The organism is Nocardia harenae NBRC 108248 (genome assembly GCF_001612885.1).
In the GTDB taxonomy this organism is placed as follows: Bacteria; Actinomycetota; Actinomycetes; order Mycobacteriales; family Mycobacteriaceae; genus Nocardia; species Nocardia harenae.
The window spans coordinates 56,004-112,450 of the sequence record NZ_BDBH01000018.1; the positions used below are offsets into that span (position 1 = coordinate 56,004).

The window sequence follows — 56,447 nt, forward strand, 5'->3', positions numbered from 1 at the left end:
CGGCCGACCCGAACGCCCGCCATCCGCACGTCGTCGCCGACCCGCACGCCGAGCACGTCGGTGAAGACCGCCGAGTAGCCGTCGGTGTCACCGGCGACCGAGCGCTGCAGGGTCGACCAGATGGTGTAGGTGAGCACGGTGGCGAGCACCGCGAAGAGGCTGAACGTGACCAGTGCCCGGGCGGATTTCACGCCGCACCTCCGTCGGTGATCTCCAGGGTGCCGCCTGCCAGCAGCGGGGTGAGCAGCAGGAGCTGAGCCGCTGTCGGCCTGCCGCCGGTCAGGGCCGCGACCGCGGCGGCGCCGCGCAGGCGCAGGGGGCCGGTCGCGGCGACCGGCTGTGCCGATCCCGGCGCGCCCGGGACGACGCCGTGCCCGGCGGCGGGCGCCACGCCATCGGGCGCGCCGGGCTGCCCGGCACTCGGCGCCGAGCCGTCGCCGGGGGCCGGAACGTCGCCAGGGGCCGAGGCCGTTCCGGGCGCTCCCGCCGGCGGCCCGAGCGGGATCCCGAAAAGACCAGGGATGGAGGGCAGCCCGGGGAGCCCGGGGATCAGCGGCTGGGCGGCCGGTGCGGCGGGCACGGTGACCGGGGGCGGCCCCGCGGCATCGAGCCACCGCGGCAGCATCTGCGCCGGGTACTCCTGCTCCGGCGCGACCTCCGGCACCGTCGGCCCTCCGCAGCGCGGCCCGGCGAGCTCGCCGTAGCGCGGGCAGTCGGCGGCGGTGTACTGCTGGAACGGCGTGAAGCTGACGTCCATCTTCCAGACCATCTGCTTGCTCGGCCCGAAGCTGAAGACCCCCGCCAGCTGCCGCAGCGCGTAGTTCAGGTTGTGCACGGCGAGCGGAATGGTGTCGGCGTCGCCTGCCAGGCTGCCGAACAGCCCGGAGAGCCCGGGCACCAGCTCCTTGGCGGAGTCGGGGTTGCGGGCGAAGAGCTCGTTCACCGAGTCCACCGCGCCCCCGGCGGTGGCGAGCAGGTTCACCAGCCCCTCCCTGCGCTCGGTGAGGGTGCGCGCGGTGGTCACCGATTCGGCGAGCACGCCGACCAGCTCCGGCGCCGACCTGCTCAGCTCGGTGGTGGCCCGGCCCAGATCGCCGAGCAGCGAGCCGATCTCCGGGATGGCGCGCACCTCGGTCATCCAGCGGTCCAGCCGCTCGATGGTGGAGCCGGGGGCGCGGGCGCCGGGGTCGAGCGCGGCGGAGAGCGTGGCCAGTACCCGGCCCAGCTTCTCCGGCTGGATGTTCTCCAGCACGTCGCGCAGCACGGTGAGCGTGGTCTGCAGCTGCACGGTCGCCGCGCCGGTGTCCTCCGGGATGACGGCGCCCGCGCGCAGCCCGTCGTCGCTGCCGCCCTGGTCGACCAGCTCGATGGCGGTGACGCCGAAGAGGTTGTTCGGGATCACCCGCGCGGTGACGTCGGCCGGGATGGTGCCCGCGATCTCCGGCTTCAGGTGGATATCGGCCCGCTGGCTCTGCCCGCGCGCCACCACCTCGACGGCGTCGACGGTGCCGACCACCATGCCGCGGAACTTCACGTCGGCGCGCGCGGGCAGCCCGTCGCCGGTGCTGGTGAGCACGGCGGTGACCGGCACCTTCTTCTCGAAGTACCCCTCGTAGCGCAGCGCGAGCAGCGCCAGCACGAGCAGCACGGCCAGCGTCATCGCCAGCCCGGCGATCGAGAGCTTGGCGGCGGTGGGGCCGCGGCCGCTGGGATCGAGCAGCATCGTCCCCCCTACCCGGAGATCCGGAAACCGGGGTCGATTCCCCAGATTGCCAATGTCAGAACAAGATTCGCGAACACCATGAGGACGATCACCATCTTGATCGCCTGCCCCGCGGCCACCCCGACCCCCTCCGGCCCACCGGTGGCGGTGTAGCCGTAGTAGCACTGCACGAAGGTCGCGATGAGCACGAAGATCACCACCTTGAGCACCGAGAAGACGACGTCGGTTCCGATCAGGAACTGGAAGAAGTAATGGTCGTAGGTGCCTGCCGAGGTGCCGCCGAGGAACAGCACCGAGAGCTTGGTGGCCAGGTAGGCGGTGGCCAGCCCGACGGTGTAGAGCGGGACGATGGTCGCCGTCGCCGCGATCATCCTGGTGGTCACCAGGTACGGAAGCGGCCGGATGGCAATGGATTCCAGCGCGTCGATCTCCTCGGAGATGCGCATGGAGCCGAGCTGCGCGGTGAACCGGCAGCCCGCCTGGATGGCGAAGGCCAGCGTCGCCAGGATCGGCGCCAGCTCGCGGGTGGTGGCGAAGCCGGAGATGGCGCCGGTGAGCGGGCCCATGGTGAGCAGGTTCAGCGCGTTGTACGACTCCATGCCGACGGTCAGCCCGCCGAAGGCGCAGAGGATGATCACCACCCCGACGGTGCCGCCGCCGACCACCAGCGAGCCGTTGCCCCAGCCGACGTCGGCGGTGAGCCGCAGCACCTCCTTGCGGTAGTGCCGCAGCACGAACGGGATCGCCGCCAGTGCCTCGAAGAAGGTGACCGCGTGGTGCCCGAGCCGCATGTTGGCCCGGTAGGGCACGGCGAGTACCTGCCCGGTGCGGCGCAGCGGCCGCAGCACGGGCGGGGTGTACGTGCTGCCCATCTCAGATCACCTTCGTCGGGAAGAGCGTGTTGTACAGCTGGGTGAGGATCACGTTGGTGGCGAAGAGCATGAGCGCCGAGGTGACCACCGCGGAGTTCACCGAGTTGGCGACGCCGCCGGGCCCGCCCTTGGTGTGCAGCCCGATGTCGCAGGCGATGATCGCGGTGAGCAGCCCGAAGATCGCCGCCTTGACCAGCGCCACGATCAGGTCGTCGGCGACCGCGAAGGAGGCGAAGGAGCCGATGAAGGAGCCGGGCGTGCCGTCCTGGGCGTAGACATTGAACATGTAGGCGGTCGCGAAGCCGACGAAGACCACGAAGCCGCAGAGCAGCACGCTCACCAGGATCGCGGCCACCAGCCGCGGCGCCACCAGCCTGCGCACCGGGTCGACGCCCATCACCTTCATGGCGTCGATCTCCTCGCGGATGGTGCGCGAGCCGAGGTCGGCGCAGATCGACGACCCCACCGCGCCCGCGATCATCAGCGAGGTCACCAGCGGGGCGCCCTGCCGGATGATGCCGAGCCCGGCCACCGCGCCGATGAAGGTGGTGGCGCCGACCTGGTTCACCAGCGCGCCGACCTGGATCGAGACCACCACCGCGATCGGAATCGCGACCAGCACGGTCGGCGCCGCGGAGACGCCGACCATGAAGGCGCACTGCTTGATGAACTCCTGGTACGGGAAGCGGCGCTGGATGATCGCCTCGACGAGCCCGATCAGCGCGTCCCGGCCCAGCAGCACCTGCCTGCCCAGGGTCTCCAGGGCCCGCTGCGGATGACGGCGCCACAGCCCGCGCAGGTCGTCGAAGGCCCGATCCAGGTCGGTGCGACCGGCCGGTCGCTGGGTGATGGTCACGCTGGCCTTTCTTGCCGGAGCCCTGCGGATGTTAATACTGATTCCACTCACGCGGAGCCGAAACAGCCGGTTGACGTGAGAGACTCGAGCTTGGATGTTTCGCGTAGTTCGCTGTGTCAGAGAGGGAGGAGGGGCAGCGGGTCCTGCCCGGTGAGGCCGCGTTGCAGCAGCACGAGCAGGATGCCGAGCAGCAGCACCGCGGCCGCCGCGCCGGCCAGGACGACGAGCCACAGCCCGAACCGGAGCGCCGGGTTCACCCGGATCCGGCCGCCGAGGACCCGCACCAGGATCACGACGACGTCGATCATCCAGACCAGCGCCATCACGTCATCGTCACGTTCGCGACGAGCAGCACCGGCCAGCACACGATCGACCCGAGGAACGAGACGATCACGTCGATGCCGTGCAGGTTCCGCAGGTGCGCGGTGTGGGTGACGCTCCAGACCACCCCGACGACGCCGTAGGGGATGCCGAGGAGGACCAGCGTCCCGATGAACTCGGACACCTTCATCTCGTAACTCAACAACCGGTCGAGCTTGGCGAGCACGTACCGCTCCTTCCGTTCTCCGCCGCTGCGGAACGCTGCGATAGTACGCACGAAGTAGCCGATCTGGAAAGAACATCCCGACACTTATCTTGCTCTGAACTTCTGAAACGCCACGAAAACACCGGGTATCCGGCTTCTCAGGAGCGCGAATCACCGATAACATACATGGCAGCACCCGATCCGGAGGAGACCGATGACCGCCGCCGAACCGCTGCCCGCCCGCGTGCTGACGCTGGAGCGGACGCGTATCCCCATCCACGGTGCGCACCGTCCGTCCACCAAGCGGCCGCTCGCGATCACCGACGCCCTCGACTTCTGGCAGTTCGCCGGGGCGGCGGCGAACGTGGTGATGCAGATGGCGAACCCGGGGGTCGGCTACGGCGTCGCGGAGAGCCGGGTGGAGTCCGGCTCGCTGCTGAAGCGCCCGTGGAAGCGGGCCCGCACCACCACCCAGTACCTCGCGGTCGCCATCCTCGGCACCGAGGAGGAGCGGGCCGCGCTGCGCGAGGCGATCAATGGGGCGCACCGGCAGGTGCGCTCGGAGCCCGGCGCCCCGGTGAAGTACAACGCCTTCGACCGCTCGCTGCAGATGTGGGTGGCGGCCTGCCTCTTCGTCGGCTTCGAGGACACCTACCAGCTGCTCAACGGCCGGATGAACGACGAGCAGCGGGAGGCCTTCTACGCCACCGCCTCGACGCTCGGCACCACGCTCCAGGTCACCGCGGACCAGTGGCCGCCGAACCGCGCCGCCTTCGACGAGTACTGGGTGCGGGCCTGCCAGGACGCGGTGCTCGACGACTTCGTCCGCGGCTACCTGGACGTGTTGATCAACCTGCGGATGATCCACTGGTACCTGCGAATTCCCTTCCGCGGGCTGCTGAAGTTCCTCACCACCGGATTCCTGGCGCCGTACTTCCGCGAGCAGCTGGGGCTGCGCTGGAGCGCGGCCGACCAGCGCCGCTTCGAGCACCTCTTCGTCTTCGTCGGGTTCGTCAACCGCTTCATCCCGCGGCCGCTCCGGCACGGCGGCAGCCTGACGCTGATGGCCGACGCCCGCAGGCGGATGCGGCGGGACAAGCCGCTGATCTGAGGTCGCCCGCCGCGCGCCGCCACCCCCGGGTGGCGGCGTTTTTTCTTGACAGATTGTTGGGTTTTCCTAATACTTCGATGTATGAGCCCAGTGCGACGGGGGGAAACCCGTCCGATCTTCAATCGCATCGCGGTGCTGCGCGCGGAGCGCGCGCTGAGCCGGGCCCGGCTGGCCGAGCTGGTCGAGGTGAATCCGCAGACCGTCGGAGCGCTGGAGCGCGGCGACCACTACCCGAGCCTGGATCTGGCGCTGCGGCTCTGCGAGGTCTTCGGGCTGCCGGTGGAGGCGGTCTTCTCCCGCACCGAGTTCACGCCGCTGTCGGCCGAGATGTATCGACGTACAGGAGAGTGAGATGTCCGCGACCGATCTACTCGCGACCTACCAGGAATTCCGCACCCGCCGATTCCTGCGGAACGAGGCGCGCACCGGCGCCTGGCTGCCCGGCTGGCGCACCCGTTCCCGGCGCCGGGCGCTGGTGCTCGCGCTGGCCGCGCTCTTCACGGCCATGATCGCGGTCGGCGCGGTGTGCGTGGTGAACATGGAGCTCGGGCCGCTGCTCTGGATTCCGCCGGTGCTGCTCTTCCTGCCGACCTGGACGGTGCTGCAGGTGGTGTCGAGCAGGCAGAGCGACGCGCCGCGGAACGCGCTGGACGAGTACGAGATCGCCGAGCGCGACGCGGCCAGGTCGATCGGGCTCACCATCACGCAGAGCGTGGCCATCATCCCGGTGTTCGCGCTCGTCGCCGCCGCCGCGATGGAGCGGCTGAGCATCGGGTTCGGCTACGCCTGCGGGCTGTGGATGATCACCGCGCTGCTCATCGGCGGCTGCTCCCCGGCCATGATCCTGGCCTGGAACCGGCGCGATATCGAGCCGGAGGTGCCGGCGTGAGCGAGTCGGGCCCGGAGGCGGGAGCGGAGCGTAGCCACGGAGAGCCCTCGCTCACGCCGAAAGCACACCGCGTGCCAGGGACGCTGGAACTGGACGGGCTGCGCAAGCGGTTCGGCGAGGTGACCGCGCTGGACGGGGTCGGGTTCGCGGTGGCGCCGGGCGAGATCTTCGGGTTCGTCGGGAGCAACGGCGCGGGCAAGACCACCACCATGCGGATCGTGCTCGGCGTGCTCGCCGCCGACGCGGGCAGCGTGCGGCTCGGCGGCCGCCCGGTGGACGCGGCGCTGCGCCGCACCATCGGCTACATGCCGGAGGAGCGCGGGCTCTACCCCAAGATGAAGGTCGGCGAGCAGCTCACGTACCTGGCCGAGCTGCACGGGTCGAGCGCGGCCGCGGCGCGCGAGGCGGTGCGGCACTGGACCGAGCGGCTCGGCGTGGCCGACCGGATCGGCGCCACCGTCGACTCGCTGAGCCTCGGCAACCAGCAGCGGGTGCAGCTGGCCGCCGCGCTGGTGCACGACCCCGCGCTGCTCGTGCTCGACGAGCCGTTCTCCGGGCTGGACCCGGTCGCCGTGGACGTGATGAGCGCGGTGCTGCGGGAGAAGGCCGACGCCGGGGTGCCGGTCGTCTTCTCCAGCCACCAGCTGGAGCTGGTGCAGCGGCTCTGCGACCGGGTCGGGATCATCGCGGCCGGGCGGATGCGGGTCACCGGCACCGTGCCCGAGCTGCGCGCGGGCGGCCGGCCCCGGCTGCTGGTGCGGGCGCCCGATGCCGCGCCGGACTGGGCCGCCGGGCTGCCCGGCGTGCTCGGCTGGGAGCGCGACGGCGACCGCACCGTGCTCACCCTCGCCCCCGGCGCCGACGAGCAGGCCCTGCTGGCGGCGGCGCTGCGCACCGGCCCGGTGCGCGAATTCGCCCCGCAGCAGCCGACCCTGGCCGAACTGTACCGAGAGGTGGTGGCGGGATGACCGCGCCGAACCGGTGGCGCACCGTCGCCCTGATCGCCCGGCGCGAGTTCCTGGTCCAGGTGCGCGCCAAGAGCTTCCTGATCAGCACCGGGGTGGTGCTGGCCGCACTGGTGGCCGGGATCGCCGGAATCGCGGCCTTCGGCGGCGGTGACGACGGCGCACGCCGCAGCACCGTCGCGGTGCTGCGGGACGAGACGCTGACGCCGTGGCTGACCAGCTCCGGCGCCGCCGTCGGCATCGAGGTCAGCGTCGCGGTGGTGCCGGACGTGGCCGCCGCGCGCGGCGCGGTCGAGGACGGCACCGTCGAGGCCGCGCTGATTCCCGGCGCCGATCGCGGTGTCGTGTTCACCGAGTCCGGGCTGGACGACGAGCTGCGCGCGGTGCTGGTCGCCGCGCTGGCCGGACGGGCCCAGGAACGGGCGCTGCTGGACCGGGACGTCGATCCGGCGTTGCTGCGCGCCGCGGCCGCCGTCCAGCTGGTCGAGGAGGCCACCGACCCGCCCGACCCGGCGGCCGGGGAGCGCGCGGTGCTCTCCATGTCCGTCGCCTTCGTGCTCTACCTGCAGATTCTGCTCTTCGGGGTGTACGTGGCGATGGGTGTGGTGGAGGAGAAGTCCAGCCGGGTGGTGGAGGTGCTGCTGGCGACGGTGCGGCCGCTGCAATTGCTGTGGGGCAAGATCATCGGGCTCGGCGTGGCCGGGCTGCTGCAGCTCACGCTGTACGGGGTGGCCGCGGTCGGCACCGCGCTCGCCACCGGGGTGCTCACCCTCACCGGCACCGCGCTCGGCACGCTGGCGGGGGCGCTCGGCTGGTTCGTGCTCGGCTTCCTGTTCTTCGCGGTGCTCTACGCGGCGGCGGGCTCGCTGGTCTCCCGGCAGGAGGATGTGAACTCCACGACGACCCCGCTCACCGTGCTCATCGTCGCCATGTTCGGCACCGCCTCGGTGGCGGTGCGCGACCCCGACGGAACCCTGAGCGCCATTCTGAGCTGGGTGCCGCCCTTCTCCGCCATCCTCATGCCGCTGCGGATCGCCGCCGGCGTGGCGACGCCGGCGCAGATCGCGGGCACCGTGCTGCTCATGGTCGCGGTCACCGCCGGGCTCTCGCTGCTCGCCGCCCGGGTCTACGAGCGGTCGGTGCTGCGCACCGGCGCGACCGTGTCCTGGCGGCAGGCGCTGCGCGGCTAGCGGGCGGGTATTTCTGCCCGTTTCCCCCTACGCCCCAACTAGAACACGTTACATTCCCTGCCGAGGCGTGGGAGCAGGAGGTACCGGATGGGCGACGAGGCCGACCCGACGCAGCGACACCGATTGACCGTCAGCGCGGCCGATCTCGACGGATTCGGCGCGCGGCTGACGGCATGGCTGGACGAGCGGGTGAGCGCCGACCACCCGCCCACCGTGACCGTGACCGGCCGCCCGGAATCCGGCGGCATGTCGAGCACCACGATCCTCTTCGACGCGCACTGGACCGTCGACGGCCGCGCCGAGGGCGGCTCGTTCGTGGCCAGGATGGCGCCGGAGGCCGCCGCCTTCCCGGTGTTCCCCGAGTACGACCTGGCCGCCCAGTTCCGGGTGATCGCCGCGGTGGGCGCCGCGAGCCCGGTCCCGGTGCCGCCACTGGTGTGGCTGGAGGAGAGCGCGGAGCCGCTCGGCACCCCGTTCTTCGTCATGCGCCGGGTGGACGGCCGGGTCCCGGCGGACAACCCGCCGTACGTCTTCGCCGGCTGGCTCTTCGACGCCACCCCGGAGCAGCGCGCCGAGGTGGGCAGGGCCACCGTCGAGGTCATCGCCGACGTGCACGCCATCCCGCACCCGGAGGCCCGCTTCGGGCTGCCGACCGGCCCCGGCCTGCCGCTGCGCGCGCACGTGCGGGCCCAGCGCGCCTGGTACGACTGGGCACTCGCCGACGACGGCTACCGCATCCCGATCATCGAGCGCGCCTTCGACTGGCTGGACACGCACTGGCCCGCCGACCCCGGCCCCCCGGTGCTCTGCTGGGGCGATGCCAGGCCGGGCAACATCATCTGGGAGGAGTGGCGCCCGCTCGCCGTGCTGGACTGGGAGATGGCGGCGATCGTGCCGCGCGAGGTCGACCTGGGCTGGATCGTCTTCATCCACCGCTTCTTCCAGGACATCGCCGAGCGCTTCGAGCAGCCGGGGCTGCCGGATTTCCTGCGCCGCGCGGATGTGGTGGCGCACTACGAGGCCCGCACCGGCCACACCGTGCGCGACCTCGACTTCTACCTGGTCTACGCGGCGCTGCGGCACGCCATCGTGATGGCGCGGATCAAGCGCAGGATGATCCACTTCGGCGAGGACACCGACACCGAGGACCGCGACGACTACGTCATGCACCGGGCGAGCCTGGAGGCGCTGCTCGACGGAACCTATCGCTGGGAGTGACCGTGACCGACTACGCCGCGACGCCGGGTCCGCTGGACGAGTACCCCATTCACCAGACCCCGCTGCCGATCGCCAGGGTGAGCACCGGCGACCGCAACTTCTACGACCGCTCCTACCTGAACGCGCACGACCGCGCGGGCACCTTCCTGATCGCCGGGCTCGGCACCTACCCGAATCTCGGTGTGGTGGACGCGTTCCTGACCGTGCGGCGCGGGGACGTCCAGCGCGCGGTGCGCTTCTCCGACGCCATGGGCCCGCGCTCGCTGGAGCAGGGGGCGGGCGGCATCCGGCTGGAGGTGGTCGAGCCGCTGCACCGGCTGCGGCTGATCTGCGAGCACGACGACCTCGCCGCCGATCTCACCTGGACCGGGGCCTTCCCCGCGGTGCAGGAGCAGCCGCACCTCATGCTGGCCGGGCCGCGGCCGGTGCTCGACGCCAGCCGGTTCGCGCAGGTCGGGAGCTGGGCGGGGACGCTGATGGTGGACGGCGCCGATATCCCGGTCGACCCGGCGGTGTGGACCGGGACCCGGGACCGCTCGTGGGGCATCCGGCCGGTCGGCGAGACCGAGCCCGCGGGGCGGGCGGCCGGCGAACCGGCGGGCGGATTCTGGTGGCTCTATGTGCCGCTGCGGTTTCCGGAGTTCGCGGTGGTGGTGATCGTGCAGGAGCTGCCGGACGGGCGGCGCACCCTCAACGACGCGCAGCGGGTGTTCCCGGACGGGCGGGTCGAGCAGCTCGGGTGGCCGCGCATCACCGTCGAATACCGCAGCGGGACAAGGTCTCCGGTGCGGGCGCTGCTGGAGCTGACCACGCCGGACGGCACGCCGCTGCCGATCGAGATCGAGGTCGGGGCCGGGATCGCGCTGCACGTGGGGTGCGGGTACGGCGGTGATCCGGACTGGCAGCACGGGCAGTGGAAGGGGCGGGGGTGGTCGTCGAGCAGCCGGTACGACCTCACCGACCCGGCGATCGTGGCGCGGGCGCCGTGGGGGGTCAGCGATTTCGTGGCGCGGGCGCGGTGCGGGGAGGCCGAGGGGTGGGGGTTGTTCGAGCACGCGAGTATCGGGCGGCACGATCCCAGCGGGTTCGCCGATCTGGGGGCGGTGGCGCCGTAGTCAGTGCGCGACGGCGACGGTGACGGTGCCGCCGTACGGGGTCTTCGGCAGCACGAGCGGGCCGGTGCCCGCGAGCAGGGCGGCGGCCTCGGCCACGCTCGGGTGGCGGCCGGGGTTCGGCACCGCGACCGCGGCGAGTTCGGCCGCGGTGTAGGCGCGGAGCGGGACGCCGAGCCGCTCGGCCGCCGCGCGCGGGCCGGGTTCCGCCGCGCGGGTGTCGAGGGTGGCGAGCAGGGCGATCCCCTGATCGCCGAGGATTTCGCGGAGGGCGGCGAGGATCGTGGCGCCCGGCGTTCCGGGCCGGAGCCCGATACCCACGGTCAGCGGGGCACCGGGCGGTGGCGTGCCCGGGCTGCGTGGCCCCCCACCCGCGGTCGGCGGGGCAGCGGGATCCGCGGCGCGGGCCGCCGGGACTTCAGGCACCGATGCGGGTGGCGGCGAAAGCCGCCGCGGCGGTGGTGAAGCGGGCGATGGCGGTGGGGTCGCCCGCGGGGTGGGTGTGCAGGTAGGAGGCGTGCACCGCGCCGGTGACGGCACCCTCGGTGACGGGGCGGCCGTCACTGCCGCGCCAGCCCCAGGCGCGGACCGGGGCGCCGGTGCGGAGCAGCCGGGTGCGGTGGAATTCGTGGCCGCGCACCCGCTGCCCGGCCCGCCAGAGCGGGGAGTCGGCGAGCGCGACGGCATCGCGGTAGCCGAGGGTGAGCCGGGGGCCGAACTCGGCGTCGGCGTCGATCACCCCGGCCATGCGGTGCCCGTCCAGGGAGCGGGCCAGGTAGAGCAGCCCCGCGCACTCCGCGTGCACCGGGAGCCCGGCCGCGGCCAGCGCGGCGACCTCGCCGAGCAGCGGGGTGTTCGCCGCCAGCCGCTCGGCGTGCTCCTCTGGGAAGCCGCCGGGCACCACCAGCCCCGCCGTCGCCGGTGGCAGCGGGTCGAGCAGCGGGTCGAAGACCTCGACCCGCGCCCCCGCCGCCGCCAGCAATTCGCGGTGCTCGGCGTAGCCGAAGGTGAAGGCGGGGCCACCGGCCACCGCGACCACCGGCCGCTCCCCCGATGGGACCTCCGGGTGGGCCGAGCGTCGTCGGGCTCCGCCCGCCGGATCGCCCGACGACCCTGCCTGCCCGGCGCCGGACGCGCCGCTCACGCGCGGAGCGATGTCGCGCAGGGCGGCGCCGGGATCCCAGGCTTCGCCGCGGACGGTGGCGCCGGCCAGGGCGGCGACGGCGGCGAGGTCGACGTGGGCGGCGACGAGCTCGGTCATGGCCGCGACCGCGGCGTGCGCGGGGGCGCCGTGCTCGACGACGGGGATCAGACCGAGGTGCCGGGAGGGCAGCTCGAGCTCCGCGAGCCGGGGCAGCGCGCCGAGCACCGGTAGCCCGACCCGCTCGCAGGCCGCGCGCAGCACCTGCTCGTGCCGCTCGCTGCCGACCCGATTGAGAATGACGCCGCCGAGCCGCACCCCGCTGTCGTAGGTGGCGAAGCCGTGCAGCAGCGCGGCCAGCGACTGGCTGTGCCCGCGAGCGTCGACCACGAGCACCACCGGCGCCCCGAGCAACCCCGCGACCTGCGCCGTCGACCCTTCCGCGATCGGCCCCGCGCCCGCGTCGATGCGCCCGTCGAAGAGCCCCATGACGCCCTCCACCACGGCCAGATCGCAGCCCCGCGCCCCGTGCCGGTACAGCCCGGGCACCCGCCCGGCCCCGACCAGCACCGGATCCAGATTGCGCCCCGGCCGCCCGGCGGCGAGCCCGTGGTACCCGGGGTCGATGTAATCCGGCCCCACCTTGAACGGCGCCACCCGGTGCCCGGCCCGCCGCAGCGCGCCGATCAGCCCGGTGGCCAGCGTGGTCTTCCCGCTCCCCGACGCGGGAGCGGCGATCACGACCGCGGGAACCGCACTCACCATTCGATCCCGCGCTGCCCCTTGCGCCCGGCATCCATGGGATGCCGCACCTTGGTCATCTCGGTCACCAGGTCGGCCGCCTCCAGCAGCGCGGGCGGGGCATCCCGGCCGGTGATCACCACGTGCTGCTGCCCCGGCCGCTCGACCAGCGTGCGCACCACCTCGTCCACATCCACCCACCCCCACTTCAGCGGGTACGTGAACTCGTCGAGCACGTAGAAGCGGTGCCGCTCGGCCGCGATCCGCCGCGCGATCTCCTGCCACCCGGCCAGCGCGGCCGCCGCGTGATCGTCCGCGCTGCCCTGCTTGCGGCTCCAGGACCAGCCCTCGCCCATCTTGTGCCACTCCACCGGCGCACCCGCCCCGGTCTGCTCGTGCAGCGTGCCGAGGGTGCGGAAGGCCGCCTCCTCACCCACCTTCCACTTGGCGCTCTTCACGAACTGGAACACGGCGATGTCGAAGCCCTGGTTCCAGGCGCGCAGCGCCATCCCGAAGGCGGCGGTGGACTTGCCCTTGCCCGGCCCGGTGTGCACGGCGAGCACCGGCTGGTTGCGGCGCTGCCTGGTGGTGAGGCCGTCGTCCGGGACGGTGGCCGGGATGCCCTGCGGCACGGTAACTCCTTCGGAACGGTCAGGCGGCGGCGCGGACGACGCCCGCGACGGCGTCGCCGGTGAGCTCGGCGAGCCGCACGCAGCCGCCGCCGAGTTCGCGGGCGAGTTCGGCGGCGAGCCCGAGCCGGACCATGCCGCGCTCGCAGTCGACCACCATGGCGGTGACGGCGTCGGCGGCCAGCCCGCGGGCCGCGGCGCGGGCCCTGGGCAGTGGCTGCACCCCGCCGGTCGCCCTGCCGTCGGTGAGCAGCACCAGCATCGGGCGGCGGCGCGGGTCGCGCACCTTCTCCCTCGCCACCAGGGTGCGGGCGGCGAGCAGCCCGGCCGCGAGCGGGCTCTTGCCGCCGGTGCGCAGCCCGGCGAGCCTGCGCACCGCGATATCCACCGACGAGGTGGGCGGAAGCACCAGCTCGGCCGCGCTGCCCCGCACGGTGAGCACCGCGACCTTGTCGCGGCGCTGGTAGGCGTCGCGCAGCAGGGTGACGACGGCGCCGGTGACGGCGCCGATGCGGTCGCGCGCGGCCATCGAGCCGGAGGTGTCGACCAGGAAGATCACCAGGTTGCCCTCGCGACCCTCGCGGTGCGCGCCGCGCAGGTCGTCCGGGGCCAGCCGCAGCGGGCCGGTCACCCGGCCGCGGTCGCGCTGCCGGGGGGCGGCGGCGAAGACGGTGCCGAGCAGGTGCAGGCCGGTGCCGGTGGCGGCGGTGGGGCGGACCACGCGGCCGAGGCGGCTCTCCGCGCGAGAGCGGCGGCCGGGGGCGCCCTCGCCGATGCCGGGAACCTCCCAGCGGGGGGCGGTGATCGTCTTTCCGGGGACCGGGGTGCCCGCGCGCTGCTCGCGCGAGCCGGAGCCGGGGCCGTCCGGCGGGGAGTCGGGGTCGTCGTCGGTGCCGTCGGGGCCGGAGCGTTTCCGGCCGGGGCCGGATCCGGGGCGGCCCGCCGGGCCCGAGCCGGAGCCATCGGCCGGGCCGGAGCCGGGACCGTCGTCGGCACCGAGACCGTCGGCCCGGCCGGCACCCGGGTCGTCGGCGGCCGGACCGCCGAACTCGGCACGCGGGTCGTCTGCGGCCCCGGAGCCGCGCCCGCCGCCCGCGGAATCCGGCCCGCCGCCGTGCGCCGAGTCCCGCCCTTCGGCGGACGCACGGCCCCCAGCGCCGGCGGAATCGGTGCCACCCGCGCCGGACGCCTGCTCCACCTCCGCGGCGGCATCCCGCATGGCCTCGTCCAACTGCCCCTCGGTGATCCCCGGCTCGTCGAACGGATCCCGCCGCCGCCGGTGCGGCAGCGCCAGCTCCGCCGCCACCCGCACGTCCTCCTCGGTGACGGCCTCGGCCCCGCGCCAGGCGGCGTGCGCGGTGGCGGTCCGCGCGACCACCAGGTCCGCGCGCATCCCGTCGACGTCGAAGGCGGCGCAGAGCGCGGCGATCCGGCGCAGCTCCGCGTCGTCGAGCCGGACCCGCGCCAGCCGGTCGACGGCATCGCGGATGCGCAGCGCCTCGGCGCGGTCGGCGGCGGCGTAGCGGGCGGCGAACCCGGCCGGGTCGGCCTCGTAGTCGAGCCGGCGGCGCACCACCGCCATCCGCACGTCGACCTGGCGCGAGGCGGCCACGTCGACGGTGAGCCCGAACCGGTCGAGCAGTTGCGGCCGCAGCTCCCCCTCCTCCGGGTTCATGGTGCCCACCAGCACGAATTTCGCCGGGTGAGTGTGCGAGACGCCGTCCCGCTCGACGTGCACCCGGCCCATGGCGGCGGCGTCGAGCAACACGTCGACCAGGTGGTCGTGCAGCAGGTTGACCTCGTCCACGTAGAGCACGCCGCGGTGCGCGGCGGCCAGCAGCCCGGGGCGGAAGGCCTGCTCGCCGTCGCGCAGCACCCGCTCCAGGTCGATCGAGCCGACCACCCGGTCCTCGGTGGCGCCGACCGGCAGCTCCACCAGCCGGGCCGGGCGCGAGCCGGTCTCGTCCACCACCGGCGGCAGGAGCTGCGCGAGCGCGCGCACCACGGTCGACTTGGCGGTGCCCTTCTCGCCGCGGACCAGCACGCCGCCGATCCCGGGGTGCACCGCGCAGAGAATCAGCGCGAGCTGCAGCCGCTCCTGCCCGACCACCGCGGAGAACGGGAACCCCGCCTCGGCGATCGGGGCGGGGTTCGCGGTCTCGATCTCTTCCACCTGGTACACCGACACGGCTTCGACTCTAGGCGGGGCGGGGGCGCGGCCGGTGGGCGGGCGGCGCCGAACTCACCCGCGCCGCATGGGCGTGTGCGGGATGCCGTCCTCCACGAACTCCGGCCCCTCGGCCACGAACCCGTGCTTGGCGTAGAGCTCGACGAGGTGGCTCTGCGCGTTCAGCCGCACGGCGTGCGAGCCGACCTCGGCCAGCGCCGCCTGCAGCAGCCGGGTGGTGTAGCCCTGGCCGCGGGCCGCGACGGCGGTGCAGAGCCGCCCGATGCGGAACGACTTCACGCCGCCCTCGTGCTCCTCCAGCAGCCGCAGCGTGGCAATGACGGTGCCGTCGTCATCGAGCCAGAGGTGCCTGGTCTCCGGCAGCAGATCGCGGCCGTCCAGCTCCGGGTACGCGCACTTCTGCTCGACCACGAAGATCTCCACGCGCAGTCTCAGCAGCTCGTAGAGGGTGGCGGTGTCGAGATCCTGGGCCCAGGCCCGCTTCAGCGCAACGGTGGAGATCATCGAACCTTGCTATCACACCTGCGCGGGGGCCGCGACTCCGGCGCTGTCCAGGTTCAGCGTCTTGCTGGTCCAGCTCCACACCTCGCGGAACAGCTCGGGGTTGTCGGAGAGCTTGACGCCGAGCGAGGGCACCATTTCGCGCAGCTTCGGGGTCCAGCCCTCGTACTCGCGCGGGAAGCAGCGCTGCAGCACGTCGATCATGGCGCTGACGCCGGTCGAGGCGCCCGGCGACGCACCGAGCAGCCCGGCGATGCTGCCGTCGCCCGCGGCGATCACGGCGGTGCCGAACTCCAGCACCCCGCCCATGCCCTTGCGCCGGATCACCTGGACGCGCTGCCCCGCGGTGATGAGCTCCCAGTCCGTGCCCTTGGCCCGCGGCACGAACTCGCCGAGCGTCTCCACCCGGCCCGCCTCGGACTTGAGCAGCTCGGAGACCAGGTACTTGGTCAGGCTCAGCTCGGTGACGCCAACGCCGAGCAGCGAGAACAGGTTGTCCGGGCGGATCGACTTGAACAGGTCGGTGTTCTTGCCGTCCTTGAGGAACTTGGGGGTCCAGCCCGCGTACGGGCCGAAGAGCAGGCCGTGGCGGCCCTTGATGACCCGGGTGTCCAGGTGCGGCACCGACATGGGCGGGGCGCCGACCGCCGCCTTGCCGTAGACCTTGGCGTGGTGCTGCTCGATGAGGCCGGGGTTGGTGCTGCGCAGGAACTGCCCGCTCACCGGGAAGCCGCCGAAGCCCTTCGCCTCCTTGATGCCCGCCTTCTGCAGCAGCGGCAGCGCGCCACCGCCCGCGCCGACGAAGACGAAGCGGCTGATCAGGGTGCGGGTCTGCCTGGTGCGGAGATTGCGCACCCGCACCAGCCACTGCCCGTCGGACTGCTTGGACAGGTCGAGTACCTCGTGCCCGAAGGCCAGGTCCACCCCGGAGCCGCCGAGGTAGGCGAGGAGTTCGCTGGTCAGCGCGCCGAAATCGATATCGGTGCCCGCGTCGGTCCAGTTCAGCGCGACCGGGTCGGAGAAATCGCGGCCGCGCGCCATGAGCGGCAGCCTGCGGCCGAACTCGTCGGGGCTGTCGATGTACTCCATGCCCTCGAAGAGCGGCTGCGGCGCCAGCGCCTCGTAGCGGGCGCGCAGGTAGCGCACATTGTCTTCGCCGTGCACGAAGCTGACGTGCGGGATCGGGTTGATGAACCGGGAGGGGTCGCCGAGCACGCCGTTCTGCACGCCGTAGGACCAGAACTGCCGGGAGACCTGGAAGCGCTCGTTGATGTCGACGGCCTTGGTGATGTCGACGCTGCCGTCGGGATTCTGCGGGCTGTAGTTCAGCTCACAGAGCGCGGAGTGGCCGGTGCCCGCGTTGTTCCACGGGTCGCTGCTCTCGGCCGCCGCGGCGTCCAGCCGCTCGAAGAGCGAGATCGACCACTCGGGCTGCAGCTGCCGCAGCAGTGCGCCGAGCGTGGCACTCATGATGCCTGCACCGATGAGAACGACATCGGTCTTCTGGGTCTGAGCAGCATTCGGCACGGGTGTCGACTTCCTTGTCACTCTGCGCGGTGGCCCGCGGCTTCCGGCTGGAGGTTACCCACCGTTCACCTGTGCCCAATTGTGCACCTCGGGAATCGGCGTTCCCGCAGCGAACCTGCCGAATGTGACATAAATACCTCCCGGTAGACCGGGCTCGGCAGCGGCCCCCCGCCGCGCTAGATTGAGCAGTGTGACGAACGAAACCTCGCTCGACCCGGCGCGGACCTCGTCCGCCGGCGAGTCGTGGCAGCCGGATGTCCTCGGCACGAACTACCAGCAGCGCACCCTGCCGCTCGGCACCGACCCGGACGGCGAGGGTGAGATCTTCGCCACCCTGGTGCGCTACCACCCGGACGAGATCGCGTCCACCCCCGCTGACGCGGAGACGCCCGCCGTGCTCTATCTGCACGGCTTCACCGACTACTTCTTCCAGCAGCACGTCGCCGAGCACTTCGCCGGCCGCGGCCACCGCTTCTACGCACTCGACCTGCGCAAGTGCGGCCGCTCGCTGCGCGACGGCCAGAGCCCGCATTTCGTCACCGACCTCGCCTCCTACGACGCCGAGCTGGACGAGGCGCTGCGCATCGTGCGCGCCGAGACCGGCGCGCCGGTGCTGCTGGTGGCGCACTCCACCGGCGGGCTGATCCTGCCGCTCTGGCTGGACCGGCTGAACGCGCGCACCGGCGCGGCCGCCGCGGGCGTGATCGGGCTGGTGCTGAACAGCCCGTGGTTCGACCTGCAGGGCCCGGCCTACTACCGCAGCGTCGGCACCCCGGTGATCGACGTGCTCGGCCGCTTCCGCAAGACCGCGGCGCTGCCCGCCCCCGCGATCACCGCCTACGGCGACAGCCTGCACCACACGGTGTCCGGGGAGTGGGAGTACAACCTGGACTGGAAGCCGCTGAGCGGCTTCCCGGTGCGGTTGGGCTGGCTGCGTGCCATCCGCCGCGGCCACGCCAGGCTGCACCGCGGGCTGAGCATCGGGGTGCCCGCGCTCATCCTGCGCTCCCGGCTCACCAAGTTCGCCCGCGAGTACGGCCCGGCCATCGATGTGGCGGACGCGGTGCTCGACGTCGAGCAGATCCAGCGCTGGTCCGGCTGCCTCGGCGACCGCACCAATATCGTGCCGATCGAGGGCGCCAGGCACGACGTCTTCCTCTCCTCGGAGAAGCCGCGCGCCGAAGCCTTCGCCGAGCTGGACAGCTGGCTGGACTGGCTGGCCGCCTTCCGGAAGGGCTAGCTCACCAGGGGCTGGTGCGCAGCACGATCTCGGTCGCGAACTCGTGCACGGCCTCGGCGGCGACATCGTCGACGTCCAGCTCGACCACCCGGAACTCGCCGTAGACGAAGCGGCCGGAGCCGTCGGCGACCGCGCGGGTGGTGCGCTTGGTGACGACCATGGTCACCGGCAGCTCCATCGGCCGCACCGCCGCGTCGGCGACCGCGCCCTCGGTGTCGGCGCCTGCCGGATGGCCGCGGTCGGCGACGGTCAGGCTGATGAAGCGGCCGAAGGGCCCGGCGCAGAGCCGCCAGGCCAGCTCGGCGCCGCGGCCGTACCCGGCGACGTGCGTGTACGGCACGCTCAGCTGGTCGAGCACGGCGTGCAGGTCGGCAGGCGCCAGCCCGTCGATGCTCTCCGGGGTGACGGTGCGCAGGTCGGAGACGTGCAGCCGGGCACAGACCCCATCGAAGGCGTCGGGCGGGGCGCCCGCGTCCGGCAGCAGCAGCACGGTGTGCCTGGAGTCCGGGCCGGCCACCCGCACCGTCCAGGAGCGGTCACCGACCGTGATCTGCCGCACTGTCATGACCGGAAACGCTACACGGCCGGGAGAACCCGCGATGCCGGGTTCGCCCGGATACCGGACGGCCGGGGGAGGCACGCCGGGGCACAGGCGAGCACCGCGTTCGGCGGGCCGCTCGCCGCGTCGGTGCGACGCACCCCGTCGGCGCGGGCGATCCGGGCGACCGGCCATGCGGGACTCGGGAGCATCCACGCGCGCCCCGCGGGCGATCCGCTCAGGAGAGCAGCCGCATCCCCGCGCGGTCACCCGCGTCCCGGTCGAAGGTGACGGTGCGCTCGCACCCCGCCTCCTTGCCAAGCTGCTCGACCAGCGCGTCGGCGAAATCGGCGCCGTCGGCGGCGCGGCGCAGCGCCTGGCGCACGGTGTCGGCCCGCTCGACCACGATCTCGGCCGAGTCCAGCAGCCCGAGCAGCACGTCGGTGACGGCCTCCGGGGTCTGCCGGTAGCCGCGGCGCAGCACCCAGTAGATCTCGGCCAGCACCAGCATGGTGACGTACCCGGGGTCGCTCTCGGTGAGGCCGTCGATCACGGCATTGGCCCTGGCGGACTGCTCCGGGTCGTCCTGGGTGAGGTAGCGGATCAGGACATTGGCGTCGAGCCCGATCATCCGCGCGGCCGTTCCACCACATTGCCCGCGACCGCTGCGTCCATCTCGGCCGGCTCCAGCGGCGCCCCGCCCCAGCCGATGATGCCCTTGAGCGCCCGCACCGTCCTGGTCTCCGGCACCAGCTCGTAGCTGCCGCCCGGCGTGGGCACGAAGGCCACCCTGACCCCGGCGCGCAGCCCGAGCGCCACCCGCACGTCCACGGGAATCGTGATCTGCCCCTTGCTGGTCACCGCCGCGGACAGCACCGGCCCGCCGCGTTTGCGCTCGGCCACCGCACCCCTCCTTACGAACCCCGGGATTCCTTACCAGAAGGTAAGGCGCGCTCTCCGGTTCGTCAACAGGGTGCGGTGAGCGCGCTGCCGATCACCGGCAGCCCGGCGGGCGGGCCCGCGGCGAGCAGCCGCTCCAGCGCGGGCAGATCGGCGTGCTCGGTGATCAGGTCGGCGAGCAGGTCGAGCTGGGCGGTGCGCAGCGCGGCCACCGAGACGTCGGCGGCGGGCTCGAAGCCGGTGCGGCCCGCCGCGGCGGCGACGGCGCGCAGCCAGCCGCGCCGCAGCTCGTCGCACTCCAGCAGCCCGTGCAGGTGGGTGCCCCAGATCGCCCCGCGCACACTCCCTTCCGGCGTGCCCGCCAGCTCCAGCCACGCGGGGTCGCCGGTGCGGGTGACCCGGCCGTGGTGGATCTCGTAGCCATGGACCGGGATTCCGCTGCCGAGTTCCCGTCCGGCGCTGCGCCGCAGCACCTTCGGGTCGGCGAAGGCGACCTCGAGGTCGAGCAGTCCGAGCCCGGGCACCGCGCCCGCGCCGGACTCCACCGGGTCCGTGATCCGGCTGCCGAGCATCTGGTACCCGCCGCAGACTCCGAGAATCGGCTTCCCCTCGGCCGCACGGGTTTTCAACGCGTCGGCGAGGCCGGTGCGGCGCAGCCAGGCCAGGTCGTCCACGGTGGCCTTGCTGCCGGGCAGCACCACCAGGTCGGCGCCGGTGAGCCGGGAGGGCTCGGTGACCCAGCGCACGGCGGTGCCCGGTTCGCAGGCGAGCGCCTCCACGTCGGTGGAGTTGGAGATGCGCGGGAGCCGGATGGCGGCCACCGTGAGCCACTCCCGGCCGCGCGGCGGGGCGGGGCGGCCGACCGGGGCGTCGGCGACGGTGCCGAGCGAGTCCTCGGCGTCCAGCCAGAGCTCGTCGGCGTAGGGCAGCACGCCGAGGGTGGGGCGGCCGGTGAGCGCGTCGAGCTGCTCCAGCCCGGGGCGCAGCAGCTCGACGTCGCCGCGGAACTTGTTCACCAGGAACCCCGCGACAAGCCGCTGGTCCTCGGGCTCCAGCACCGCGACGGTGCCGAAGAGGTGGGCGAGCACGCCGCCGCGGTCGATATCGCCGACCACGATCACCGGCAGCCCGGCCGCGCGGGCCAGCCCCATGTTCGCGAGATCGGTTCCGCGCAGGTTGATCTCGGCGGGCGAGCCCGCGCCCTCGCAGATCACGGCGTCGAATTCGGCACGCAGCGCGGCGAGTTCGCTCGCTACCACCTCGCGCAGCGCGGTGCGGTGCCGGAAGTAGTCGCGCGCACCGACGGTGTCGACGGCCCTGCCGCGCACCACCAGCTGCGAGCGCCGGTCGCCGCCGGGCTTGAGCAGGATCGGGTTGAACCGCACGCTCGGCTCCAGCCCGCAGGCCCGGGCCTGCAGCGCCTGGGCCCGGCCGATCTCCCCGCCGTCCAGCGTGACGACCGAGTTGTTGGACATGTTCTGCGCCTTGAACGGCGCCACCCGGACCCCGCGGCGGGCCAGCGCCCGGCAGAGCCCGGCGACCACGACGCTCTTGCCCGCGTCCGAGGTGGTCCCGGCGACGAGCAGCGCGCCGCCCGGCGTCACGGCAGGGTGAGGATCTCGGCGCCGGTCTCGGTGACCACCAGGGTGTGCTCGAACTGCGCCGTCCAGCGCCGGTCCTTGGTGACCACGGTCCAGCCGTCGCCCCAGATCTCGTAGTCGATGCCGCCGAGGTTGATCATGGGCTCGATGGTGAAGGTCATGCCCGGCTCGATGATCGTCTCCACCGCGGGCTGGTCGTAGTGCAGCACCACCAGGCCGTTGTGGAAGGTCGGGCCGACGCCGTGGCCGGTGAAGTCGCGGACGACGCCGTAGCCGAAGCGGTTGGCGTAGGACTCGATCACCCGGCCGACGACATTCAGCGCGCGGCCCGGCCGGACCGCCTTGATGGCCCGCATGGTGGCCTCGTGCGTGCGCTCCACCAGCAGCCGGGCCTCCTCGTCGACCTCGCCGGCCAGGTAGGTGGCGTTGGTGTCGCCGTGCACGCCGTCGATGTAGGCGGTGACGTCGATGTTCACGATGTCGCCGTCCTGGATCACCGTGGAATCCGGGATGCCGTGGCAGATCACCTCGTTCAGCGAGGTGCAGCAGGACTTGGGGAAGCCCTTGTAGCCGAGGGTGGAGGGGTAGGCGCCGTGGTCGATCATGTACTCGTGCGCGATCCGGTCCAGCTCGTCGGTGGTGACGCCGGGGGCGACGGCCTTGCCCGCCTCGGCCAGCGCCCGTGCCGCGATCCGCGAGGCGAGCCGCATCTTCTCGATGGTCTCCGGCGTCTGCACCCAGGGCTCGGAGCCCTCCTGCGCCGTGCGCTTGCCGACGTACTCGGGGCGCTCGATGGTGCGGGGCACCTCCCGCTCGGGCGAGAGCGTGCCGGGAACGAGGGGTGGGCGGGTGCGCACGGACATGACGACAGGGTAGACCGGAACGCCGGGTCGCAGCCGGGTAACCCGGCGGCGCCGCGCCCTTCCCCGGCGGCGCGGCGCCGGGTCTCAGCCGATGGCGGCGGAGAGCTCGGGGATCTCCTGCGGGGTCGTCCCGGTCTCGTAGGTGTGCGCGACGATAGCCGCCCGCAGATACCACAGCCCGTCCAGGTTCATCGGGTCCAGCCCGGTGTGCTGGGCGATCCGGCGCATCCGGTGGTCGATGGTGTTGGCGTGGATGTGCAGCGCACGCGAGGTGCGCTGCCGGTTGCGGTCGTTGCGCAGGTGCACCACCAGGGTGTTCAGCAGCTCGGGCTGGCCGCGCAGCGAGTCGAGCACCGCGGCCAGCCTGCGGCGGCCGGGACCGGGGCGGGTGATCTGGTACTCCACCGCCAGATCCGCCATCCGGTAGAGCCCGGCGGGGCGGTGCAGCCGCTGGGCGAGATCGAGCAGTTCGTGCGCGTCCCTGGTCGCGGCGGGGACCTCGCCGGTGAGCGCGTGCACGACGGTGCCGCGCAGCGGGACGCCCGCCGCCCGCTGCAACCCGTCGAGCAGGTCGGCGGCGGGGGCGTCCGCCAGCCGGTCCTCGGCGAGCAGCACGGTGCCGCCATCGGGGCCGAGCAGCGCGAGCGGGGTGCCGCCGCGCCGGGTGGCCAGCTCCAGCCGCATGCGGCGCAGCCTGCGCCGCGCCTCGCGCTCGTCGCGCACCGCGCGGTCGTCCAGCGCCTCGGTGGCGACGCCGAGCGCGACCACCGCGTAGGCGTCGGCGGCCGGGAAGCCGCTGCCGCGGATCGCCGCGGGGCCCGCGTCACCGGCGATCAGCGCGCCGGCCAGCTGCGCGCTCGCGTCGTCGCGCGCGGTGCTCTGCGCGCGCACCTCCCGCAGGTAGCTGCCGGTGAAGGCGGTGACGAGGCGGTCGAGCACCTCGGCCAGCCGCTGCCCGGCCACCACCATGGCCCTGCTGTCCGATCCGGTGGCGCGCCTGCCGAGCAGGTCGAGCACGAAGCGGAAGCCGAGGTGCGTGGCGTGCTGTACCGCCTCCAGCTCGACGCCCTCGGCGGCCCAGTCGCCGATCCGGGCGCGCAGCCGCTCCGGCACCTCCACCGCCGGGCCGCCCTGCAGCGCCACCGCCACCAACTCCAGGCAGCCCCGGATCACCTCGGCCGCCTCGCGCCGGGACGCCCCGCACGGCATGGTCGCGCCGCGCGGCTCGGCACCGCCCGCGACGTGCCCGAGGAGCTGGTGCGAGAGCCGGGGGTCGTGACGCAGGTAGCCCGCGGTTGGCATTCCGGCGATCCTCAGTTCCCGGCTCGCGCACGGGCTGCTCGTCCGCATCGACCTTGATCCTCCGTATCATCGTGATCCAACTCTCTCAGCAGTAACTGTAACTATCGGTAGAGATATCCGGCTACAGACATTTTTCGCCAGCCGACAACGGCGAATTTGCCTGGGAAGAGGTAAATAAGCTCAGTATCTACTGAGACAGTTGGTCCAGGGCGGGCCGGATCGAAAGGAAGCCGGATGACCGGCAGGGAGTACCGGGTCGCCGAGCTGGCGGAGGCCGCGGCGGTACCGGTGCGGACGGTGCGCTACTACCAGGAGCGCGGCCTGCTCGCCGCGCCCGAACGGCGGGGGCGCAACGCCTTCTACAGCGAGGCACACCTGGAGCGGCTGCGGCTCATCGCCGACCTGCTGGCCCGCGGGCACAGCCTCGAGGGCATCGCCGACCTCCTGACCAGCGCGGAACAGGGCGGCGGCGTCTCCGAGCTGCTCGGCTTCGAGTCGGCGGCCTCGGTGGCGTGGGGCGACGGCGAGGTCACGCTCGACCTGCAGCAGATGCTGGAGCGGTTCGGCGACCAGGTGACGCCGCAGGCCATCGCCGAGGCGGTCGCGCTCGGCTACCTGCGCATGGAGGACGGCAACTTCGTCTACACCAGCTCGCGGCTCCTCGAAGGCGCATCGGCGCTGGTGGCGAATGGTATTCCGCTGCACGCCATCCTCGCGGTGAGCTGGGAGCTGGAGGCCGCGTTCGACCGCATGGCCTTCGCCTTCGTGCAGATCTTCCGCACCCACCTGGTGAGCAAGGTGCTCGAGCACCCCTCCCCCGCCCAGCTGCACCAGCTCGCCGAGACCCTGGCCGCGCTGCGCCCCAGCGTCCGGTTGATCGCGGACGAGCAGCTCGCCAGGGCCATGGATCGGCGCATCGGGATCGACCTGCCCGAGGTGTCTCAGCAGATCAGCCGGGCGACGGCGGAGTAGCGGTACGCGCGGGAATCTTCCGTGCACCCCCGGCGTTCCGACGGGTAGTTGACGTAGAAACATCTCGAGACGGGACGCACCGTGGAACTGGGACTCACCACCTTTGCCGAACGCTACCCGGCCGACGGCCGCCCGGCGCCGAGCGCGGCGGAACGGCTGCGCCAGGTCGTGGACGAGGCCGTCGCCACCGAGGCCGCCGGGCTCGACGTCTACGGCGTCGGCGAGCACCACCGGGCCGATTTCGCCGCCTCCGCGCCCGCCGTCGTGCTGGCCGCCATCGCCGCGCGCACCGAGCGGATCCAGCTCACCAGCGCGGTCACTGTGCTCAGCTCCGACGACCCGGTCCGGGTCTACCAGGATTTCGCCACCCTGGACGGGCTCTCCGGCGGCCGCGCCGAACTCATGGCCGGGCGCGGCTCCTTCACCGAGTCGTTCCCGTTGTTCGGCTACGACCTCAGCGACTACGACCAGCTCTTCGACGAGAAACTCGCGCTGCTGCTGAAGCTGCGCGAGGAGGAGCCGGTCACCTGGCAGGGCAAATTCCGCGCCCCGCTCGACCAGGCGATCGTCTACCCCCGCACCGACGACCGCCCGCTCCCGGTCTGGATCGCCGTCGGCGGCAGCCCCGAATCCGTCGCCCGCGCCGGGCTGCTCGGGCTTCCGCTCGCCATCGCCATCATCGGCGGCGAACCGGCCCGCTTCAAGCCGCTCGTCGACCTCTACCACCGTGCGCTCGCCGAAGGCGGGCACGAGCGGCAGCCCGTCGCGGTGCACGCGCACGGCTACATCGCCGACACCGAAGAGGCTGCGATCAGCGAATTCTGGGAGCCGTATACCCGGGCCATGAATGTCATCGGGCGCGAACGCGGGTGGGGGCGCATGAGCCGTGCCCAGTTCGACGCCATGCGCGGGCCGGAGGGGTCGCTCTTCCTCGGCACCCCCGACGTGGTCGCCGAGAAGATCGCCGCCGTGCGCGACACCCTCGGGCTCGACCGCTTCATGCTGCACGCCAGCGTCGGCACGCTGCCCCCCGAGCGGGTGCTGCACACCATCGAGTTGCTGGGGGCGAAGGTGGCGCCGCAGTTGCGCTGAGCCCGCACAGCCGGGGCAAGCAACCCGCGGTCGACGTGAACCGTCCGCACGACGTCGTCGCCCGCGGCACTGTCCGCGGCTCAGACTCCGCTGCGCTGACCGACGGGGATCCCGGCCTGGCTCGACCGGTCCAGCCGCTGGACGATCACGTGATCGACGCTGAACCGGCCGGGCCCGAGCAGCAGCACCGCCACCGAGGCCGCGGCGAGGATCAGCACGAACTCGTAGCCGCCGTTCTCGACGTAGAAGCCGTTCGACGCGTGGACGAATATCCACGCCCCGCCCATGATGAACACATAGCCTGCCGCGACGACGCGGGTGAGGGCACCCGCGATGAACAGCAGCGAGCCGAAAGCCAGCCAGATCGGCACGAACCGGCCGCTGACCTCGTTGAGCGGGATGCCCGCTTCGCCCTGCATCTCGGCGATGGTCGCCAGTCCGGTCCGCAGGTCGTCGAGGCCGTGCACCAGGAACACGGCCGCGATCCCGAGGCGCAGGACCAGCTTTCCCGTGTCGCTGAGCGTCGGGGAGCTTTCGGTGAGCACATTCGCCTTCATTGTTGGCCTTTCTCGTCGCTCCGAAGCCGATTTCGGGCTGTCACCGCCGCGGAGCCGCCACCGCGGACGCCGGCGTCGAACCCGCGGCGGTTTCCGTGCGCGGACGGGGTAATTCGGACAGGACCATCGCAACAGAGACGCGTCGGTCCCGGAAGGACAGATCGGGTAGCGGTCGATACCCTCGAGGTATGGAAGATCTCGAGGTGCGAGAGCTTCGCTACTTCGTCGCCGTCGCGCGGCACTCGACCTTCTCCGGTGCGGCCGTCACGCTGGGCATGGCGCAGCCGCCGCTGTCGCGGGCGATCCGGCTGCTCGAACGGCGGCTCGGCGTCGAGCTCTTCGTGCGCAGTGTGCACGGAGTGACCCTGACCGAGGCCGGGCAGATCCTGCTCGACGAGTCCGGGCGAGCACTGGCGGCGATCGAGGCGGCGGCGGCACGGACCCGGCGCGCGGGTCTCCCCCGCGCCACCCTGGTCGCGGCCGCCAAACCGGGCGTCGCCGCCGGCCTGCTGCGACGCGTCGCCGACGGGTTCGCGCAGGCGCACCAGGCCCCGGCGATCGAGATCGCGGTCGCGGGCTACCGGCGCCAGGCGGACATGGTCCGCGACGGCCGCGCCGACGTCGCGATCATCAGCTCGCCGTTCGACGCCGAGGGGCTCGAGGCCGTCGAGCTCACCGAGGAGCCCCGCGTCGCCGTGCTCGCCGCGGACCATCGCCTCGCCGGGCGGCGGGAGCTGCGGTGCCGTGACCTGCTCGGCGAGACCTTCCCGCTGTTCCACTCCGCGACCGAGCAGGAACGGCTCTACTGGTCGGGCCGGGACACGCCGCGCTCTGGTGGCGGCCTCGTCGAGATCGCGACCCCGGCCGAGCCCGCGACCGTCGAGGTCGGCGACATCACCGAACTGCTCGAGGTCATCGCGCTCGGCCACGCGGCCGGCCTGCTGCCGCTCTCGGTCGCAGCGGCCTACCCCCGCCTCGATGCCGTCTTCGTCCCCGTCGCCGATGTCAGCCCGTACCGCAATTGGCTGGTCTGGCCCGCGGGATCGCGATCGAAGGCGGTGGCCGAGTTCGTTCGCTTCACCGTCGATTTCGCGGCGGCGGAGCAGGTGGAGCTGCGCCGCGGCGCGTCCTGACCCGGCTACCTGTGTCGTCGGGTGTCCATGGTGAAGAGCAGCTGGCGATACCGGACCCCGCGTTGTCCTGCTCGTCAGAAGGGGTACGGGCCCGAGCGGCCCCAGGCCACGAAGGCGGCGAGGGTGAGGTAGAGCGCGTTCAGGGCGAGGGGCGGGTACTCACGGAGGCGGTGGTGCGTCGCCATCGCGCCGAGCATGAGGAGGACCCAGCAGAGGGCGGTCACCGGCACGAGAACCGGCACGATGCCGAGAATCGGGGGCAGGACGAGCCCGAGCGCCGCGAGCAGCTCCAGCCCACCGAGGGTGCGGACGGCGGCGGGGCGGGTGCGGCCGGTCCACGCCCCGCCGGGAGCGGCGGCGAGCGTCGAGATCGGGACGACGGTCTTGGTCACGCCGCCGACCAGGGCCACCACGGCCAGCAGGGCCGCGGCGATCCAGAGTGCGATGTTCATGGGTACTCCTCGCGATCGGTGTACCCACCGGACACCGGCGCGGGCCCGGTTGTGACATCCATCGGCGAGGATCTGTCACAGCAGCGCGGTGGCCGGTGTCCGGTGCGCGACCCCGAGCCCGAGGAGAACCCCGTGACCGACCAGCACACCGACACCTTCGTCACGCACCGCACCCTGCTGTTCACCGTGGCCTACGAGATCCTCGGCTCGGCGAGCGACGCCGAGGACGTGCTGCAGGAGAGCTGGCTGCGCTGGGCCGAGGTCGAGCTGGGCACGGTCGTGGACCGGCGCGCCTACCTGGTGCGGATCGTTACCAGGCAGGCGCTGAACCGGCTGCGCACGCTGGGCAGGCGGCGGGAGTCCTACGTCGGGCCGTGGCTGCCGGAGCCGCTGCTCACCACCCCGGACGTCGCCGCCGATGTCGAACTGGCGGAGAGTGTTTCGACGGCCATGCTGCTCGTGCTGGAGACGCTGGGCCCGACCGAGCGGGCGGTGTTCGTGCTGCGCGAGGTCTTCGCCTTCGGCTACGGGGAGATCGCGGCGGCGGTCGGCAAGACGCCCGCCGCGGTCCGGCAGATCGCGCACCGGGCCCGCGGGCACGTCAGCGCGCGCAGGCCGCGCGGCACGGTCTCGGCGGAGCAGACCCGCTCGGTGCTCGACGCCTTCCACCGCGCGGTCGGCAGCGGCGACCTGCGCGGGCTGCTCGACCTGCTCGCCCCGGAGGTGCTGCTGCTCGGCGACGGCGGCGGCATCGTCCCCGCGCTCCCGCACCCGGTGCGCGGCGCGCAGCGGGTGGCCCGGCTGCTCGTCTCCGGCCGGGTGCGGGCTGCGGCCGAGCTGCTGGAGCCGATCACCGCCAACGGCGGCCCCGCGCTGCTGCTCCGGGTCGGCGGCACCGTCGACACCGTGCTCTCGATCCACCTCGAGGCGGGACGGATCGCGGGCATCTACACCGTGCGCAACCCGGAGAAGCTCTCCCATATGGACCGGGAGAACCCGCTCACGACCTGAGCTCCAGCCAGGCCCGCCCCCGCCGCGCGGAGGCACGGGAGAGCCAGGCGTCCTGGACGATCTCGGTGAGCTCGGCCAGCCCCACTCGCCCGATCTCGCTGCCGCGCACCAGCACCGACGGGTGGCCGTCGAAGTGCGGGGTGCTGAAGAAGGGCGTGGCCGGGTCCTGGATCAGGGCCAGTTTGTCGGCCTCGGACTCCACCCAGAGCACGATGACGTCGTCGTACTTCTCCCCGGTGTCCGGGTCGACGGCGTCCGGGCGCGGGGTGCGGAAGAAGACGAAGGACTTGCCGCCCACCTGGTAGACGGCATTGCCCCGCCCGCCGGCCACCCGGGTCACGTGCGGCATGGCGGCCGCGATCCGGTGCACGTCGTCGACGCGGGCGGGGCGATCGGCCATGGGAGTCAGGCTACGCCGGGCGCAACCCGCCGAAGAAGGCCCGCAGATCCTGGACCAGCAGATCGGGGGTCTCCATGGGAGCGAAGTGGCCGCCGCGGTCGAACTCCGACCAGTGCACGACGGTGTTCTGCCGCTCCGCGATCCCGCGCACCACGGACTTGCCGCTCGGGAAGACCGCGACGCCGGTCGGCACGCCGGCGTTGCGCAGCGCCGCGCCCCAGGATTCGGACTCCTTGTAGAGCAGCAGCGAGGAGCCGGCGGTGCCGGTGAACCAGAGCACGCTGATGGCGGTGAGCAGCGCGTCCCGGTCGATGGCCTGATCGGGCAGCTCGTGCACGGGGTCCATGTAGGTGTGCACCACGTCGAGCGTCCAGGCCAGCAGCCCGGCGGGTGAGTCGGTGATGGCGGGGGCGAGGGTCTGCGGGCGGGTGGCGTGGATGCCGGCGTAGCCGGAGGTGTCGTCGGCGCTCCAGTCCTGCAGCGCGGCGAGCTTCTCGCGGTCGGCGTCGGAGTAGCCGGAGCCGTCGTCGTCCCAGGCGGGGATGGTGATGGGGTCGTTGAGGTGCACGCCGAGCAGCCGCTCCGGCGCGATCCGGCCGAGCTCGGGGGCGATGAACGAGCCCGCGTCGCCGCCCTGCGCGCCGAACCGCTGGTAGCCGAGCCGGGTCATGAGCTCGGCGAGCAGCACCGCCGAGCGCTCGGTGGCGGCCGCACCGGGCACCACCGTCGGGCCGGAGAAGCCGAAGCCGGGCAGGGTCGGGATCACGAGGTGGAAGGCGTCGCGCTCGGCGCCGCCGTGCGCCACCGGATCGGTGAGCGGGCCGATCACGGCGCGGAAGTCGGCGAACGGCCAGCCGTGCACCAGCACCAGCGGGGTGGCGTCCGGCACCGCTGACCTGATGTGCGCGAAATGCACCCGCTGCCCGTCGATCTCGGTGACGAACTGCGGAATGTCGTTGAGCGCCCGCTCCTGCGCGCGCCAGTCGAACCCGCCGCGCCAGTACTCGGCCAGCTCACGGACGTAGCTCGTCGGGATGCCGTAGCTCCAGCCGACGCCGGGCAGCTCCGCGGGCCAGCGGGTGCCGCCGAGCCGGGCGCGCAGGTCGTCGACCTCGGACTGCGGGATGTCGATCCGGAATTCCTCGATGGTGCTCATGACGGCAACGCTACGAGCCGGTTAGGCCGGATCCTGTCCTAACCGGATGGCATGCTGGAACCCGTGAACGATCCATCGGCCCGGCTGCTCCGGCTGCTCGGCCTGCTGCAGACCCCGCGCGACTGGCCGGGCACCGTGCTGGCCGACCGCCTCGGCGTCAGTGCGCGCACGGTGCGCCGCGATATCGAGCGGCTGCGGGCGCTCGGCTATCCGGTGCACGCCACCCAGGGCGCCACCGGCTACCGGCTCGCGGCGGGCGCGACGGTGCCGCCGCTGCTGCTCGACGACGAGGAGGCGCTGGCGGTCGCGGTGGGGTTGCGCACCGTCACCGGCGGCACGGTGAGCGGGATCGAGGAGGCGTCGCTGCGCGCGCTGAGCAAGCTGGAGCAGGTGCTGCCCGCCCGGCTGCGGTATCGGCTGACGGCGTTGCAGCGCAGCGTGATCCGGGTGAGCGGCGCGGCGCCGCGGGTGGAGCCGAACGTCCTCATCGCGATCTCCGAGGCCACGCACCGCCGCGAGCGGCTGCGCTTCGACTACCGCGACCACACGGGGAGCGCGACCGTCCGCGATATCGAGCCGGAGGCGGTGGTGAACTTCAACCGGCACTGGTACCTGGTCGGCTGGGATGTCGGCCGGGCGGACTGGCGCTCGTTCCGCGTCGACCGGGTGCGGCCGCGCATCCCCACCGGGCCCCGCTTCACCCCGCGCGAGCTGCCCTGCGGCGATGTGGTGGCCTACCTGGCGCAGCGGCTCTCCGCCGACTCCTGGCCGTATCGGGCGACCGTCACCCTGCACGAATCCGCCGAGCGCCTCACCGACCGGGTGTGGCCGGGCATGGGCGTCCTCGAGGCCGTGGACGACACCCGCTGCCTGCTGCACCTCGGCGCCGACTCGCCCGGGGCGCTCACCTGGATGCTCACCGCCGTCGATGTCGGCTTCACGGTGGAAGGGCCGCCGGAGCTGGTGGCATCCGTACGCGCGCTGGGCGAACGGTGCCTAGCCGCGATCCCCGACCAGGACCGGCGCTGACCGGGCCACCGGCTCCGGCACCGGCTCGAACTCCGACAGCCCCACCCTGCGCTGCACCCGCTTCATCCAGGCGGGCGCCCACCAGCAGTCGTCGCCGAGCAGCTTCATGACCGCCGGGACGAGCAGCATGCGCAGCACGGTGGCGTCGATGATCAGCGCGGCGATCATGCCGTAGGCGATGTACTGCATCATCACCAGATCGGAGAAGGCGAAGGCGCCGACGACGACCAGCAGGATGAGCGCGGCGGCGGTGATGATCCGCCCGGTCTGCGCGGTGCCGCCGCGCACCGCGTCGGTGGTGGCGGCCCCGCGGGCCCGCGCCTCCACCATGCGGGAGAGCAGGAACACCTCGTAGTCGGTGGAGAGGCCGTAGATCACGGCCATGATGACCACCAGGATATTGGCCTGGATGGGCTGCGGCGTGAAGTCGAGCAGCCCGGCCCCGTGGCCGTCGACGAAGATCCAGGTCAGGATGCCGAGCGTGGAGCCGAGGCCGAGCGCGCTCATGAGCGCCGCCTTGATCGGCAGGATCAGCGAGCCGAAGGTCAGGAACATGAGCACGGTGGTGACCAGCACCACCAGCGCGATCATCCACGGCATCCGGGTGAGCAGGGTGTCGATGCTGTCGTGCTGCATGGCGGGGACGCCGCCGACCAGCATGCGCACGCCGTCCGGCTGCTCCAGCCCGCGCAGGTAACCGATGGTGGTGTCGGCTTCGCCGGGGTCGGTGAGCACCGCGCTGGTGCGGAAGACGGCGGCGTCGGTGGTAGAGCGGCTGGGCAGGGTGAACTGCTCGGCCAGGTTCGGCGCCGCGTTGGCCTCCTGCAGCAGCCGCCCGATGGCCGTGGTGTCGGTACCGGTGAAGACCAGCTCGATCGGGTCCGAGCGGCGCAGCGGGAAGTGCGTGTCGATCTCGGCCTGCGCCAGCCGGGTCGGGTTGTCCGGCGGCAGGTACTTCTCGCTGAACCCGCCGAAGGCCAGGTTCTTCATCGGCACGATGAGGATGGCGAGCAGCAGCACCAGCGGCACCGCGATCTTCAGCGGGTGCCGCATCACCCAGCCGGTGAGCCGCCCCCAGAACCCCGCCTCCACCTCGGCCGCGGTCCGGGTGCGGGCGAAGCGCGGCAGCCCGAGGGCATCGATCCGCTTGCCGAGCACGGCCAGGATGGCGGGCAGGATGGTGACGGCGGTGAGCGCCGCCATGGTGACGGTGGCCATGGCGCCGTAGCCGATGGATTTCAGGAAGGTCTGCGGGAAGAGGAGCAGCCCGCCGAGGCTCGCCACGATCATGGTCGCGGAGAACACCACGGTGCGACCGGCCGTGGTCACCGTGCGGCGGACCGCGGTGGCGGTGTCGTGCCCCTCGGCGAGCTCCTCGCGGAAGCGGCTCACGATGAAGAGCCCGTAGTCGATCGCCAGCCCGAGCCCGATCATCGAGACCACCGGGGAGACGAAGGAATTCACCTCCGCGAAGTGCGTGAGCCCGCGCACGACGCCGAACGCGCCGAAGACCGTGAGCCCGCCGACCACCAGCGGCAGCGCCGCCGCCACCAGCCCGCCGAACACGACGAACAGCAGCACCCCGACGGCCGGGAAGGCGAGCAGCTCCATCCGGTGGATATCGGCGGCGATGGTGTCGTTCAGCGCCCCCGCCACCGGCTGCAACCCGCCGACCTCGACCTCGACGCCGGGAATGGCGAAGGCGTCCTCGACGATCCGGTAGTTGCGCAGCACCTCGGTGTCGGTGTCGCCGCGCAGCGCGATCGAGGCGACCGCCCTCGTCCGGTCGGCGGTGGCGGCAGCGGCGCCGCTGAGTCTGCCGGTCTCGGTGGGCCAGTACGAGGCGTTCACGCCCGCGATCTGGTCCGGGTGCTCGCGGGGCAGTGCGTTCAGGCTGCCGGTAACGGTGGCCGCGAAGGCCGGGTCGTCGACGGTTGTCCCGGCGGGCGCGGTGTAGAGGACCACCACGTCCACGTCGTGGTTGCGCCCGAAGGCGGCATCGGCCAGCTGCCCGGCCTGCGCCGACTCCGAGCCGGGGTCGAACATGCCGCCCTCGCTCAGATGGTCGGCGTGGCCGACGCCGTAGGCCGCCAGCGCCAGCATGGCCGCCGCGACCAGCCCGATGACCGGCCACCGCCAGCGCGAAACCCGTGCGCCCCACCAGGCGAACAACCCGACCACCACCTTTCCCGTCCTCCGAGCAGCTCCGCTACCCGAACGGATCATCCGGGCACCCGAGTTCCCCGGCCGCGCCCGCCTGACCGGGGGTGCCGGCTCCCCGCGCGGCCGCGGAGTCGATTTCCGCTGGTAGCGCTTCCGGCGGAAAGGCGGGGATTGTCAAGAAGCGTGCCGAACCGGTCGCCGGGGTACCTACAGTGGCAGGCGGCGCGGTGGCCGCGCCGAACCGGAAGGAGATCCATGCGCTCCGCGCTGCTGGCCGTTTCCCTGCTCACGGGTGCCCTCGCCGTGGCGGGCTGTGCCGACGGGTCGTCGGGCACCGCCCCCGCCGCGGTCGGCTCCTCGCTCACCGTCGGCGGCGAGCCGAGCCCGAGCGCCGCCGCGACCACGACCCCGGTCGCGGGCACCCCGGTGACCATCCAGGCGGGCACCGGCACCGAGATGTTCGGCGTCCCGGACGTGACGGTGCGGATCACCACCTGCGACACCGATACCGAGCTGGCCACCGTGGTCACCGACCGCGACGGCACCGCCACCCAGGGCGTCACCGAGGCCGGGTGCTACCGCGCGACGGTGCTCTCGGTGCCCGGCGGCTGCCACCCGAACGAGGTGGCGAGCAGCACCGTGGTGGTGAAGCTCGGCGAGCCCGCGTCGACCCGGTTCCTCATCCACTGCGCCTGAATATCCGCCGTTACCATCGGCGGTGACGAACCATCCCTCACGGCGGAGCGCGACGATGACCGACGGTGACGACATCCGGCTCAGCGACTCCGAGCGCCTGCACGCGCTGAACGTCCTCGGCGAGCACTACGCGGCGGGCAGGCTGGACAACGACGAGTTCTACGAGCGGTCCGGCGCGGTCGCTGCGGGCCGGACGCTCGCCGCGCTGCGCGAGCCCTTCCGCGGGCTGCCGGGCGGGGTGCCGCTGCGCGAGGTGAACGGGGCGATCGAGCGGGTCGGCGAAACGCAGCCGCAGCCGCGCGCCAAGGAGGAGAGCACGCCCGCCGCCGAGCTGGAGTCGCTGCGGCACCGGGGCAAGGTGGTGGAGACGGTCGACGGGGTGATCCTCGGGCTCACCCTGGTGGTCTTCCTCGTGCTGCAGTTCGCCGTGGACTGGAGCTGGGCCTGGCTGGTCTGGCCCTCGCTGGCGGTGACGCTCTCGGTGCCGCGGCTGCTGTACCACTTCGGCGACGAGGACGAGAAGATGTACAAGGAGCTCGAGAAGGCCGATGCCAAGTCCCGGCGCAAGCGGCTGGAGCAGGCCGGTGCGCGCATCCGCGAGCTCGAGGACAAGAGGGACGAATCCTAGCTCCGCGGGCTGGTACCGACCGCCGATCTCCGATAGCTTAGGTTAGCCTGCCCTGAACAAGCGCGGGCGGAACCAGGAGTGAGGGTGTCGACGGTACCGGCGATCGAAATCAGTGGTCTGGTCAAGAAATACGGCGAGGTGACGGCGCTCGGCGGGGTCTCCTTCGAGGTGGCCCGCGGGGAGGTGCTCGGGCTGCTCGGCCCCAATGGCAGCGGCAAGACCACCACGGTCACCCTGCTCGCCACCCTGCAGCGCCCGAGCGCGGGCAGCGCGCGGATCTGCGGTCACGACGTGGTCGCCGAGGCCGCCCGGGTGCGCGAGCTGGTCTCGCTGACCGGGCAGTACGCCGCGCTGGACGAGGGGCTGAGCGCGGTCGAGAACCTGGCCGTCTTCGGCAGGCTCACCGGGCTCGGCGGCAAGGGTGTGAAGGCGAGGATCGCCGAACTGGTCGAGCAGTTCGACCTCGGCGCGGTGCGCGACCGCAGGGTCGGCGCGCTCTCCGGCGGCATGCGGCGCCGCGTCGATATCGCGAGCGCGCTGGTCACCCGCCCCGAGGTGCTCTTCCTGGACGAGCCGACCACGGGGCTGGACCCGCGCAGCCGCGCCGCGGTCTGGGACACCGTCGCCGGGCTGCGCGGGGCGGGCATCACGGTGCTGCTCACCACGCAGTACCTGGAGGAGGCGGATCGGCTCGCCGACCACATCGTCATGCTGAACCGCGGCGAGATCGTCGCGGCAGGCACGCCGGGCAGCCTCAAGCGGGAGGCGGGGGCCGCGGTCTGCGAGGTCACGCTGGCGCACCGCGCGGATACCGAGCGGGTGCTGGCGCTGCTCGGTGAGCTGGAGCTGGTGGAGGCGCCGGAGGAGACGCAGGCGCACCCGCGGCTGGTGTTCCGGGCGCCGCACGGCATGTCCACCGTCGCCGACGCCATCGCGCGGCTGCACGGCGCGGAGGTCGATGTGGTCGACATCGGGCTCCGGCAGCCCTCGCTGGACGAGGTGTTCCTGCAACTCACCGAGGTGACGCCGTGAGCGCGGTGGCGCGGGCGTCGGTCGGGCTGATCCCGGCCGCGGGCACCCTGGCGGTACAGAAGATCCGGGCCGCGCTGCGCTCCGGCGAGGTGCTCTTCGCGGTGTTCGGGCCGGTCATTTTCTTCGTCTGCTTCTACGGGCCGCTGCACCGCCAGTTCGAGCGCGGCGGTGGCGACTACGCGCAGTTCATCACCCCGATCATCCTGCTGCAGGCCGGAATCTTCACCGCCATCACCGCCACCCAGATCGCGGGCAGCGACGCGCGGGCCGGGGTGTACGAGCGCATGATGTCGCTGCCCATCCCGCGCACCGCGCCCTTCCTGGGCCGGATGTCCTGGGTGGTGGTGCGGATGCTGATCACGCTGGGTGGCGGGCTCGGCATCGGGTACGCGCTCGGCTTCCGGTTCGCGGGCTCGGCGGCGGACACCGCGCTCTTCGCGCTGCTGGTGGTGGCGTTCGGGCTGTCGCTGAGCATGCTCACCGACGCGGCCGGGTCGGTGGCGCGCAATGCCGTCTCGGTGGCGACGGTGCTCATGATCCCGCAGCTCATCCTGGTCCTCGCCTCCACCGGACTCGTTCCGGCGCAGGGTTTTCCGGAGTGGGCGCAGCCCTTCGTGCGAAACCAGCCGCTGTCGGTCTTCGCCGACGCGCTGCGCGGCCTCGCGGCCGGGGCCGACCCGGAGCTGACCGCCGTGCTGGCCTGGACCGCCGGGCTGCTGCTCGCCGGGACGGTGGCCATCGTCGCGGCCGGGCGAGCGCAGGTGAAGCGGTGATCGCCTGGCCGGAGCGGCGCGCGGTGCCGCTGGTGCCGCAGTCGCTCGTGCAGGCGGGCGTGCTGCTGCGCACCTGGTCGCGCGATCCCGGGATCGTCGTGCAGTCGCTGATCTTCCCGGCGTTCATGCTGCTCATGTTCCAGCTGGTGCTCGGCGAGACGGTGACCACCATGGGCGGCGGCGACAGCGTCTACGGCAATACCGGGCTGGTCGCGCTGGTCGGGGCGCTCTTCGGCACGCTGGCCACCGCCATCACGCTCATCCACGAGCGCGACACCGGGCTGCTCGCCCGGATGTGGACGCTGCCGGTGCCGCGGGCCGGATTCATCGCGGGCCGGTTGCTCGCCGAGGCGGTGCGGGCCGGGCTCGCCACCGGCGCACTCTTCGCGGTCGCCGTGCCGCTCGGGTTCCGCTTCGAGCACGGCCTGCTCGCCGGGATCGGCGCGGTGGTGGTCCCGATGATCTTCGGCGTCGGGATCGCCGTCCCGGTGCTCGCGCTCGCCACCCGCGCCTCCGGCAAGGGCGCGGTGCAGCAGCTCAGCGGCCTCTTCCTGCTCCTGCTCTTCTTCAACGGCGGGTTCGCACCGGTGGACCAGTACTGGGGATGGATCCAGCCCTTCGTCCGGCACCAGCCCATGACGCCCGCCATCGATGCCGTGCGCGGGCTCACCGAGGGCGGGCCGGTGCTCGCCCCCTTCCTCACCACGGTGCTGTGGACGGTGGGGTTGATCGCGGTGTTCGGGCCGGTCGCGGTGCGGGGGTATCGGCGGGCGGCGGAGCAGCGCTAGTCACTCGTAGTGCGTGCCGACCTGGACCACCACGATCTCGGCATCGGTGACGTAGTAGATGAGCCGGTGCTCCTGGGTGATGCGGCGGGACCAGTTGCCCGCCAGCTGATGTTTCAGGCGCTCCGGCTTGCCGATGCCGGCGAAGGGGTCGGCGAGGGCGGCGTCGATCATCTTGTTCGCCGCCTTCAGGATCTGCCGGTCGCGGGTGAGCCAGGCGGAGTAGCTGCGCCAACCCTGGTCGGTGAAGGAGAGTTTGCGCTCGGTCACTGCGCCCCGTGCCGGTCGAGTTCGCGCTCGACGAGCGCGGTGAGCTGCTCGGCGGTGGCGCCGCCGGCGAGGCCCGCCCTGACCCGCTCCAGCGCGGCCACTACCTCGGACGCGGTCCGCGGCTCGGCGACCGCGGGCGCCTCCGGGTCCAGGAGTTCGCGCGTTTCGGTCCGGCCCTCGCGGGCGTCCTCGGCGGATTTCAGCAGCTGCACCCCGCCGTGCGTGCGCAGCACGTAGAGCGTCTCGAGCAGCGAGTTCCAGTCGGACTCGGCCACCAGGACGGCGTTCTCACCGGTCTTGGTCACCACGGTGAGCGGGTCGTGGTCGTCGTTCACCTGCTGGACCAGGCCGAAGAGGTTCTGGCGGACGGTGGAGATGGGTAGCGACGGCATGGCTCGACTCCCTCGCGGCGAAGCTTGTACGGGATATCGTACAAGACCGCGGGTCAGTGGGGGCGGCGGGTGCCGGTTCCGTCGGCGGCGCGCATGACGACGCGGTCGCCGTCCCGGATCATGGTGAAGACGGCGGTGGGCGGGTCGAAGCGGTCGTCGGGTGGGGTCTGGAAGGTGGGGGCAGGGGGTTTGCGGAGGCGGGGGCGGCGGGCGTCGTGCAGGTCGAGGCCGCCGGGGCGGGAGAGGACGCCGAAGCGAGCGGGGTTGCCCGCGAACCAGATGGCGTCGCTGGCGGAGTCGAGGAGGGCGTCGGCGGTGCCGCCGCGGGAACGGAGCACGAGGCTGCCCGCGATCAGGCCGTCGAGGTCGATGAGGATCACCCAGTCGCGGCCGTCGTGCGGGATGTGCTCAAACCAGAACTGCTGCCAGGGGCGGCGCAGGGCGCGGCGGCGGCGCCGGTAGCGCAGGAAGAGCGGGAGCGCGAGGATCAGGGTCCAGAGCACGAAGGCGGCGCCGGTGAAGGTGGCGGCGGTGGCGGCGAGGCGCCGCGGGCCGGGGGTGGTGGCGGTGGATTCCAGGTAGATCAGGACGCCGGTGGCCGGGCCGAGGGCGAGCGTGCCGAGCAGGGCACCCCAGGCGCGCAGCGCGACCCAGCGGAGCCGGAGCCGGGTTTCGCGCCACTCGCGGGCGGGTTCGGGCGGGGTGCGGAGGGCCGGGTCCGGCCTGCTCGTTCTCATGGGCGTCCAACGTCCGACGGGGTAGTGCTGGACGACAGGGTATCGGCCCGTGTGCCGATCCCGCTCGGGCACAGGGGTTTTGTCCGGCAAGGTCGGGAGTGGCCGGTCACCGATCGGGGCCATCGGCGGTCCGGCCCGCACCTCGTGCCCCGCGCCCGTACCTCGCGCCGCGCCCCGCGCCCGCACCTCGCGCCCCGCACCCCCACCTTGCGCCCCGCACCTCGCCCGCGGCGCCCCGCGCCCCACGCCCGGCGTCGCGGCAAGGCCCCGGCGGCCACCGCACCGGACCCGGCAACCGGGCGACGCCCCGACGTCAGCTCGGGATGAGACTCACCGCCGATGCCCGGCGCAACTTCCCGGACGGCGTCTTGGGCAGCGCCCCCTTCTGCACCACGACCACGACCGCCGGCGCGATCCCGACCTCGTCGTGCACCGCCCGCGCCACCTCGCGGCGGATCCGCTCGCATTCGTCGCCGTCCCCGGCCGCCTCGGATTCGGCGATCACCGCGATCCCCTCGCGCGCCATGCTCGGCAGCCGGATGCCGAGCGCGGCGATGCTGCCCGGCCGCACCCCGGCGACGCCTGCGGCGGCGCGCTCGACCACGGTGGGCGCGATATTGCGGCCCGCGACGATGATGACGTCCTTCTTCCGCCCGGTGACCACGGCCTCGCCGTCGCCGGTGACGTACCCGAGGTCGCCGGTGTCGAGCCAGCCGTCGGCGTCCTGGGCGTCCACGTACCCGTCCGGCCCGAGGTAGCGCCGGGTGACGGCGGCGCCGCGGACCAGGATGGTGCCGATCCGGTCCGCGGGCAGCACCGCGCCGTGCTCATCGACGACGCGCAGCTCGATGCCGGGCACCGGCGGCCCGAGCCGCACCAGGGTGCGCGGCCGCTCGATCCCCGCGCGGACGACGGCGCCGGTGCGCTCGGCCGCGGCCCCGTCCACCACGTCGACGGCGAACCGCGCGCGCATCTTCGTGAACGAGACCGCGAGCGTCGTCTCGGCCATGCCGTACGCGGGCATGAGCGCCTCCGGCCGCAGCCCGAACCGCGCGGCCTCGGCGGTGAACTCGTCCAGCGTGGCCCGGTCGACCACCTCGGCCCCGTTCACCGCGACGCGCAGCGAGGAGAGGTCGTAGGCGCCGTCGGGGGCCCGGCGCAGCCGCCGGGCGAGCACCGAGTAGGCGAAGTTCGGCGCGGCGGTGACGTGCCCGCCGAAGCGGCCGATCATCTCCGCCCAGGAGAGCGGGTTCCTCAGGAAGGCGAGCGGATTGGTGATGACGGTGGTCGCCCTGGCCAGCATGGGGGTGAGCAGCATGCCGATCATGCCCATGTCGTGGTAGAGCGGCAGCCAGCTCACCACCACGTCACCGGAGCGGAACCCGGCGGCGTCGGCCATGGCGATCTGGTTCTGCATGATGTTGCTGCCGGAGATGGCGACCGCCTTCGGCACGCCGGTGGTGCCGGAGGTGAGCTGCAGGATGCAGAGGTCTTCGCCGACCGTGAGCACCGGCTCGGCCCGGATTCCCGCGGCGCCGAGTTCCTCGACGACCACGATCGGCGCGCCGAGGTCGAGCTCGCGCACCACGTCGGTGAAGGGCGCGCCGACCGCGACCACCGCGGCGTCCAGCATGCGCACCACCGCGCGGGTGTCTTCCAGCCAGGTGGCCAGGTCGGTGCGCGGAGTGGGCTGGTGCAGCATGGTGAAGGCGGCGCCGCGCAGCCAGGTGGCCTGCACCATGATCGCGACATCGGCGGCGTCACCCGCCAGGATCGTCACCGAGCTGCCCGGCCCGACCCCGGCCGCGGCGAGCCCGGTGGCCGCGCGCCGGGCGGCGTCCTGGATCTGCGCCCAGGTGCGGTAGGTCAGCGAGCCGGCGTCGTCGCCGCTCCACAGCCCGGAGATCTCCGAGGGCGGCTGCCCGAAGAGGATGTCGGTGAGCCTGCTCATCGTTTCGCGCCTTCCTGCAGGGCCGCTTCGCGCAGCACGCGGTCGAAGTTCTCGGCGAAGGTGGCGGCGTAGCCGTCGGCCAGCGCCGCGGGGTCGGTGACGATGCCGAACGACGTGCGCCCGCCGAGGATCAGCCCGGTCACCGAGAACGAGTAGCCGACCAGCGGGGAGATCGGGGTCAGCGCGGCGATCGGGGTCCCGAGCACCGCCCGGACCTGGGAGAAGCCGGGGTTGATGCCGATGTGGATATCCGGGCTCATCCGCCCCATGGAGGCGAGGGTGATGGCCCGGTGCACCGGCCACGGAATCGTCGGCGCGTCGTCGGTGGCGGCGAGCGACAGCTCGGGGCGCCTGGCGGCGACGACGGCCAGCTCGGCGCGGGCCCGCTCCAGCTGCCGGTCGAGCGCGGGTTCGCCGCCGAGCAGGTTGACCAGGGAGACCAGCACGGCATTGCCGGTGTGCCGGAAGGCCTGGTCGTGCGTGACCGGCAGCGTCACCCGCAGCAGCTCGGAGCTGGTCCCGCGCGGCGGCGCGAGGCTCAGCGCGCTGCCGATGGCGGCGAGCAGGAATTCGTGTACGGAAGCACCGTGCCCGCGCGCGGCGCGGCGCAGGTCGCGGGTGGGGGCGCTGGTCAGCGCGACTTCCCTGCGGCCGGAGCGGGTCAGCTTCGGCCAGGCCCTACCGGTCTTGCCCACCTTCCACTGCTCCTCGAAGGCGGCCTTGGACTCCTTCAGCACCTCCGGCTCGATACTCGGGATGCGGTAGCGCGGGGTGGTGGCGAAGCGCTCGAACTCGGCGAGCTGCTCCGGGCCGCCGTCCGCGAGCAGTGCGGCGAAGGCGGCCCCGGCGATGCCGTCGGAGAGCGCGTGGTGCACCCGCAGCAGCACGTACTGCACGCCGGTTCCGGCCGAGGTGAAGAGCGTGATGTGCCAGAGCGGCTCGGGGCGCGGCAGCGCGGTCTCGTGCAGCGCGGCGAGCTGCCGGTGCAGGTCGGCGTCGTCGCGGTACTCGGCGGCGGTGACGTGCTTCTCGATGTCCACCTGCTCGGTGAGCACCGCCTGGGCGCGCCGCCAGCGGCCGTTGCGGACGCCGAGCCGGAAGAGGTCGAAGAGCCGCACCCGCTCGCGTACCCTGGCCCGCACCTCGTCGAGGTGCAGCCGCGGGCCGGGCGCCAGCTCCAGCACCATGGCCCAGTGCATGGGGCTGCGCGCGGTGTCCAGGTGCAGGTAGGTGAAGTCGGCCGGGGTGAGCTCGACGGGACTGTTCATAATGTCTCCTCTCGGCACGAGCGAGGGCCTCCGTGGTTGCGCCGCGCTCCCGCCTCCGGGCCTGAGCCGCTCATGCCGGAGCCACCGCACCGGAGTACATGGCTTCGTAGCGTTCGTCGTCGGGTTGCATGGCCGCGGCGACCAGCTCCCACAGCACCTCGTCGGTGCCGCCGCCGACCCGGGCCAGCTTCATATCGCGCCACCAGCGCCCGATCGGGGTCTCGGACTCCAGATAGCCGGAGCCGCCGAAGATGTGCAGGCACTCCGAGGCGACCTCGTTGCCGAGCTGCGCGGCGGTCACCTTGAGCGCGGCGGCGGTGCGCAGATTGATCTTTCCCTCGGCGGCGACCCCGGCCAGCGCGTAGCGCAGCAGGTCGGTGCGGGCCTGCAGGTCGGCGACGCGCAGCCGCAGCGCCTGGTGATCGTAGAGCCGCTTGCCGAACTGGGTGCGGCGCACCATGCGGGCCAGCGTGATGCCGAGCATGGATTCGCAGGCGGTGGCGATCTGCCCGGCCACCGAGTAGCGCTCGTGCGCCAGCCCCCAGCTGATCACCGCGAGCCCGGTGCCCGCCCTGGCCACCAGCGCCTCGGCGGGCACCCAGGTGTCGATGGTGACGGCGGCGGTATCCAGCGGCCCCGCACCGAGTTTGCGGTACGGGGGGTCGATGGCGACCTGCGCGGTCGGCACCATGACCAGCGCGACATTGCCCGCGCCGTCGCCCGGCGCCCGCCCGACCACCAGGATCTGGTCGGCGATCGGCGAGAGCGAGACGTACTTCTTGTGCCCGGCCACCCGGTAGCCGCCGTCGTGCGGCTCGATCACCGTGCCGACGTGCTGCAGGTCCGACCCGCCCGCCTCCTCGGAGGCCGCGATGCAGAGCACCGCCTCGGTGCGGATGGCCCGCTCGGCGAGGTCGCGCAGGAAGTCGGTGCGGCCGAAGCGGCGCAGCACGGCGATGGCCGAATCGTGCAGGCTCACGCCGACGCCGATGCCCGCCGAGTTCAGCTCGCCGAGCTTGCCTGCCAGCGCGAAGTGCTCACCGAGGTCGGTGATCTTGCGCTCGCGCCACTTGTGCGCGAACACCCCGGCGGCGCCGAGGTGCTCGAGCAGCGCGCGCGGGAAGCGCTCGTCCCGCTCGGCCCGCTCGGTCCACTGCCGGACGCGGTCGTCGAAGGCCGCGTCCAGCAGGTCGTCGTAGGCGGTCATCGGGAGACGCCCGCCTTCGAGCGGACCAGCTCCTCCAGCTCGCCGACGGACGCGGTCTCGGCCATCTCGCGGTCGGTGAGCTGCACCCCGAGCCGCTCCTCGATGGCGACGACGCCGATGGCGAAGGCCACCGAGTCCAGCCCCAGATCCTCGATGAGCAGCGAGGATTCGGTGACGTCGGCCATGGGCAGGTCGAGGTCCTCTTCGAGGATGCTGCGCAGGGTCTCCCGGATGTGATCGGACATATCAGTGGTCTCCTTGATCGAGAACGTCGTCGTCGGTGACGCCGAAGCTGGTGAAGGCCGTGTGCCGGGGCAGGCGGTAGACCTCGCGGCCGAGCACCGCGTTGAGGATCCGGGCATTGCGCACCGCGCCGATATCGAGGTTGGGCGCGGAGACGCCGACGGCGTGCGCCTCGGCGGCGGCCACGAAGAGCCGCCCGGCCAGTACGGGGTCGGCGGCGACGGAGTGGTCCCGCTCGATCACGAACCGGCCCCGGCCGTCCCGGTGCAGCCGGTCGGCGAGCGGGGCGAGGAAGCCCGGCTGCCGCGGCCGGTACCCGGTGGCGGCGATGACCAGGTCGGCGGTGTGCGCCAGCGCGGCGCCGGTGTCGAGGTGCCTGCCCCTGACCCGCAGCCCGCCGTCGTCCAGCGCGTCCAGCCCCTCGACCGCGACGCCCTGGCGCAGCTGCACCGGCTGCGCCTTCTCCAGCAACTGCCTGCGGTAGAGCAGGTCGTGCAGCCGGTCCAGCGTCGCCGCGGAGATGCCCTTGTGGAATTGCCAGTGCCCCGCGCGCACCCGGTCCCTGGTCTCCTCGGGCAGGCCGTGGAAGTAATCCATGTAGGCGGGGGTGGTCATCTCCAGGGAGAGCTTGGTGAAGTCGAGCGGGGCGAACCACGGGGTGCGGGTCCACCAGCGCACCGCGGGGCCGCCGCGCAGGTTCGCCTCCAGCAGGTCGGCCACGATCTCGGCGCCGGACTGCCCGGAGCCGATCACCGTCACCGCGTCCGCGGCGTGCGCGCGCTCCTGGTGGGTCAGGTAGTCGGCGCTGTGCAGCAGCGCGGGCGAGGTGGTCGAGAGCGCCTGTGGCACCGAGGGTTCGGTGCCGATGCCGACCACGACGTGTCCGGCCCTGATGGTCGAGGCGACGCCCGCGGTGGTCACCGACACCTCGAAGACCTGGTCCTCGTCCAGCCAGCGCACCTCCTCGACGGTGGTGCGCCAGCGCAGCGACGGCAGCCGCCGCACCACCCAGAGCAGGTACGCCTCGTACTCGCGGCGGGTCGGGAAGAAGTCCTCGCGCACCAGGAAGGGGTAGAGCCGGTCCACGTCGGCGAGATAGGCGAGGAAGGAGAGCGGGTGCGTCGGGTCGACCAGCGAGACCAGGTCGGAGAGGAAGCTGACCTGCAGCTTGGCCTCGTCGAACAGGAGCCCCGGATGCCACCGGAACTCGTCCGCGGAGTCCACCACCAGCACATTCGCGTCGTCCACGGTGGCGGCCAGCGCGGCGAGCCCGAGATTGAACGGCCCGCAGCCCACGGCGAGGATATCGACGTCACTCATGGCTCGGCACCATCTCGCCGCTGGGCTCCAGCGCCTCGGACTCGACCTCGAGCGCGACCCGGAGCAGCTCGTCGAAGAGCGCGTCGATATCGGTTTCCGCGGTCTCCGGGTTGAGCAGGGTGAGCTTGAGGCAGGTGCGCGGCTCGCCCTCGCCGCCGACCCGCACCTGGGTGCGGCCGATGAGCGCGGTGCCGGAGCTGATCAGCCGCCTGCGCAGCTCGGCATTGACCTGGTCCAGGTCGAGATCCTCGCAGCGGTACCGGAAGACGACGGTGGTGAGCGTGACCGGGGCGACCAGCTCCAGCAGCGGCTCGGCGGCGATCCGCCGCTCGGCGTACCCGGCCAGGTCGTGGCAGCTCTCCAGCATGGCGCCGAGGCCGTCGCGGCCGTAGGCGAGGAAGGTGGCGGCCACCTTGAGCACGTCCGGGCGGCGGGTGGTCTGCAGGGTCTGGCCGAGCAGCCCGCCGTAGCCCGCCTCGACGTCGTCGTCCGGGTTGAGGTAGGCCACCGAGCGGCTGAGCGAGGCGAAGCGCTGCTGGTCGGCGAGGAGCAGCACGCTCGCCGCGGCCGGCTGCCACCCCACCTTGTGCAGGTCGAGGGTGATGGAATCGGCGCGCTCGATGCCGGTGAGCAGCCCAGCGAGCCGGTCGGAGAAGAGCGAGCCGAAGCCGTAGGCGGCGTCCACGTGCAGCCAGACCCCGTGCCGCGCGGTGATCTCGGCGAGCGCGGGCAGCGGGTCGACGCTGCCGAAATCGGTGGTGCCCGCGGTGGCGACCACCGCGACCGGGGTGTGGCTGGCGCTCAGCTGGCCGAGCAACGCGTCCAGCGCCTCCGGGATCATCCGGTGCTCCGCGTCGACCGGCACCGGGATCGCCGCGGCCTCGCCGAGCCCGAGCGCGGCGCAGGCCCGGTGCACCGAGAAGTGCGCGATCCGGGAGCAGAGCACGATCGGGCGGTGCAGCCCGGCCACCCCGTCCTGCCTGGTGTTCACGCCGTGCCCGGCGGCGGTGTAGTCGCGGGCGATGAGCAGCGCGAGCAGGTTCGAGTAGGAGCCGCCCGGGCCGAAGACGCCGCCCGCGGTCTCGGTGAAGCCGGCCAGCCGGGCCAGCGCGTTGACGGTCCACTGCTCGACGGCGAGGGTGGCCGGGCCGGAGTCGTAGGTGTCCAGCGAGGCATTGGTGGCGCTGGCCAGTGCGTCCGCCACCACCGCGACGGTGAGCGGCGGCGGCTGCAGGTGCGCGGCGGTGAGCGGGTGGGTCAGATCGAGGCCGTAGGCGGCGACCAGCTCGGCGAGCCGGGTGAGCGCGGTGGCCGGGCCGACCCCGCGCTCCGGGATGCGCTCCGGGCCGAGCGCCTCGGCCACGGCGGCGAGCATGGCGAGCGGGTCGCCGGAGGGCAGCGGGGCGCCGTGGTGCCGCTCCCCGACCGCGGCGGCGAGCTGTGCCAGCCCGGTGCCGACCTCGGACCAGCCCGCGCCGGGACCGGCGAAGCGGGACGCTCTCCCCCACGGGAGCACGGATTCAGCTGACACGGGGAGTCTCCGTTTCACGATTCGGTTCGGTGAGCTCGCGCACCAGGGCCGCCACGGTGCCGTCCAGCGCGGCCGGAACCCGCGCGACCAGCGCGGTGAGCAGCGCGGCGGCGCGCCGCGCGACGGCGGCGTCGACGGCGTCGAGCTGGTGGTCGACCTCGAGGTGCACCCCGCCGCCGGGGGCCAGCTCGAAGGCGAGGGTGAGCGGATAGGGGGCGATGCCGGTGAAGACGGCGTCGCAGGTGACGCGGGCGCCCTCCGGCACCGGGATGCCGCGCAGCGGCGCGGTGCGCACCGAGGCCATGATCTCGGCGACCGGGAAGCGGCCGCCCGCGGCGCGCAGCGCGGTGAGCACGGTGCCGTAGTCGACCCCGGCGAATTCCATGGCCCGGTAGACCACGGCGACGGCGGCGCGCAGCGTCGCCCGCACGCTCGCCGCCGGGTCGACGGCGAAGCGCATGGGCACGATATTGCCGCTGTAGCCGACCCGGTCCGGGCGGTCGCCGGGCTGCCGGTTGTCGGCGGGGACGAGCAGCACGTGCTCCTCGGCCCCGGTGAGCGCGTGCACGCCGAGCGCGGTGACCGCGATGAGCAGCGCGTTGGCGGTGCCGCCGAGCTCGCGGGCCACCGCGTCCAGCGCGGTGACGGCCGCCGGGTCGACCGGTTCGACGAGCCGGGCGCCCGCGCCCTCGTCCATGGGCGCGAGCCAGCTCTCCTCGGCGCTGACGCCGGGCAGCTCGCCGGAGAGCGGGAAGCGGATGCCGTCGGCGGCCCAGGTCTGCCGCGCGTGCTCGACCGCGCGCTCGACCTGCGGGGCCGGGCGCTGGATCGGCGGCACCGCCGCGGCGTCCGGCCAGGCACCGGAGACGAGGGTGCCGAGCAGCAGCGGCCAGGAGGTGTCGTCCACCGCGAGGTGGTGCACCACGAAGAGCACGGTGACGCCGTCGCCGTCGGCCCGCACCCGGACCCGGAGCGGCGGCTCCTCGGTGAGCCGGAAGGGAATCCGGACCAGCTCGTCCGCGCTCGCGGCCGGCGCGTTCCACGCCCACTCCGCACCCGGTTCGAGCCACTCCCCGACGGTGCCGCCGGGCACCCGGCGCGGCACGCCGGCGTCGACGGCGACCACCGAGCCGAGCACCGCGGCCTCCCGCACCACCAGCTCGACGGCATCGACCAGGCCGGCAACGGTATAGGAGCCGTCGAAGCGGAGGACCAGCCCGATGGTGTGCGAGAGCGAGTCCGGGTCGAGTTCGTAGATCTTCCACATGCGGCGCTCGGCGATGCCGAACTCGCCGGTGTCCAGCCGCGGCAGCGCCGGGGCGGCGAAGCGGTGGCCGCCGGCCAGCCCGGCGGCCGCCAGCCGCCTGCGCACCAGCTCCAGCCGGGTGTCGGTCAGTACGGTCATGCTTCTCCCTGCGTGAACCGGTGGACGGCGGCGGCGTTCGCGCGCAGCACCGCCCAGTCGCTGACGATGTCGATGAGCTCGCCGCGGGCCCAGCGCGGCGCCTGGTCCTGGAAGTGCGGCGAGCGCGGGTCGCCGCTCGCGCCGAGCGGCACGATCCAGCGCCCGGCATCCCGGTCGGCGAGATCCCAGACGTAGCGCGCGGCCGAGCCGAACGCGCAGGCGTGCGCGAAGCCGACCGCGCTGCCATTGGCGAGCACGCACTCGCCGTCGCCGCCGAGCGGGTACCGGCCGGGCCGGACGAGCGCCGAGAGCTCCGGGTGCCGCGGGGTGGCCCCGGCCAGGTCCATGCCGTGGATGGGGGCGAGCACGTGCACCTCGCCCCAGGCCGGAGTGGTCTCCAGCGCGGCGACGGCCTCGGTCGCGGCGGTGAGCGCCGCCTCGATCCCGACCCCGAGCCGCGGCCCGTGCGCCAGCACCGAGTCGAGCGCGGCGGCGAGCCGGGTGCCCGCCACGAACCACGGGTCGAAGACGCGCGGGAAGGCGTGCGGCACGGCCAGCCCCGCGAGTGCCGGGTCGCGGGTGAGCGCGGCGACGAATCGGGACCTGACCTCGGCGAAGAGGTAGGCGTCGGTGCTTTCCGCGGCCATGGCGCGATCCCAGCTCAGGAGCCGCGCGCGCAGCTTCTCCGCGGCCGGGGTCAGCTCCGGGAGGTCGCGCAGGCGGTCGAGCAGCGCGGCGGCCTGGTGCAGCCGGACGTCACCGTGGATGGCCTCGCAATCGGCAACGCCGACAGCCGGATTCGCGGCGAGCAGGGTGTCGATCCGGTCGGCGCGGAAGGGCGGGACGCACTCGGTGGTGACCGGTTGCAGCGGGCCGGGGATGCGCTGGTTGGCGATGACCGAGTGGGCGGGCACCGCGGCGTCGAAGGCGGTGTCCCGCACCGATTCGGTGGCGTAGCCGCGCCATTGGTAGCGGGCGTCCCAGCCGGGCACCGGAAGCCAGTAGTTCTCCGCGGCCCGCTCCGGCATGCGGCCGGTGACGTGGTGCGTGAGCCGCCCGGCGGTGTCGCCGATGACGATCCGGTTGGCGGGCTCGGCCCACCCGCGCAGCGCCGCCTCGACCTCGCCGGTGGAGGTCGCGAAGAGCAGGTCGAGCGCCGGGTCGAAGGTGAGGCCGGGATCGGCGAGCATGGGGGTGCGCAGGCTCAGCGCGAAGCCCGCGTCCGGGCCGCCGATGATCACTGGGCCATTGCCGGTGACCACGATCTCGACCGGCACCGGGTCGGCGCCGCGCACCAGGATCCGCTCGGTGTGCACCGCCGCCGGGGCCGGGCCGTCCTGGGTCTCGGCGCGCACGCCGTCGGCGGTCCGGGTGAGCCTCTCCAGGTAGAGATCCTGGTAGTCGCCCATGGCATTGGTGATCCCCCACGCCACCGCCCCGGCATGCGCGAAGTGCGGCACCCCGGGCACGCCGGCGAAGGCGAACCCGACCACGTCGAATTCCGGCGCCGCCAGGTGGAACTGCTGGTAGATGCCGGGCAGCTCCAGGAACCGGTGCGGGTCACCGGCGATGAGCGGCGCGCCGCTCGCGGTGCGGGCGCCGGCGACGCCCCAGGCATTGCTGCCGGAGATCGCGTCGCCGAAGGTCGCCGGATCCGGTTGCGCTCCTTCGGTTTCGGGGAAGTAGCCGAGCAGCTCGGTGAGGAAGGCGTCGTCCGGAAGGGCGGGGACGGTCGGCTCGCCGGGGGCGACCCCCTCGCAGTCGAAGAGCGCCAGCGCGTCGATGCCGAGCGCACGGCAGGCGTGCAGCCGCCACAGCTTGGTCAGGAACCGGCCGAAGAGGATGTGGTGCACCAGGAATACCGCGATCGGGGTCCACGGCTGCCACGGTGCGGGGCGGTGATCGAACTCGGTCAGCTCGGGGGCCTCGGCGGTCGCCAGGGTGCTGTTCACGCCGTCCACGTAGGCGGCGATCAGCGCCCGGGTGCGCGGCGACGACGCGTCGTGGATGCGGCGGGCGGCGGCGTCCATCCGCGAGCGGCGGGCGAATTCGTCCCAGCCGACGGCGATTCCGCCGAACACCTCGGCGGTGCGGCCCTCGGCGCGCAGCCGCAGGAACTCCAGCTGCCAGGCCCGGTCGGTGCCGCAGGCGACGCCCTGCCCGTAGAGCGCGCCGGCCGCCGAATCGGCGCTGATGTGCGGGATGCCGTTGGCATCGCGGATGATCTCGATCGTCACGGGACCGCGACCTCCCGCTCGGCCGGCCGGTACGCGGCGATCGGATTGGCCAGGGCGTGATCGTCCGCCACCAGGGTGGCGTAGGAGTTGCCGAGGTCGACCATGCGCCGGTTGTTGCCGAGCTGCAGCCGGTTCAGGTGGATGGCGGGGAAGGCGGGGACGAAGGGGTCCCAGCGGCGGAAGCGGTCGGCGAGCTCCGGATGCCGGTCGCGGTAGTCGAGCAGGCTCGCCGCGACCAGTGCCCAGAAGCGGTCGTCCGGGAGCAGGCCATCGGCGTGCAGGATGAGCGCGAGGTGCCGCAGGAAGTCGTCGAAGATGTCGGAGAGCAGCCCCATGGCGCGGATCTCGTCGGGCTCCTCGGTCACCGCGCGGCGGGCCGCGTCGGGCAGCCCGGCGGGGTCGCCGAAGATCGAGACCTCCTCGCCGATGTCCTTGAGCACCGCGCGCACCGGCACCCCGGCGTCGAGCACCAGGATGAGGTTCTCGCCGTGCGGGGAGAACTTCAGCTCGTACCGGTAGAGCAGGTGCGCGATGGGGTGCAGATAGCAGCGCAGGTAGCGGGTGAGCCACTCCGCCGCGGGCAGCCCGGAGCGCTCGACGAAGGCGCGCACCAGCGGCGTTCCCTCGTGGTCGACGTGCAGCAGCGCGGCCATGGTGCTGAGCTGCTCGCCCTCGGCGGCCAGCGGGACCGGGCTCTGCCGCCACAGCGCGGAGAGCAGCTTGCGGTACTCCGAGCCCGGCTCGGTGAGCGCCGTGAGCTCGGTGTTGCGGTAGCCGATGGCGGCGACCTCGTACAGCACCGTGAAGCCGAGCTCGGCCAGGTACGGGTCGCTGGAGACGAGCCCGCGCACCCAGTCGTTGATCAGCGGGGTGGTGCGCATGTAATCCGCCGACATGCCGCGGGTGAAGCCCATGTTCACGATGGAGAGCGCCAGCTTCACGTAGTGCCGCTCCGGCGTCGCCGTGTTGAACAGCGAGCGGATGGACTGCTGCGGCTGGTAGTGGTCGTCGCTCACCCCGACCGGGACGATCCGCTGCTCGGCGAGGTCGACGGCGTAGACCCGCCGGATCCGCTCGGTCCACTGCCACGGGTGCACCGGCATGAAGTAGTAGGCGGCGGGGTCGAGGCCGCGATCGGTGAGCGCCGCGGTGAACCGCGCCAGCGTCTCGGTGCCCAGCTCGGCCTCGACCAGCCCCGGGTAGTCCACGCCGGAGACCGCGGCGAAATCGGTGTCCGCCCGGAGCACCGCCAGCCAGGGCAGCGGGAACCGGGCGCCCCACTCCGGGGCGTAGCGCTCGACGTCGTCCGCACTGAAGCCGAGCCTGCCCGCGTTGGCGAGCAGGCACGGGTGCCCCTCGGTCATGGCGCGCTCGATGGTCTGGAAGTCCGCGGCGGCCAGCTCGGCGGCCGGGATGCGCCGCTCGTCCGGGCGGCCCGCGCCGATGACCAGGGTGTTGCGGAACTCCTCCAGGTACTCCGGGAGCGCCTCCGGCGCGATGCCGAGCGCCGGGCCCAGGTCGATCACCAGGGCGATGGCGTCGACCGGCTGCTCGGCGCCGTCGCGGGTGCGGCGCAGCGAGGCCGGGTCGATGTGCCAGCTGTCCAGCGCGAGCACCTCGGCGCGGAAGGTGTAGGCGGTGCGGCCGTCGCCGGAGCGCACCAGGTACTCCCCCGGCGCCGCGACCTCGGGGCGGAGGAAGCGCTCGTGACAGAGCTCGGCCAGCACCTTGACCGCAATCCGGCGGTGGTAGGCGGGCCAGTGCGAAGAAGGGGTCACGTCGGCCTCTCAGGAATCGGTGCGCCGGAAGGCGGGGGCGAGGAAGCGGCCGTTGCCGGTGACCCGGACGAAATCGGCGCGGGTGCAGTAGCTGAGCCGCGCGACCTTGTCGCCCACCGGGTAATCACCGGCCACCGCGAAGCCGACCGCGGCGTTCAGCCGCTGCACCTCGAGGTTGCGGACATCCGGCTCCACCACCACCCGCTCCGCGCCGAGCTCGAAGAACGCGGTGCGCATGATGTGCAGCATCACCGCGCCGGTGAATCCGCTGAGCGCGCGGTCGGTGCTCGCCACCAGCAGGTGCATGCCGATGTCGCCGGGCTCGGCGGCGTAGCCGGTGCCCGGCTCGGCCAGCTCGCTGGTCGCCGGGTTGTAGAGCTCGAAGAGGAACTCGGGGTTGCCCTCGTAGGAGCCGATGCGCAGCCCGTACCTCGGGTCGCCGCCGATCGTCGCGCTGTGCCGGATGAGCTCCTCGACGTCGGCCACGGTGCTGGTGAGCATTCCCCAGTACGCGGCCTTCGGATCGGTGAGCCAGCCGTGCGCGAGCACCGCGTCCCGCTCGATCTCCATGGGCCGCGAGTCGAACGGGTAGTGCGGTGCGGCACCGGCGATCTCGTCCTCGACCTCGGTGTCGGAGAGCCGCAGCACGGCGAGCACGGTCTCGGCGACCCGGCCCGCGCGCTCGCCCTCCAGCTCGGCGATGCGCTCGGCCAGCCCCGCCACCGAGCGCCGCACGAAGATATCGGCCACCGTGAGCTCCGGCGCGTCCAGCCACTGCCGCGCCTGCGCCACGAAGGCGGTGGCGAGCACGGAATCGCCGCCGAGCGCGAGGAAGTCGTCGGTCGCGCCGAGCGGGCGGGCGGGCAGGATCTCGCCGAGCACGGTGACCAGCGCCTTCTCCAGCGCGGTGCGCGGCTCGACCGCGGCCTGCTCCGCGGCCCCGGCCAGCTCGCGGAGCTTCGCCCGGTCGTACTTGCCGTTGGCGGTGAGCGGCAGCGCCTCCACCACCGCGATGGAGCGCGGGATCATGTGCGGCGGAAGCACATCGGCGAGCGCGGCGCGCAGCTCCTCGCCCTCGGCCGCGCCGACGACGGCGGCGCGCAGCTCGCGCCCGTCCGACCAGGCCACGGCCGCGCTCACGGCATCGAGGCCGAGCAGCCCGGCCTCGACCTCGCCGAGCTCGACCCGGTACCCGCGCACCTTGACCATGTGGTCGGCGCGGCCGAGGAACTCCAGGAAGCCGCCGGGGAGGTAGCGGGCCAGGTCGCCGGTGCGGTACCAGCGCACGCCGTCGCGGGTCAGGAAGCGGTCGGCGGTGCGCTCCGGGTCGGCGCGGTAGCCGTCGGCGACGCCGGCGCCGCCGATCCACAGCTCGCCGGGCACCAGGTCGGGCCGGTCCCGGCCGGCGGCGTCCACCACCCGGCAGCGCACCCCGGCCAGCGGGGTGCCGTACGGCACGAAGGCCGCGTCCGCAGGCACCTGCGGCCGCTCGCAGACGGTGGAGTGGATGGCGGTCTCGGTGGTGCCGCCGAGCCCGGCCACCCGGCAGGCCGGACGCTGCGCGGCGACCCGGTCGAGCAGCGCCACCTCGACCTTGTCGCCGCCGAGCAGCACCACCCGCAGCGATTCCGGCAGCGGGACCAGGTCGAGCAGCATGCCGAGGATCGATGGCACGCAGTTCAGCACGGTCACCGAGTGCTCGGTGAGCAGCCGGGCCCAGGTGTCGACCCTGGTGTGCTCGTCGTCGCCGGGGACGACGACGGCGCCGCCCACCGCGAGCGCGGCGAAGATGTCGAAGACCGAGAGGTCGAACTCCAGCGAGGAGACCTGCAGCGTCCGGTCCGCCGCGCCCAGCTCGTACCGGTCCACCAGGTCGGTGAGGGTGGCCACCGCCGCCCGGTGCGGCACCTGCACGCCCTTGGGCAGCCCGGTCGAGCCGGAGGTGAAGAGCACGTAGGCGAGGTCGTCCGGCGTGACCGGCACCGGCTCGGCCGGGTCGGCGGCGCGGGCCGCGCCGACCTCGACCACCACCGAATCCGGCCAGGCCGCCGGGCGATTCGTGAGCACCGCGGCGGGCGCGGCGACGGCGGCGATGCGCTCCCGGCGGGCGGCGGGCTGGGTCGGCGCGAGCGGCACGTAGGCGGCGCCCGCGGTGAGCACGCCGAGCGCGGCCGCCACCTGGTCGCCGCCCTTGGGCAGGTCGATGATCACGGTGTCGCCGGTGCGCACCCCGGCCGCGCGCAGCGCGCCCGCGATCCGGCGGGCCTCGTCGGCGAGCTCGGCGTGCGAGCGGGTGCGGTTCTCCGCGACGACCGCGGGGGCGGCGCCGCGCCGCTCGGCGAGGGCGAGCACCCGGCCGTGCAGAGTGCCGTCGAAGTGCGGGGTCTCGGGCAGCGGGTGCTCGGTGGCGAGCCGCTCGGCGCGCACCTCGTCGGCGAGCGGGTCGGGGGCGGGCACGTCCCACTCACCCGCGATGAGCAGGTCGAGCAGCCGCACGTAGTAGCCGAACATGGCCTCGGCGGCGCCGGGCTCCAGGTCGGAGGCGCGCACGTCCCAGTTCAGCAGCAGGGTGCCCGCCAACTCGGTGACCTGGGCGTCGAGCAGCACCTGCGGGCCCTGCGAGACGATCCAGGACGGCTCGCCGAGTACCTCGGTGACGGCGGGCGAGAACAGCTCGCCCAGCCCGAGCGCGCTGGTGAAGACCACCGGCGCGACCACCGGCTCGCCGCGGTGCCTGCCCAGCTCGCGCAGCACGTCCAGCCCGCCGACGCTGCCGTGCGCGGCGGCCTCGTGCAGCGTGGCGCGCATGGTGGCCGCCCGCTCGGCGAGGGTGCGCGGCTCGGTGAGGTCGACCGCGACGAGCAGCGAGGAGGTGAAGTCGCCGACCACCCGCTCCACGTCCGGGTGCACCGGGTCGCGGTCGAAGAGCGGAACCGTGAGCAGGAAGCGCGGGCTCGCCGACCAGGCGCCGACCGCCTCCGCGAAGACCGCGGCCACCGCCGCCGCCGGGGTGGTGCCGCGCCGGTGCGCCTGCTCCTCCAGCCGCCTGCGGTCGGCGGCGTCGATGGCATGGTGCAGCCGCACGGTGGCAGGCTCGGTGCCGCCGCGCCGGGCGGCGTCGCTCAGCGGCAGCTCGGGCGGGCCGGGCAGGTGCGGAATCCGCTCCCGCCACCAGGCCAGGTCGGCCTCGCTCGGGACCCGGGCGGTGCGGGCCGCGGAGAGCGCGGGAAAGGCGACGCCGAGCGGGGGCAGCGTTTCGCCGCGGTAGAGCCGGGCCAGGTCGTCGACGAGCACCCGGTAGCTCATGGCGTCGGCGGCGATCATGTCCACGTCCAGGTGCACCCGGGTGCGGCCGCCGCCGAGCAGGCTGAGCTCGGCGCGCAGCACCGCGCCGTCCTCGATCGGCAGCGCGCGGTGCGTGCCCGTCCGCCTGAGCTCGGCCAGCGCGGCCTCGGGGGCGGGCTCCGCGCGCAGGTCGTGCAGCGCGATCGCGTCCCGGTGCGCGGCGCCGATCACCTGGGTGCCGTCGGGCAGCACCCGCACCCGGAGCATGGGGTGCCGCTCCAGCAGCGCCGCCACCGCCGCCGCGAACCGCTCCGGATCGGCGACCGCGCCGTCGAACTCGATGTAGAGGTGCGCCGCCACCCCGCCGAAGGCGTGGCTGTGCGAGCGGCCGATCCAGTAGGCGTGCTGCATGGGGGCCAGCGGGAACGGCGCCGCCGGATCCACCTCGGGGAGCGCGGCCTCGGGCTCGCCGGGCAGTTCGCCGACCAGCAGCGTGGTCCAGGCGCGCAGGGTGGGATCGGCGGCGAGCCGGGCGAAATCGATATCGTGCCCGCGCTTCCGCCACTTTCCGGAGAGCCGCATCATGCGCAGCGAATCCAGCCCCTGCTGGATCAGATCGCCGTCGAAATCCAGCGATTCCGGCGCGATTCCCAGCACCGAGCCGACCTCCGCCCGGATATCGACATCCGTCTCCGACCGCATGACCACCATCGACAACGCCTCTCGCAGAATGTGAACTTAGGTTACCCTAATTTGTTGCCCTGTCTACTGTGATGTGTTGCGGCACAACAGCTTTCACCTGGCACGGGCGCGCGGGGGTACCGCGCCGCTTCCGGCCCGTTCGACAGTTCTCTTTTCGGTTTGTGCGGGTCAGCCGAGGCCGGCGGATATCCGCCAGCCGGCGGCATCGTTCTGCTGCCACCAGAAATCGGCGAACCGGCCGGAGGCGGCGAGCAGTTCCTGCACGCTGCCGTCCTCGGCCACCCGGCCGTCCTCCACGAACAGCACCCGGTCGGCACCGGCGATCGTGCTGAGCCGGTGCGCCACCACGATGCGGGTCCGGCGCTGCGGGTCGTTGGTGACCGCGGCGACCACCGCCGCCTCGTTCTCCGCGTCCAGCGCGCTGGTGCCCTCGTCCACCGCCAGCACCGCGGCCGGTTTGAGCAGCGCCCGCGCGATCGAGACGCGCTGCCGCTCACCGCCGGAGAGCGCGGTGCCCGCCTCGCCGACCATGGTGTCCAGGCCGTCCGGCAGCCGCTCCGCGAACTCGTCCACCCGGGCCAGCCGGAGCGCGGTCGCGAGCCGCTCGGG

55 protein-coding genes and 1 pseudogene (2 of these 56 cut by a window edge) are annotated in these 56,447 nt (G+C 73.2%); 18 read left to right on the forward strand and 38 right to left on the reverse strand.

The features are described 5' to 3' along the window. The 6 genes from NH2_RS27360 to NH2_RS27385 form a co-directional block, all read right to left on the reverse strand. Positions 1-191, reverse strand: the 5' portion of a protein-coding gene (locus NH2_RS27360) for an MCE family protein (protein ID WP_067660672.1). The gene continues 832 nt to the left of window position 1, outside the view; only the first 191 of its 1,023 coding nucleotides appear in the window; its start codon is at positions 189-191; its stop codon lies beyond the left edge, outside the window. Further along, complete coding sequence (locus NH2_RS27365) at positions 188-1,723, reverse strand: MlaD family protein (RefSeq protein WP_067660675.1); 1,536 nt, start codon at positions 1,721-1,723, stop codon at positions 188-190. Before NH2_RS27365 ends, NH2_RS27360 begins: the two co-directional genes overlap by 4 nt. A gap of 8 nt (positions 1,724-1,731) precedes the next feature. Further along, positions 1,732-2,595: an ABC transporter permease gene (locus tag NH2_RS27370; RefSeq protein WP_067660678.1), complete on the reverse strand. Its 864-nt coding sequence runs from the start codon at positions 2,593-2,595 to the stop codon at positions 1,732-1,734. A 1-nt stretch (position 2,596) separates the two neighbouring features. After that, positions 2,597-3,451, reverse strand: a complete 855-nt coding sequence (locus NH2_RS27375; RefSeq protein ID WP_067660681.1) for an MlaE family ABC transporter permease — start codon at positions 3,449-3,451, stop codon at positions 2,597-2,599. A 116-nt stretch (positions 3,452-3,567) separates the two neighbouring features. Then, on the reverse strand, positions 3,568-3,774 hold the full coding sequence (locus tag NH2_RS27380; protein ID WP_369690070.1) for a hypothetical protein: 207 nt from the start codon (positions 3,772-3,774) through the stop codon (positions 3,568-3,570). Beyond that, positions 3,774-3,998, reverse strand: a complete 225-nt coding sequence (locus NH2_RS27385; RefSeq protein ID WP_067660687.1) for a hypothetical protein — start codon at positions 3,996-3,998, stop codon at positions 3,774-3,776. The genes NH2_RS27380 and NH2_RS27385 overlap by 1 nt, the downstream gene beginning before the upstream one ends. A gap of 193 nt (positions 3,999-4,191) precedes the next feature. Here NH2_RS27385 and NH2_RS27390 point away from each other — a divergent pair, with 193 nt between their 5' ends. The 7 genes from NH2_RS27390 to NH2_RS27420 all read left to right on the forward strand — a co-directional run bounded on the left by NH2_RS27390 (position 4,192) and on the right by NH2_RS27420 (position 10,465). Beyond that, a complete protein-coding gene (locus NH2_RS27390) occupies positions 4,192-5,088 on the forward strand; it encodes an oxygenase MpaB family protein (RefSeq protein WP_067660689.1) in 897 nt (298 codons plus the stop codon). Between the two features lie 81 nt (positions 5,089-5,169). Beyond that, the gene (locus NH2_RS27395; protein WP_067660691.1) at positions 5,170-5,439 is read left to right on the forward strand and encodes a helix-turn-helix transcriptional regulator; all 270 of its coding nucleotides are present in this window, start codon (positions 5,170-5,172) and stop codon (positions 5,437-5,439) included. 1 nt (position 5,440) lies between these two features. Continuing rightward, a complete protein-coding gene (locus NH2_RS27400; protein ID WP_067660694.1) occupies positions 5,441-5,977 on the forward strand; it encodes a hypothetical protein in 537 nt (178 codons plus the stop codon). Between the two features lie 71 nt (positions 5,978-6,048). After that, positions 6,049-6,945 (forward strand): ABC transporter ATP-binding protein, encoded by an 897-nt coding sequence (locus NH2_RS27405; protein WP_067660696.1) that lies wholly within the window; start codon positions 6,049-6,051, stop codon positions 6,943-6,945. Then, on the forward strand, positions 6,942-8,132 hold the full coding sequence (locus NH2_RS27410; protein WP_067660699.1) for an ABC transporter permease: 1,191 nt from the start codon (positions 6,942-6,944) through the stop codon (positions 8,130-8,132). The genes NH2_RS27405 and NH2_RS27410 overlap by 4 nt, the downstream gene beginning before the upstream one ends. 87 nt (positions 8,133-8,219) lie before the next feature. Then, entirely contained in the window at positions 8,220-9,350 is a 1,131-nt protein-coding gene (locus tag NH2_RS27415; RefSeq protein WP_067660702.1) for a phosphotransferase family protein, read from the forward strand. 2 nt (positions 9,351-9,352) lie between these two features. Beyond that, positions 9,353-10,465, forward strand: a complete 1,113-nt coding sequence (locus tag NH2_RS27420) for an Rv3169 family protein (protein ID WP_067660857.1) — start codon at positions 9,353-9,355, stop codon at positions 10,463-10,465. Here NH2_RS27420 and NH2_RS29345 read toward each other — a convergent pair whose 3' ends face one another. The 6 genes from NH2_RS29345 to mqo all read right to left on the reverse strand — a co-directional run bounded on the left by NH2_RS29345 (position 10,466) and on the right by mqo (position 17,132). Continuing rightward, positions 10,466-10,783 (reverse strand): cobalamin biosynthesis protein, encoded by a 318-nt coding sequence (locus NH2_RS29345; protein WP_169811543.1) that lies wholly within the window; start codon positions 10,781-10,783, stop codon positions 10,466-10,468. 97 nt (positions 10,784-10,880) lie between these two features. Beyond that, positions 10,881-12,368 (reverse strand): cobyrinic acid a,c-diamide synthase CobB, encoded by a 1,488-nt coding sequence (locus tag NH2_RS27430; protein ID WP_067660705.1) that lies wholly within the window; start codon positions 12,366-12,368, stop codon positions 10,881-10,883. Next, positions 12,362-12,976 (reverse strand): cob(I)yrinic acid a,c-diamide adenosyltransferase, encoded by a 615-nt coding sequence (gene cobO / locus NH2_RS27435; RefSeq protein WP_067660707.1) that lies wholly within the window; start codon positions 12,974-12,976, stop codon positions 12,362-12,364. Before cobO ends, NH2_RS27430 begins: the two co-directional genes overlap by 7 nt. Positions 12,977-12,995: 19 nt before the next feature. After that, complete coding sequence (locus tag NH2_RS27440) at positions 12,996-15,113, reverse strand: ATP-binding protein (protein WP_067660863.1); 2,118 nt, start codon at positions 15,111-15,113, stop codon at positions 12,996-12,998. Between the two features lie 102 nt (positions 15,114-15,215). After that, positions 15,216-15,665 carry a GNAT family N-acetyltransferase gene (locus NH2_RS27445; RefSeq protein WP_067660711.1) on the reverse strand — a complete coding sequence of 150 codons (450 nt, stop codon included), beginning with the start codon at positions 15,663-15,665 and terminating at the stop codon, positions 15,216-15,218. A 12-nt stretch (positions 15,666-15,677) separates the two neighbouring features. Then, on the reverse strand, positions 15,678-17,132 hold the full coding sequence (gene mqo / locus NH2_RS27450; protein ID WP_067660866.1) for a malate dehydrogenase (quinone): 1,455 nt from the start codon (positions 17,130-17,132) through the stop codon (positions 15,678-15,680). 247 nt (positions 17,133-17,379) lie between these two features. On the opposite strand from mqo, the gene NH2_RS27455 reads away from it, so the two are divergent. Next, entirely contained in the window at positions 17,380-18,429 is a 1,050-nt protein-coding gene (locus NH2_RS27455) for an alpha/beta hydrolase (RefSeq protein ID WP_067660714.1), read from the forward strand. Between the two features lies 1 nt (position 18,430). Here the strand turns inward: NH2_RS27455 and NH2_RS27460 are convergent, their stop codons facing one another. From NH2_RS27460 to NH2_RS27485, 6 genes are all read right to left on the reverse strand, one after another. After that, complete coding sequence (locus tag NH2_RS27460) at positions 18,431-18,994, reverse strand: alpha/beta fold hydrolase (RefSeq protein ID WP_067660717.1); 564 nt, start codon at positions 18,992-18,994, stop codon at positions 18,431-18,433. Between the two features lie 211 nt (positions 18,995-19,205). Beyond that, positions 19,206-19,598, reverse strand: a complete 393-nt coding sequence (locus NH2_RS27465; protein ID WP_067660720.1) for a type II toxin-antitoxin system VapC family toxin — start codon at positions 19,596-19,598, stop codon at positions 19,206-19,208. Next, positions 19,595-19,870, reverse strand: coding sequence for an AbrB/MazE/SpoVT family DNA-binding domain-containing protein (locus NH2_RS27470; protein ID WP_245650795.1), 276 nt, complete (start codon positions 19,868-19,870; stop codon positions 19,595-19,597). Before NH2_RS27470 ends, NH2_RS27465 begins: the two co-directional genes overlap by 4 nt. Positions 19,871-19,932: 62 nt before the next feature. After that, entirely contained in the window at positions 19,933-21,471 is a 1,539-nt protein-coding gene (locus NH2_RS27475) for a cobyric acid synthase (protein WP_067660723.1), read from the reverse strand. Continuing rightward, a complete protein-coding gene (gene map, locus NH2_RS27480; RefSeq protein ID WP_067660726.1) occupies positions 21,468-22,331 on the reverse strand; it encodes a type I methionyl aminopeptidase in 864 nt (287 codons plus the stop codon). The genes NH2_RS27475 and map overlap by 4 nt, the downstream gene beginning before the upstream one ends. Positions 22,332-22,415: 84 nt before the next feature. Next, positions 22,416-23,633, reverse strand: a complete 1,218-nt coding sequence (locus NH2_RS27485) for a PucR family transcriptional regulator (protein WP_067660729.1) — start codon at positions 23,631-23,633, stop codon at positions 22,416-22,418. A gap of 234 nt (positions 23,634-23,867) precedes the next feature. On the opposite strand from NH2_RS27485, the gene NH2_RS27490 reads away from it, so the two are divergent. Further along, positions 23,868-24,605, forward strand: a complete 738-nt coding sequence (locus NH2_RS27490; protein ID WP_067660732.1) for a MerR family transcriptional regulator — start codon at positions 23,868-23,870, stop codon at positions 24,603-24,605. Between the two features lie 81 nt (positions 24,606-24,686). Further along, entirely contained in the window at positions 24,687-25,697 is a 1,011-nt protein-coding gene (locus NH2_RS27495; protein WP_067660735.1) for an LLM class flavin-dependent oxidoreductase, read from the forward strand. Between the two features lie 80 nt (positions 25,698-25,777). Here the strand turns inward: NH2_RS27495 and NH2_RS27500 are convergent, their stop codons facing one another. Then, on the reverse strand, positions 25,778-26,254 hold the full coding sequence (locus NH2_RS27500; protein WP_067660741.1) for a DoxX family protein: 477 nt from the start codon (positions 26,252-26,254) through the stop codon (positions 25,778-25,780). Positions 26,255-26,442: 188 nt separating this feature from the next. On the opposite strand from NH2_RS27500, the gene NH2_RS27505 reads away from it, so the two are divergent. Continuing rightward, positions 26,443-27,387: a LysR family transcriptional regulator gene (locus NH2_RS27505; protein ID WP_067660744.1), complete on the forward strand. Its 945-nt coding sequence runs from the start codon at positions 26,443-26,445 to the stop codon at positions 27,385-27,387. Between the two features lie 74 nt (positions 27,388-27,461). On the opposite strand, the gene NH2_RS27510 is transcribed toward NH2_RS27505, so the two are convergent. Next, positions 27,462-27,839 (reverse strand): DoxX family protein, encoded by a 378-nt coding sequence (locus NH2_RS27510; RefSeq protein ID WP_067660747.1) that lies wholly within the window; start codon positions 27,837-27,839, stop codon positions 27,462-27,464. 132 nt (positions 27,840-27,971) lie between these two features. Here NH2_RS27510 and NH2_RS27515 point away from each other — a divergent pair, with 132 nt between their 5' ends. After that, on the forward strand, positions 27,972-28,850 hold the full coding sequence (locus NH2_RS27515) for an RNA polymerase sigma-70 factor (protein ID WP_218021752.1): 879 nt from the start codon (positions 27,972-27,974) through the stop codon (positions 28,848-28,850). Here the strand turns inward: NH2_RS27515 and NH2_RS27520 are convergent. Both NH2_RS27520 and NH2_RS27525 read right to left on the reverse strand, forming a co-directional pair. Then, the gene (locus tag NH2_RS27520) at positions 28,840-29,250 is read right to left on the reverse strand and encodes an MmcQ/YjbR family DNA-binding protein (protein WP_067660753.1); all 411 of its coding nucleotides are present in this window, start codon (positions 29,248-29,250) and stop codon (positions 28,840-28,842) included. The genes NH2_RS27515 and NH2_RS27520 overlap by 11 nt on opposite strands. A 10-nt stretch (positions 29,251-29,260) precedes the next feature. Next, positions 29,261-30,406, reverse strand: a complete 1,146-nt coding sequence (locus NH2_RS27525) for an epoxide hydrolase family protein (protein WP_067660755.1) — start codon at positions 30,404-30,406, stop codon at positions 29,261-29,263. A gap of 63 nt (positions 30,407-30,469) precedes the next feature. On the opposite strand from NH2_RS27525, the gene NH2_RS27530 reads away from it, so the two are divergent. Then, the gene (locus NH2_RS27530) at positions 30,470-31,435 is read left to right on the forward strand and encodes a helix-turn-helix transcriptional regulator (RefSeq protein ID WP_067660871.1); all 966 of its coding nucleotides are present in this window, start codon (positions 30,470-30,472) and stop codon (positions 31,433-31,435) included. Here the strand turns inward: NH2_RS27530 and NH2_RS27535 are convergent. Then, positions 31,403-33,607, reverse strand: a complete 2,205-nt coding sequence (locus tag NH2_RS27535; protein ID WP_067660874.1) for an MMPL family transporter — start codon at positions 33,605-33,607, stop codon at positions 31,403-31,405. The genes NH2_RS27530 and NH2_RS27535 overlap by 33 nt on opposite strands. Before the next feature lie 246 nt (positions 33,608-33,853). Here NH2_RS27535 and NH2_RS27540 point away from each other — a divergent pair, with 246 nt between their 5' ends. The 5 genes from NH2_RS27540 to NH2_RS27560 all read left to right on the forward strand — a co-directional run bounded on the left by NH2_RS27540 (position 33,854) and on the right by NH2_RS27560 (position 37,515). Further along, a complete protein-coding gene (locus tag NH2_RS27540; protein ID WP_067660759.1) occupies positions 33,854-34,294 on the forward strand; it encodes a hypothetical protein in 441 nt (146 codons plus the stop codon). Positions 34,295-34,349: 55 nt separating this feature from the next. Then, a complete protein-coding gene (locus NH2_RS27545) occupies positions 34,350-34,922 on the forward strand; it encodes a DUF1707 SHOCT-like domain-containing protein (RefSeq protein ID WP_067660761.1) in 573 nt (190 codons plus the stop codon). 84 nt (positions 34,923-35,006) lie between these two features. Then, positions 35,007-35,954 (forward strand): daunorubicin/doxorubicin resistance ABC transporter ATP-binding protein DrrA, encoded by a 948-nt coding sequence (locus NH2_RS27550; RefSeq protein ID WP_067660877.1) that lies wholly within the window; start codon positions 35,007-35,009, stop codon positions 35,952-35,954. Beyond that, positions 35,951-36,727, forward strand: a complete 777-nt coding sequence (locus NH2_RS27555; RefSeq protein ID WP_067660764.1) for an ABC transporter permease — start codon at positions 35,951-35,953, stop codon at positions 36,725-36,727. The genes NH2_RS27550 and NH2_RS27555 overlap by 4 nt, the downstream gene beginning before the upstream one ends. Beyond that, positions 36,724-37,515, forward strand: a complete 792-nt coding sequence (locus tag NH2_RS27560; protein ID WP_067660768.1) for an ABC transporter permease — start codon at positions 36,724-36,726, stop codon at positions 37,513-37,515. The genes NH2_RS27555 and NH2_RS27560 overlap by 4 nt, the downstream gene beginning before the upstream one ends. Here NH2_RS27560 and NH2_RS27565 read toward each other — a convergent pair whose 3' ends face one another. From NH2_RS27565 to NH2_RS27630, 15 genes and pseudogenes are all read right to left on the reverse strand, one after another. Beyond that, the gene (locus NH2_RS27565; protein ID WP_067660771.1) at positions 37,516-37,782 is read right to left on the reverse strand and encodes a Txe/YoeB family addiction module toxin; all 267 of its coding nucleotides are present in this window, start codon (positions 37,780-37,782) and stop codon (positions 37,516-37,518) included. Continuing rightward, positions 37,779-38,174, reverse strand: a complete 396-nt coding sequence (locus tag NH2_RS27570; RefSeq protein ID WP_067660773.1) for a type II toxin-antitoxin system Phd/YefM family antitoxin — start codon at positions 38,172-38,174, stop codon at positions 37,779-37,781. The genes NH2_RS27565 and NH2_RS27570 overlap by 4 nt, the downstream gene beginning before the upstream one ends. 53 nt (positions 38,175-38,227) lie before the next feature. Next, a complete protein-coding gene (locus NH2_RS27575) occupies positions 38,228-38,911 on the reverse strand; it encodes a hypothetical protein (protein WP_067660776.1) in 684 nt (227 codons plus the stop codon). A gap of 313 nt (positions 38,912-39,224) precedes the next feature. Next, positions 39,225-40,862 carry a long-chain-fatty-acid--CoA ligase gene (locus tag NH2_RS27580; protein ID WP_067660780.1) on the reverse strand — a complete coding sequence of 546 codons (1,638 nt, stop codon included), beginning with the start codon at positions 40,860-40,862 and terminating at the stop codon, positions 39,225-39,227. Continuing rightward, positions 40,859-42,130, reverse strand: coding sequence for a wax ester/triacylglycerol synthase domain-containing protein (locus NH2_RS27585; RefSeq protein ID WP_067660783.1), 1,272 nt, complete (start codon positions 42,128-42,130; stop codon positions 40,859-40,861). The genes NH2_RS27580 and NH2_RS27585 overlap by 4 nt, the downstream gene beginning before the upstream one ends. 70 nt (positions 42,131-42,200) lie before the next feature. After that, positions 42,201-43,337, reverse strand: a complete 1,137-nt coding sequence (locus tag NH2_RS27590) for an acyl-CoA dehydrogenase family protein (protein ID WP_067660786.1) — start codon at positions 43,335-43,337, stop codon at positions 42,201-42,203. Then, the gene (locus NH2_RS27595) at positions 43,334-43,582 is read right to left on the reverse strand and encodes an acyl carrier protein (protein ID WP_067660789.1); all 249 of its coding nucleotides are present in this window, start codon (positions 43,580-43,582) and stop codon (positions 43,334-43,336) included. The genes NH2_RS27590 and NH2_RS27595 overlap by 4 nt, the downstream gene beginning before the upstream one ends. A 1-nt stretch (position 43,583) precedes the next feature. Then, on the reverse strand, positions 43,584-44,900 hold the full coding sequence (locus NH2_RS27600) for a lysine N(6)-hydroxylase/L-ornithine N(5)-oxygenase family protein (protein WP_067660793.1): 1,317 nt from the start codon (positions 44,898-44,900) through the stop codon (positions 43,584-43,586). Then, positions 44,893-46,431, reverse strand: a complete 1,539-nt coding sequence (locus NH2_RS27605) for a pyridoxal phosphate-dependent decarboxylase family protein (protein ID WP_067660796.1) — start codon at positions 46,429-46,431, stop codon at positions 44,893-44,895. The genes NH2_RS27600 and NH2_RS27605 overlap by 8 nt, the downstream gene beginning before the upstream one ends. Further along, on the reverse strand, positions 46,421-47,836 hold the full coding sequence (locus tag NH2_RS27610; protein WP_067660799.1) for a condensation domain-containing protein: 1,416 nt from the start codon (positions 47,834-47,836) through the stop codon (positions 46,421-46,423). Before NH2_RS27610 ends, NH2_RS27605 begins: the two co-directional genes overlap by 11 nt. Beyond that, positions 47,833-50,073 (reverse strand): penicillin acylase family protein, encoded by a 2,241-nt coding sequence (locus NH2_RS27615; protein WP_067660802.1) that lies wholly within the window; start codon positions 50,071-50,073, stop codon positions 47,833-47,835. Before NH2_RS27615 ends, NH2_RS27610 begins: the two co-directional genes overlap by 4 nt. Then, the gene (locus NH2_RS27620) at positions 50,070-51,851 is read right to left on the reverse strand and encodes an IucA/IucC family protein (RefSeq protein WP_067660805.1); all 1,782 of its coding nucleotides are present in this window, start codon (positions 51,849-51,851) and stop codon (positions 50,070-50,072) included. Before NH2_RS27620 ends, NH2_RS27615 begins: the two co-directional genes overlap by 4 nt. Positions 51,852-51,860: 9 nt before the next feature. Next, positions 51,861-52,421: a GNAT family N-acetyltransferase gene (locus NH2_RS30420; RefSeq protein ID WP_439951796.1), complete on the reverse strand. Its 561-nt coding sequence runs from the start codon at positions 52,419-52,421 to the stop codon at positions 51,861-51,863. A gap of 33 nt (positions 52,422-52,454) precedes the next feature. After that, positions 52,455-55,847 (reverse strand): annotated as a pseudogene (locus NH2_RS27625) (non-ribosomal peptide synthetase); the annotation flags it as partial. Positions 55,848-56,006: 159 nt separating this feature from the next. Continuing rightward, positions 56,007-56,447, reverse strand: partial view of an ABC transporter ATP-binding protein gene (locus NH2_RS27630; protein ID WP_067660810.1) — the final stretch only. 1,299 nt of this gene lie beyond the right edge of the window; only the last 441 of its 1,740 coding nucleotides appear in the window; the start codon falls outside the window, past its right edge — the gene reads right to left on this strand; its stop codon occupies positions 56,007-56,009.

Excerpts from the sequence above, each read along its gene's own strand:
- NH2_RS27365 (WP_067660675.1), bottom strand. The coding sequence starts at position 1,723 with ATGCTGCTCGATCCCAGCGGCCGCGGCCCCACCGCCGCCAAGCTCTCG.
- NH2_RS27370 (WP_067660678.1), bottom strand. The coding sequence starts at position 2,595 with ATGGGCAGCACGTACACCCCGCCCGTGCTGCGGCCGCTGCGCCGCACC.
- NH2_RS27380 (WP_369690070.1), bottom strand. The coding sequence starts at position 3,774 with ATGGCGCTGGTCTGGATGATCGACGTCGTCGTGATCCTGGTGCGGGTC.
- NH2_RS27390 (WP_067660689.1), top strand. The coding sequence starts at position 4,192 with ATGACCGCCGCCGAACCGCTGCCCGCCCGCGTGCTGACGCTGGAGCGG.
- NH2_RS27395 (WP_067660691.1), top strand. The coding sequence starts at position 5,170 with ATGAGCCCAGTGCGACGGGGGGAAACCCGTCCGATCTTCAATCGCATC.
- NH2_RS27400 (WP_067660694.1), top strand. The coding sequence starts at position 5,441 with ATGTCCGCGACCGATCTACTCGCGACCTACCAGGAATTCCGCACCCGC.
- NH2_RS27410 (WP_067660699.1), top strand. The coding sequence starts at position 6,942 with ATGACCGCGCCGAACCGGTGGCGCACCGTCGCCCTGATCGCCCGGCGC.
- NH2_RS27415 (WP_067660702.1), top strand. The coding sequence starts at position 8,220 with ATGGGCGACGAGGCCGACCCGACGCAGCGACACCGATTGACCGTCAGC.
- NH2_RS27430 (WP_067660705.1), bottom strand. The coding sequence starts at position 12,368 with ATGGTGAGTGCGGTTCCCGCGGTCGTGATCGCCGCTCCCGCGTCGGGG.
- NH2_RS27445 (WP_067660711.1), bottom strand. The coding sequence starts at position 15,665 with ATGATCTCCACCGTTGCGCTGAAGCGGGCCTGGGCCCAGGATCTCGAC.
- mqo (WP_067660866.1), bottom strand. The coding sequence starts at position 17,132 with ATGAGTGCCACGCTCGGCGCACTGCTGCGGCAGCTGCAGCCCGAGTGG.
- NH2_RS27460 (WP_067660717.1), bottom strand. The coding sequence starts at position 18,994 with ATGACAGTGCGGCAGATCACGGTCGGTGACCGCTCCTGGACGGTGCGG.
- NH2_RS27465 (WP_067660720.1), bottom strand. The coding sequence starts at position 19,598 with ATGATCGGGCTCGACGCCAATGTCCTGATCCGCTACCTCACCCAGGAC.
- map (WP_067660726.1), bottom strand. The coding sequence starts at position 22,331 with ATGTCCGTGCGCACCCGCCCACCCCTCGTTCCCGGCACGCTCTCGCCC.
- NH2_RS27485 (WP_067660729.1), bottom strand. The coding sequence starts at position 23,633 with ATGCCAACCGCGGGCTACCTGCGTCACGACCCCCGGCTCTCGCACCAG.
- NH2_RS27490 (WP_067660732.1), top strand. The coding sequence starts at position 23,868 with ATGACCGGCAGGGAGTACCGGGTCGCCGAGCTGGCGGAGGCCGCGGCG.
- NH2_RS27500 (WP_067660741.1), bottom strand. The coding sequence starts at position 26,254 with ATGAAGGCGAATGTGCTCACCGAAAGCTCCCCGACGCTCAGCGACACG.
- NH2_RS27505 (WP_067660744.1), top strand. The coding sequence starts at position 26,443 with ATGGAAGATCTCGAGGTGCGAGAGCTTCGCTACTTCGTCGCCGTCGCG.
- NH2_RS27510 (WP_067660747.1), bottom strand. The coding sequence starts at position 27,839 with ATGAACATCGCACTCTGGATCGCCGCGGCCCTGCTGGCCGTGGTGGCC.
- NH2_RS27520 (WP_067660753.1), bottom strand. The coding sequence starts at position 29,250 with ATGGCCGATCGCCCCGCCCGCGTCGACGACGTGCACCGGATCGCGGCC.
- NH2_RS27525 (WP_067660755.1), bottom strand. The coding sequence starts at position 30,406 with ATGAGCACCATCGAGGAATTCCGGATCGACATCCCGCAGTCCGAGGTC.
- NH2_RS27540 (WP_067660759.1), top strand. The coding sequence starts at position 33,854 with ATGCGCTCCGCGCTGCTGGCCGTTTCCCTGCTCACGGGTGCCCTCGCC.
- NH2_RS27545 (WP_067660761.1), top strand. The coding sequence starts at position 34,350 with ATGACCGACGGTGACGACATCCGGCTCAGCGACTCCGAGCGCCTGCAC.
- NH2_RS27570 (WP_067660773.1), bottom strand. The coding sequence starts at position 38,174 with ATGCCGTCGCTACCCATCTCCACCGTCCGCCAGAACCTCTTCGGCCTG.
- NH2_RS27575 (WP_067660776.1), bottom strand. The coding sequence starts at position 38,911 with ATGAGAACGAGCAGGCCGGACCCGGCCCTCCGCACCCCGCCCGAACCC.
- NH2_RS27580 (WP_067660780.1), bottom strand. The coding sequence starts at position 40,862 with ATGAGCAGGCTCACCGACATCCTCTTCGGGCAGCCGCCCTCGGAGATC.
- NH2_RS27585 (WP_067660783.1), bottom strand. The coding sequence starts at position 42,130 with ATGAACAGTCCCGTCGAGCTCACCCCGGCCGACTTCACCTACCTGCAC.
- NH2_RS27590 (WP_067660786.1), bottom strand. The coding sequence starts at position 43,337 with ATGACCGCCTACGACGACCTGCTGGACGCGGCCTTCGACGACCGCGTC.
- NH2_RS27595 (WP_067660789.1), bottom strand. The coding sequence starts at position 43,582 with ATGTCCGATCACATCCGGGAGACCCTGCGCAGCATCCTCGAAGAGGAC.
- NH2_RS27600 (WP_067660793.1), bottom strand. The coding sequence starts at position 44,900 with ATGAGTGACGTCGATATCCTCGCCGTGGGCTGCGGGCCGTTCAATCTC.
- NH2_RS27610 (WP_067660799.1), bottom strand. The coding sequence starts at position 47,836 with ATGACCGTACTGACCGACACCCGGCTGGAGCTGGTGCGCAGGCGGCTG.
- NH2_RS30420 (WP_439951796.1), bottom strand. The coding sequence starts at position 52,421 with ATGGAGATCGAGCGGGACGCGGTGCTCGCGCACGGCTGGCTCACCGAT.